The organism is Pseudomonas sp. PGPR N4 (genome assembly GCF_059693665.1).
In genome coordinates this window covers 286,145-343,815 of the sequence record NZ_JCAUKV010000004.1, presented here as the reverse complement: position 1 = coordinate 343,815, position 57,671 = coordinate 286,145, and the positions used below count along the sequence as shown (strand labels likewise).

42 protein-coding genes and 1 tRNA gene (2 of these 43 running past the window's edge) are annotated in these 57,671 nt (G+C 64.2%); 23 read left to right on the top strand and 20 right to left on the bottom strand.

The genetic code is table 11. The features are described from left to right. The 4 genes from AC58X1_RS18270 to rsd form a co-directional block, all read left to right on the top strand. Positions 1 to 682, top strand: the 3' portion of a protein-coding gene (locus AC58X1_RS18270; protein ID WP_224785570.1) for a uroporphyrinogen-III C-methyltransferase. Its footprint begins 419 nt before the window's first position; only the last 682 of its 1,101 coding nucleotides appear in the window; its start codon lies beyond the left edge, outside the window; the stop codon is at positions 680 to 682. Continuing rightward, positions 679 to 1,917, top strand: a complete 1,239-nt coding sequence (locus AC58X1_RS18265; protein ID WP_150571418.1) for a heme biosynthesis protein HemY — start codon at positions 679 to 681, stop codon at positions 1,915 to 1,917. Before AC58X1_RS18270 ends, AC58X1_RS18265 begins: the two co-directional genes overlap by 4 nt. A 222-nt stretch (positions 1,918 to 2,139) precedes the next feature. Next, positions 2,140 to 2,646 carry a disulfide bond formation protein B gene (locus AC58X1_RS18260; RefSeq protein ID WP_101322626.1) on the top strand — a complete coding sequence of 169 codons (507 nt, stop codon included), beginning with the start codon at positions 2,140 to 2,142 and terminating at the stop codon, positions 2,644 to 2,646. Between the two features lie 228 nt (positions 2,647 to 2,874). Continuing rightward, positions 2,875 to 3,345 (top strand): sigma D regulator, encoded by a 471-nt coding sequence (rsd, locus tag AC58X1_RS18255; protein WP_101322625.1) that lies wholly within the window; start codon positions 2,875 to 2,877, stop codon positions 3,343 to 3,345. A 9-nt stretch (positions 3,346 to 3,354) separates the two neighbouring features. Here rsd and AC58X1_RS18250 read toward each other — a convergent pair whose 3' ends face one another. Next, positions 3,355 to 3,993 (bottom strand): FKBP-type peptidyl-prolyl cis-trans isomerase, encoded by a 639-nt coding sequence (locus tag AC58X1_RS18250; protein ID WP_188036876.1) that lies wholly within the window; start codon positions 3,991 to 3,993, stop codon positions 3,355 to 3,357. Between the two features lie 188 nt (positions 3,994 to 4,181). Between AC58X1_RS18250 and AC58X1_RS18245 the strand changes: the two genes are divergently transcribed. Beyond that, positions 4,182 to 5,171 carry an AlgP family protein gene (locus AC58X1_RS18245; RefSeq protein WP_188036875.1) on the top strand — a complete coding sequence of 330 codons (990 nt, stop codon included), beginning with the start codon at positions 4,182 to 4,184 and terminating at the stop codon, positions 5,169 to 5,171. Here the strand turns inward: AC58X1_RS18245 and AC58X1_RS18240 are convergent. Then, entirely contained in the window at positions 5,147 to 5,629 is a 483-nt protein-coding gene (locus AC58X1_RS18240) for a TIGR02444 family protein (RefSeq protein WP_188036874.1), read from the bottom strand. The genes AC58X1_RS18245 and AC58X1_RS18240 overlap by 25 nt on opposite strands. A 50-nt stretch (positions 5,630 to 5,679) precedes the next feature. Here AC58X1_RS18240 and AC58X1_RS18235 point away from each other — a divergent pair, with 50 nt between their 5' ends. From AC58X1_RS18235 to AC58X1_RS18215, 5 genes are all read left to right on the top strand, one after another. Further along, on the top strand, positions 5,680 to 7,590 hold the full coding sequence (locus tag AC58X1_RS18235; RefSeq protein ID WP_101322621.1) for an ATP-binding cassette domain-containing protein: 1,911 nt from the start codon (positions 5,680 to 5,682) through the stop codon (positions 7,588 to 7,590). Further along, complete coding sequence (locus AC58X1_RS18230; protein ID WP_101322620.1) at positions 7,590 to 8,177, top strand: mechanosensitive ion channel family protein; 588 nt, start codon at positions 7,590 to 7,592, stop codon at positions 8,175 to 8,177. The genes AC58X1_RS18235 and AC58X1_RS18230 overlap by 1 nt, the downstream gene beginning before the upstream one ends. Before the next feature lie 100 nt (positions 8,178 to 8,277). Further along, complete coding sequence (locus tag AC58X1_RS18225) at positions 8,278 to 8,910, top strand: LysE family transporter (RefSeq protein WP_101322619.1); 633 nt, start codon at positions 8,278 to 8,280, stop codon at positions 8,908 to 8,910. Between the two features lie 149 nt (positions 8,911 to 9,059). After that, the gene (locus AC58X1_RS18220; RefSeq protein ID WP_101322618.1) at positions 9,060 to 9,302 is read left to right on the top strand and encodes a DUF2789 domain-containing protein; all 243 of its coding nucleotides are present in this window, start codon (positions 9,060 to 9,062) and stop codon (positions 9,300 to 9,302) included. A 70-nt stretch (positions 9,303 to 9,372) separates the two neighbouring features. Next, positions 9,373 to 10,011, top strand: a complete 639-nt coding sequence (locus AC58X1_RS18215) for an NADH:ubiquinone oxidoreductase subunit N (RefSeq protein WP_188036872.1) — start codon at positions 9,373 to 9,375, stop codon at positions 10,009 to 10,011. 8 nt (positions 10,012 to 10,019) lie between these two features. Here AC58X1_RS18215 and AC58X1_RS18210 read toward each other — a convergent pair whose 3' ends face one another. The 13 genes from AC58X1_RS18210 to AC58X1_RS18150 form a co-directional block, all read right to left on the bottom strand. Further along, positions 10,020 to 10,457: a CBS domain-containing protein gene (locus AC58X1_RS18210; protein WP_101322616.1), complete on the bottom strand. Its 438-nt coding sequence runs from the start codon at positions 10,455 to 10,457 to the stop codon at positions 10,020 to 10,022. Between the two features lie 146 nt (positions 10,458 to 10,603). Then, complete coding sequence (locus tag AC58X1_RS18205; protein ID WP_497429273.1) at positions 10,604 to 11,875, bottom strand: VWA domain-containing protein; 1,272 nt, start codon at positions 11,873 to 11,875, stop codon at positions 10,604 to 10,606. Positions 11,876 to 11,883: 8 nt separating this feature from the next. After that, complete coding sequence (locus AC58X1_RS18200; RefSeq protein ID WP_497429272.1) at positions 11,884 to 13,113, bottom strand: vWA domain-containing protein; 1,230 nt, start codon at positions 13,111 to 13,113, stop codon at positions 11,884 to 11,886. A 45-nt stretch (positions 13,114 to 13,158) separates the two neighbouring features. Then, positions 13,159 to 13,662, bottom strand: coding sequence for a hypothetical protein (locus tag AC58X1_RS18195; protein ID WP_101322613.1), 504 nt, complete (start codon positions 13,660 to 13,662; stop codon positions 13,159 to 13,161). A 10-nt stretch (positions 13,663 to 13,672) separates the two neighbouring features. Then, a complete protein-coding gene (locus AC58X1_RS18190) occupies positions 13,673 to 14,413 on the bottom strand; it encodes a hypothetical protein (protein ID WP_371918890.1) in 741 nt (246 codons plus the stop codon). Positions 14,414 to 14,433: 20 nt separating this feature from the next. Next, positions 14,434 to 15,882 carry a formylglycine-generating enzyme family protein gene (locus tag AC58X1_RS18185; protein ID WP_262500185.1) on the bottom strand — a complete coding sequence of 483 codons (1,449 nt, stop codon included), beginning with the start codon at positions 15,880 to 15,882 and terminating at the stop codon, positions 14,434 to 14,436. Positions 15,883 to 15,973: 91 nt separating this feature from the next. Further along, positions 15,974 to 17,197, bottom strand: a complete 1,224-nt coding sequence (locus AC58X1_RS18180; protein ID WP_497429271.1) for an ABC transporter permease — start codon at positions 17,195 to 17,197, stop codon at positions 15,974 to 15,976. Further along, positions 17,181 to 17,879, bottom strand: coding sequence for an ABC transporter ATP-binding protein (locus AC58X1_RS18175; protein ID WP_497429270.1), 699 nt, complete (start codon positions 17,877 to 17,879; stop codon positions 17,181 to 17,183). The genes AC58X1_RS18180 and AC58X1_RS18175 overlap by 17 nt, the downstream gene beginning before the upstream one ends. 6 nt (positions 17,880 to 17,885) lie before the next feature. After that, complete coding sequence (locus AC58X1_RS18170; RefSeq protein WP_150570543.1) at positions 17,886 to 19,844, bottom strand: vWA domain-containing protein; 1,959 nt, start codon at positions 19,842 to 19,844, stop codon at positions 17,886 to 17,888. Continuing rightward, positions 19,841 to 20,881 carry a hypothetical protein gene (locus tag AC58X1_RS18165; protein ID WP_150573752.1) on the bottom strand — a complete coding sequence of 347 codons (1,041 nt, stop codon included), beginning with the start codon at positions 20,879 to 20,881 and terminating at the stop codon, positions 19,841 to 19,843. The genes AC58X1_RS18170 and AC58X1_RS18165 overlap by 4 nt, the downstream gene beginning before the upstream one ends. A gap of 5 nt (positions 20,882 to 20,886) precedes the next feature. Further along, complete coding sequence (locus AC58X1_RS18160; RefSeq protein ID WP_497429269.1) at positions 20,887 to 23,601, bottom strand: virulence factor SrfC family protein; 2,715 nt, start codon at positions 23,599 to 23,601, stop codon at positions 20,887 to 20,889. Next, on the bottom strand, positions 23,598 to 26,678 hold the full coding sequence (locus AC58X1_RS18155; protein ID WP_101322605.1) for a virulence factor SrfB: 3,081 nt from the start codon (positions 26,676 to 26,678) through the stop codon (positions 23,598 to 23,600). Before AC58X1_RS18155 ends, AC58X1_RS18160 begins: the two co-directional genes overlap by 4 nt. Before the next feature lie 15 nt (positions 26,679 to 26,693). Continuing rightward, positions 26,694 to 28,151, bottom strand: coding sequence for an SrfA family protein (locus AC58X1_RS18150; protein ID WP_497429268.1), 1,458 nt, complete (start codon positions 28,149 to 28,151; stop codon positions 26,694 to 26,696). Positions 28,152 to 28,361: 210 nt separating this feature from the next. On the opposite strand from AC58X1_RS18150, the gene AC58X1_RS18145 reads away from it, so the two are divergent. Both AC58X1_RS18145 and AC58X1_RS18140 read left to right on the top strand, forming a co-directional pair. Next, positions 28,362 to 29,267: a hypothetical protein gene (locus AC58X1_RS18145; protein WP_497429267.1), complete on the top strand. Its 906-nt coding sequence runs from the start codon at positions 28,362 to 28,364 to the stop codon at positions 29,265 to 29,267. 35 nt (positions 29,268 to 29,302) lie between these two features. After that, positions 29,303 to 29,881 carry an LppP/LprE family lipoprotein gene (locus tag AC58X1_RS18140; RefSeq protein WP_101322602.1) on the top strand — a complete coding sequence of 193 codons (579 nt, stop codon included), beginning with the start codon at positions 29,303 to 29,305 and terminating at the stop codon, positions 29,879 to 29,881. A gap of 17 nt (positions 29,882 to 29,898) precedes the next feature. Here AC58X1_RS18140 and AC58X1_RS18135 read toward each other — a convergent pair whose 3' ends face one another. The 4 genes from AC58X1_RS18135 to AC58X1_RS18120 all read right to left on the bottom strand — a co-directional run bounded on the left by AC58X1_RS18135 (position 29,899) and on the right by AC58X1_RS18120 (position 32,818). Then, positions 29,899 to 30,126 (bottom strand): hypothetical protein, encoded by a 228-nt coding sequence (locus AC58X1_RS18135; protein ID WP_497429266.1) that lies wholly within the window; start codon positions 30,124 to 30,126, stop codon positions 29,899 to 29,901. Positions 30,127 to 30,223: 97 nt separating this feature from the next. After that, positions 30,224 to 30,300: transfer RNA gene (locus AC58X1_RS18130), tRNA-Arg, on the bottom strand. A 119-nt stretch (positions 30,301 to 30,419) separates the two neighbouring features. After that, positions 30,420 to 31,283: an ABC transporter ATP-binding protein gene (locus tag AC58X1_RS18125; RefSeq protein ID WP_101322600.1), complete on the bottom strand. Its 864-nt coding sequence runs from the start codon at positions 31,281 to 31,283 to the stop codon at positions 30,420 to 30,422. Next, a complete protein-coding gene (locus AC58X1_RS18120) occupies positions 31,280 to 32,818 on the bottom strand; it encodes an ABC transporter permease (protein WP_497429265.1) in 1,539 nt (512 codons plus the stop codon). The genes AC58X1_RS18125 and AC58X1_RS18120 overlap by 4 nt, the downstream gene beginning before the upstream one ends. 364 nt (positions 32,819 to 33,182) lie before the next feature. On the opposite strand from AC58X1_RS18120, the gene AC58X1_RS18115 reads away from it, so the two are divergent. Next, on the top strand, positions 33,183 to 34,235 hold the full coding sequence (locus AC58X1_RS18115) for an ABC transporter substrate-binding protein (protein WP_497429264.1): 1,053 nt from the start codon (positions 33,183 to 33,185) through the stop codon (positions 34,233 to 34,235). A 41-nt stretch (positions 34,236 to 34,276) separates the two neighbouring features. Then, positions 34,277 to 35,182: a TauD/TfdA dioxygenase family protein gene (locus AC58X1_RS18110; RefSeq protein ID WP_150573567.1), complete on the top strand. Its 906-nt coding sequence runs from the start codon at positions 34,277 to 34,279 to the stop codon at positions 35,180 to 35,182. Between the two features lie 133 nt (positions 35,183 to 35,315). Here AC58X1_RS18110 and AC58X1_RS18105 read toward each other — a convergent pair whose 3' ends face one another. Beyond that, the gene (locus AC58X1_RS18105) at positions 35,316 to 36,230 is read right to left on the bottom strand and encodes a LysR family transcriptional regulator (protein ID WP_101322596.1); all 915 of its coding nucleotides are present in this window, start codon (positions 36,228 to 36,230) and stop codon (positions 35,316 to 35,318) included. Positions 36,231 to 36,386: 156 nt separating this feature from the next. On the opposite strand from AC58X1_RS18105, the gene AC58X1_RS18100 reads away from it, so the two are divergent. From AC58X1_RS18100 to AC58X1_RS18060, 9 genes are all read left to right on the top strand, one after another. Then, positions 36,387 to 38,759: a TonB-dependent receptor gene (locus tag AC58X1_RS18100; RefSeq protein ID WP_412072372.1), complete on the top strand. Its 2,373-nt coding sequence runs from the start codon at positions 36,387 to 36,389 to the stop codon at positions 38,757 to 38,759. Between the two features lie 17 nt (positions 38,760 to 38,776). Further along, positions 38,777 to 40,453 (top strand): aryl-sulfate sulfotransferase, encoded by a 1,677-nt coding sequence (locus tag AC58X1_RS18095; protein ID WP_497429263.1) that lies wholly within the window; start codon positions 38,777 to 38,779, stop codon positions 40,451 to 40,453. A gap of 428 nt (positions 40,454 to 40,881) precedes the next feature. Further along, positions 40,882 to 42,324, top strand: a complete 1,443-nt coding sequence (gene gabD / locus AC58X1_RS18090; protein WP_101322593.1) for an NADP-dependent succinate-semialdehyde dehydrogenase — start codon at positions 40,882 to 40,884, stop codon at positions 42,322 to 42,324. Positions 42,325 to 42,501: 177 nt separating this feature from the next. Continuing rightward, positions 42,502 to 43,782, top strand: coding sequence for a 4-aminobutyrate--2-oxoglutarate transaminase (gene gabT, locus AC58X1_RS18085; RefSeq protein ID WP_101322592.1), 1,281 nt, complete (start codon positions 42,502 to 42,504; stop codon positions 43,780 to 43,782). Between the two features lie 317 nt (positions 43,783 to 44,099). Continuing rightward, positions 44,100 to 45,383: a response regulator gene (locus tag AC58X1_RS18080; protein ID WP_220632772.1), complete on the top strand. Its 1,284-nt coding sequence runs from the start codon at positions 44,100 to 44,102 to the stop codon at positions 45,381 to 45,383. Between the two features lie 189 nt (positions 45,384 to 45,572). After that, positions 45,573 to 47,321 carry a ShlB/FhaC/HecB family hemolysin secretion/activation protein gene (locus AC58X1_RS18075; protein ID WP_259076653.1) on the top strand — a complete coding sequence of 583 codons (1,749 nt, stop codon included), beginning with the start codon at positions 45,573 to 45,575 and terminating at the stop codon, positions 47,319 to 47,321. A 10-nt stretch (positions 47,322 to 47,331) separates the two neighbouring features. Beyond that, a complete protein-coding gene (locus AC58X1_RS18070) occupies positions 47,332 to 47,850 on the top strand; it encodes a toxin-activating lysine-acyltransferase (protein WP_101322589.1) in 519 nt (172 codons plus the stop codon). Positions 47,851 to 47,866: 16 nt separating this feature from the next. Continuing rightward, positions 47,867 to 56,977, top strand: a complete 9,111-nt coding sequence (locus tag AC58X1_RS18065) for a two-partner secretion domain-containing protein (RefSeq protein ID WP_497429262.1) — start codon at positions 47,867 to 47,869, stop codon at positions 56,975 to 56,977. Positions 56,978 to 57,255: 278 nt separating this feature from the next. Continuing rightward, positions 57,256 to 57,671, top strand: the 5' portion of a protein-coding gene (locus tag AC58X1_RS18060; protein WP_497429284.1) for a hypothetical protein. The gene runs 280 nt beyond the window's last position; only the first 416 of its 696 coding nucleotides appear in the window; its start codon is at positions 57,256 to 57,258; the stop codon falls past the right edge of the window.

The window sequence follows — 57,671 nt, the reverse complement described above, 5'->3', positions numbered from 1 at the left end:
GCGCCTGGCGACCTTGCGCTTGTCTGCACTGCAGGATGTGACCAGCGCCAAAGCGCTGGTAGAAGGTGCCGACGAGATTCTCCGCGAACAGAGCGACCCAGGTTCATTCGCCGCCCGCGAGCAGCTGGCCCGCAGCCTGGCCACACTCAACAGCACCCAGCAGCCAGACCGCACTGGCCTGTTCCTCAAGCTGGCGGCGCAGCGTGAGCAGGTGCAGCAGCTCAGTGCCCAGTCGCCTGAATTCGACAGCAGCGCAGACGCCATGGGCGCGCTGACTGCGGATGGCGATGCCAGCAGTCGCTGGTCGCGCTGGTGGGCCGAGATCTCCAAGTACTTCCAGATCGAATTCGATGCCGACAACAATGTTCGCCCACTGCTGGCTGGGCAGTCGCTGAATCAACTGCGCTTGGCCCTGAGCCTGACCATCGAGCAGGCCCAATGGGCGGCCCTGAATGGCGAAGCCAAGGTTTATACCCAGGCGCTGGATGATGCTCGCAGCGTACTGCTGGCCAACTTCAACGCCGACAACCCGCAAAGCAAGGCCATGCTCGACAGCCTCAACGCCCTGGCCGAGCAGCCAGTGTCGGTGGTCACCCCTGACCTCAGCGAAAGCCTGGCGGCGGTACAGGCCTACATTCAGCGCCGCCACCTGCCGGCCAACGCCGAAGGGGGCAAGCCATGAAGCGAGTCTATCTGCTCGCGGTGCTGGCAATCGTGGTTGCCGCAGCGCTGGGCATCGCCGTGGCCAAGCACAGCGGCTACGTGATGGTGTCCTACGGCAGCTTCCGCTATCAGTCCGGTCTGTGGGCCGCCTTGGGTGGCTTGATCGGCCTGATCGTAGTGCTGTGGCTGTTGCGCTACGTGCTTGGCCTGATCCTGAGTTCGACCGGGGTGGTCAACCCATGGTCGCGGCGCAATCGCCGCCGGCGCACGCGCATCGCCATCGAACAGGGCCAACTGGATCTGGCCGAAGGTCGTTGGGCCAGCGCGCAGCGTCACCTGCACCGCGCCGCTGAAGCCGAGCGCCAGCCGCTGTTGTATTACCTCGGCGCCGCCCGCGCGGCGAACGAGCTGGGCCGCACTGAAGAAAGCGACAACCTGCTGGAGCGCGCGCTCGAGCGTCAGCCCCAGGCCGAACTGGCGGTGGCATTGACCCACGCCCAACTGCAGATGGATCGCGGCGACAGCGACGGTGCCCTCGAAACCCTGCTGGCGATGCAACAGCGCCACCCGCATAACGGCCAGGTGCTGCGCCTGCTGCAGCAATTACACCTGCAGCGTGGCGACTGGCCGGCGCTGATTCGGCTGCTGCCTGACCTGCGCAAGGGCAAGGTATTGCCAGCCACTGAGTTGGCTGCGCTGGAGCAGCGTGCCTGGGGCCAGAACCTGAGCATCGCCGCGACACGTGGTGATGATGCGGTAGCCGCCCGGCAGGCGCTGGAACGCGCCTGGCAGCAGCTGACTGCCGCGCAGCGCCAGGAGCCGCAGTTGGTGCTCGCCTACGCTGAACAGCTGCGTCAGGTCGGCGCCCAGGGCGAAGCCGAGCAGGTCTTGCGTGCGGCACTCAAACGCCAGTACGAAAGCCATCTGGCCCGGCTGTACGGGCTGATCCGTGGTGATGACCCAGCGCGCCAGCTGCAAACCGCCGAAGGCTGGCTCAAAGAGCACGCTCAGGACCCGAGCCTGCTGTTGACCCTAGGCCGCTTGAGCCTGCAGAACCGCCTGTGGGGCAAGGCGCGCGATTATCTTGAGAGCAGCCTGCGTTTTGAGCGCAACCCGGAAACCTGTGCCGAGCTGGCGCGGTTGCTGGCGAGCCTGGGTGAAACCGAACGCAGCAACCAATTGTTCCAGGAAGGCCTTGGCCTGCTCGACGAGCGCCTGCTGGCGCTGCCGTTGCCAGACGGCGCCCGAGCTTGACCGACCCTTGGGTCTGCGCAAGCCGCGCAGGCCCAAGGGCTGGTATCTAATCTGAAGCGGTGAAGTCAATTTGCGATGACCCCCTTCGGAAATTTCCCACAGCAATCGGTAAACTTTCCTCAGCAATCAGAGACTTGTCCCGACTGTATTGCCTTGAAACAAAGTACCCATTTCCTCTACCGTCTCAAGCCACGTCATTGACTCCTCCGGGACCCCATCGCCATGCCGCTGGCCCGTTTTCGTACTCTATTTTTCCCAGGCTTGCTGGCCTCGCTGGCGATCCTGTTTGCCGCTTTCGCCCTCGAAAGAAACCTGGGGTTGCTGCCTTGCTCGCTGTGTTCCGGCCAGCGCCTGCTGCTGGGCCTGTATGCGCTGGTCTGCCTGGTTGCGCTGGTGCATGCCCCGCAGCGTCTCGGTTGGCTGGTCTACACGATGCTGGCATTGGCCTGCTCGGCCAGCGGCGCGCTGTTGGCGGCGCGGCAGGTCTGGCTGCAGGGCTCGGAGTTTGCTCATGGCGCCTGCCTGCAGCCGCTGCCGACGGTGTTTGAGCAGCCGTGGCGGCAAGCGTTGGAAACCCTGCTCAAGGGTGGCCCTGACTGCGGCGCGTTGTCCTGGAGCTTTCTCGACCTGACCTTGCCCGAGTGGAGCCTGCTGGCCTTCCTGCTGCTGGCAGCGCTGCCGCTGTCGCGGCTGGTGGCTGATCGTTTGCGCCGCCTCGCCCAACATTGATCCAGCGCAAGCTTGGCGCATGGTTCGACCGGCGGCGCGCTATCAAGGGATGAAACGCTTGTATGAACTTTGTCCGATGCGTACCTTGATGGGTAGCACGTGCGGGAATAATCTCCCAGCACGGACACTGAAAACACAACTGCTCGATGCCGTACTGCTGACGTCCCTTTGTCGCGCACCTTTGCGCAACGAGGTGCAGCGGCATCTACCCAGAAGGGAAGAACTGCCATGCTCGATAGTTGCCAGAATGCCCAGGAACGCTGGGGCGGGGTCCACAAGCTGATCGATCGCTGGCTGCTGGAACGCCAGGAGCTGGTGGTGGCTTTCCGCGCACTGCGCGACGCCAAGCCAGCCTTCGCTGACAAGGCGCAGAGCCGTGATTTCTGTGGCGTGTTGGTCGACTATGTATCGGCTTGGCATTTCGAAGTGTTCGAGCAGCTGCTCAGCGAGGCCAAGGCCTTCGACGACAAGCGCGCCCTGGCGCTGGCCGAAGACATGACCCCACGCATCACCGACATCACCCAGATCGCGCTGGACTTCAACGATCACTGTGACAAGGCCGAGTGCAACGACCCTGAGCGCTTCGCCCAGACCCTGCAAGCACTGGGCGGCCATCTGCGCGAACGCTTCGAGCTGGAAGACTGCCTGATCGAAGTGCTGCACACCGCACACAAACAGGAAGCTGCACTGCAGGCCTGATCGCCTCGATCAGTCGGCCACTGCCAGCAATTCGATTTCAAATACCAACGGGGTGTAGGGTGCGATCAGGTCGCCCGCCCCGTCGGCGCCGTAAGCTTGCGCCGAAGGGATCACCAAACGCCATTTGGCTCCCACCTTCATTTTTGGCAGCGCCGCCTGCCAGCCTTCGATCACCGAGTCCAGACTGAACCACTGCGGTTGCTGGTTCTGGTCGAACACCGAGCCATCCGGCAGACGTCCTACGTAGCGCACTTGCACCTTGCCGCCGGGCTTGGGCTGCGCGCCAGTGCCTGCCTGTAACTCGCTGTAAAGAATTCCTTCAGGTAATTCATGGGTGCCGACTCGGCCGCGTTCATTGGCCATGAAGCGGATTTCAGCCGCTTGTGCCTGGCTGCCCTGGGCCTCGGTTTCATGCTGCTCGAGCAGGCTTTGCATCTGTGCTTGATCGAGCCGCAGCGGCTTGCCTTGGTAGGCCTGGCGCAGGCCTTCGACCAGGGCTTCCAGTTGCAGGTCAGGGACCTCCTGACGCAGCCGCTCACCGAGGCTCGCGCCCAGGCTGTAGGCCATATCCTGATCGGTGTTGCTGGCCGGCGCGGCAACACTCAATGGCGCGAGCAGGCAGAGGCTGAGCAGAAGATAACGGGACACGATCGACTCCGGACGCGATGGCCAAGTAGCAACAGCCGAACAAGGGCCAACTACACTTGCTCGAGCTGCACCATAACAACTTTGCCCAGGCATGCAACGCGGCCCCAGCAATACTGTCAAGATGCCCTAGCGGCGGTAGCAGCAGAAGCATAGTATGAGCCGCAATCTCATCAGCCAGGAGGTAAACCATGTCGGCCAAGAAGAAGCCAGTAAGTACGCCGTTGCACCTGCTCCAGCAACTTTCCGGTAGCCTGCTCGAACATCTGGAAGATGCCTGCTCGCAAGCGCTGGCGGATGCAGAGAAACTGTTGGCAAAGTTGGAAAAACAACGCGGCAAGGCGCAGGAAAAACTGCACGGTTCGCGGCTGAAACTGCAAGACGCTGCCCAGGCTGGCAAAGCCAAGGCGCAGAACAAGGCGCACAAGGCTGCCAGCGAACTTGAAGAAGTGCTCGACTCGCTCAAAGAGCGTCAATCGCAGACCCGCATCTACATCCAGCAGCTCAAGCGCGATGCGCAGCAGAGCCTGAAAATCGCTCAAGGCGTAGGCAAGGTCCGTGAAGCAGCCGCCAAGGCCCTCGAGCAACGCACTGTTGCCGAACCTGCTGCCAGCAAGGCGCCAGCCAAGGCAGCCGGCAAGACCACTGCCAGCAAAGCTCCAGCCAAAGTCGCTGCGGTCAAACCCGCCGCCAAGCCAGCTGCTGCCAAAGCGCCTGTTAAAGCTGTCGCCAAGCCGGCTGCCAGCAAAGCACCAGCCAAGGCCGCTGCAGCCAAGCCTGCCGTTGCCAAAGCACCGGCCAAAGTAGCTGCCAAGCCCACTGCCAGCAAAGCCCCAGCGAGGACTGCCGCTGCCAAACCGGCGGCTGCCAAAGCGCCAGCCAAACCTGCCGCTGGCAAACCCGTTGCCGCCAAGGCTGCAGCCAAACCTGCTGCTGCCAAGCCTGCAGCCAGCAAGGCGCCAGCTAAAGCCGCTGCAGGCAAACCCGCCGTTGCCAAAGCACCGGCCAAGACCGCAGCAACCAAACCGGCTGCCAAGCCAGCTGCAGCCAAGCCAGCCGCTGCAAAAACAGACGACGCCAAAGCCAGCACCGCAGCAACCAGCACCAACTCGGCAGCACCAGCGGCAACGCCTGCTGGAGCGGCCAACACCCCAGCTCAGTCGCCGTCTTCGGCGTCCTGAAAGGCTGACGCTGCGGCGCGCAATTGATCCAGCGCGCCGTGGTCGCGGCACAGGTCCGGCGCCAGCCGGACCAGCCAGTCGTCCGCGGTCTCGTCCGAGCCTGCGGGCCATTGCTGCGAGCACGCCTGCAAACGCTCGAGCAAGGTTCTTTCAGCCTGTAGTTCCAAGCCCTTCAACTGCTCCCGTAACAGTGCCAGCGCGGCATCGCCCTGCGCTGCCATACGCCATTGCTGACGCAGCGTGCGCAGTGGTTGGACCACCTCGATTCGCCACGGCTCAGCTAACCCCAGCAGGGCGCACACGCGCTCATCGCTGACGCGTGCCCGGCGCGCTTGCAGCCAGCTTGCGCAAAGCAGCAGGCACACGTCGGCGCCGTCCTCCTGCAGTTGCAGGCAAGCCGCTTCAACTCCGGGCCGGGCGTACAGGGCCAGGGCGTAATTCCACAGGTCGGTGTGCATGGTTCCACTCGCGCTAGCGGCCGAGGAAGCTGGTAGACTCCGCGACCATCATGATCAGACTAACCAACCTCACTTTACAGCGTGGTCCGCAGCGCCTGCTAGATAGCGCCGAGATGACGCTGCACGCCGGTCATAAAGCCGGCCTCATCGGTGCCAACGGCGCCGGCAAATCCAGCCTGTTCGCCTTGCTGCGCGGCGAGCTCACGCCCGACGGCGGCGACTGCCAGCTGCCCGGCGACTGGCGCATCGCGCACATGCGTCAGGAGGTCGATACCCTCGAGCGCGTGGCAGTCGACTATGTGCTCGATGGCGACCTGCGCCTGCGTCAGGTCCAGGCCGAGCTGGCAGTGGCCGAGCAAGCCCACGACGGCACTGCGCTGGCCCGCTTGCACAGCGAGCTGGAGGGCGCTGACGGTTATACCGCCGATGCCCGTGCACGCAAGTTGCTGGCCGGCCTTGGCTTCAGCAACGAGCAGATGGACCGCCGCGTCGGCGACTTCTCCGGTGGCTGGCGGATGCGCCTGAACCTGGCGCAGGCCCTGATGTGCCCGTCCGACCTGCTGCTGCTCGACGAGCCGACCAACCACTTGGACCTGGACGCCATCCTCTGGCTGGAAGACTGGCTCAAGGGCTACCCGGGCACGCTGCTGCTGATCTCCCACGATCGCGACTTCCTCGATTCGGTGGTCGACCACGTGCTCCACGTCGAGCAGCGCAAGCTGACCCTGTACAAGGGTGGCTACAGCGCCTTCGAACGCACCCGCGCCGAACGTCTGGCCCAGCAGCAACAGGCCTACGAGAAGCAGCAGGCGCAGCGCGCGCACATGGAAAAGTACATCGCCCGCTTCAAGGCGCAAGCGACCAAGGCCCGTCAGGCGCAGAGCCGGATCAAGGCCCTGGAACGCATGGAAGAACTGTCGGCAGCGCACGTCGACTCGCCGTTCGACTTCGTCTTCCGCGAATCGCAAAAAATCTCCAGCCCCTTGCTCGACCTTTCCGAAGGCCGTCTGGGTTACGGCGACACCGCCGTGCTGGAGAAGGTCAAGCTGCAGCTCACGCCGGGTGCGCGGATCGGCCTGCTCGGGCCCAACGGCGCCGGCAAGTCGACCCTGATCAAGAACCTTGCCGGCGAACTGCAGCCGCTGGGCGGGCGCCTGGTGCGCGGTGAGAACCTTTCGGTTGGCTATTTCGCCCAGCATCAGCTGGACTCGCTGGACGACAAGGCCAGCCCGCTGCTGCACCTGCAGCGGATTGCCCCGACCGAGCGCGAGCAAACCCTGCGCGACTTCCTCGGCGGCTTCGACTTCCACGGCCCGCGTGCCGAGGAGCCGGTGGTGAACTTCTCCGGTGGTGAAAAAGCCCGGCTGGCCCTGGCCCTGATCGCCTGGGAACGGCCCAACCTGCTGCTGCTCGACGAACCGACCAACCACCTCGACCTGGAAATGCGCCTGGCGCTGACCATGGCTTTGCAGGAGTTCAGCGGGGCAGTGGTGGTGGTCTCTCACGATCGTCACCTGCTCAAGAGCACCACCGACGACTTCCTGCTGGTTGCCGACGGCAAGGTCGACACCTTCGACGGTGACCTCGATGACTACAGCCGCTGGCTGATCGACTACCGCCAGCGCAACGCGCCGGTCAGCAGCACCCCGGTCAACCCGGACAAGACCGACAAAAAGGCCCAGCGTCAGGCCGCCGCAGCCCTGCGCCAGCAACTGGCGCCGCACAAGCGCGCTGCCGACAAGCTCGAAGCCGAGCTGGGCCAGGTGCACAGTCAGCTGGCCGAGATCGACACGGCCCTGGCCGACAGCGGCCTCTACGAGCAATCGCGCAAGGATGCTCTGCGTGACCTGCTCGGCCGTCAGAGCAAACTCAAGCAGCGCGAAGCCGAGCTTGAAGAAGCCTGGATGGAGGCACTTGAGCTGCTCGAAAGCATGCAGGCCGAACTTGAGGCGTTGTCCTGATGGAAGACCTGCACGGCCTGCTGCCGGGGCAATGGATGGACTCGCTGTGGCTAGGCGCGCAGATTCTGCTGATCCTCGCCGCAGCGTTCATCCTGCAACGTTTTGTCGGCCGTTGCCTGAGCCGGCTGGGCGAACGCTATCCACTGCCACCAGAATTGCTGGTACCGGTACGTGGCGGCCTGCGCTGGCTGATCATGGGCAGTGCTCTGCTGTTTGTGCTGGAGCGTCTTGGCGTCTCGGCCACCGTGCTCTGGACCGCGCTGTCAGGCTTTGTCGCCGTAGCGGCGGTGGCGTTCTTTGCCATGTGGAGCGTGTTGTCCAACCTGCTCTGCGCCGTGCTGATCTTTACTGTCGGCCCGTTTCGTATCGGTGACGTCGTCGAGCTGGTGGAAACCCTCGACAAGCCGGGTGTGAAGGGCCGAGTGATTGCGATCAACCTGCTATTCACCACCCTGATGGAAATGCCCGATGCTGGCGGCGCGCTGGTGCAGGTGCCGAATAGCCAGTTCTTCCAGAAGTGCGTACGGCGCTGGCGTGGCAGCGAGGTGCCGGGTGTTGCCAAGGATGTTGCGGTCCAGGCTGACTGACGTTAGCCGCACCTGCTGCAAACCCACAAAAAAACGCTGGTGATTTCGCCGCCAACCTCTTAGCTTAATGTTTTGCAACATATCCGCTATGAGGTGCTACATGTCGATGGAAACGTGGTTGGCGTTCTTTGCCGCGTGCTGGGTGATCAGCCTGTCGCCGGGGGCGGGGGCGATTGCCTCGATGTCCAGCGGCCTGCAGTACGGTTTCTGGCGCGGTTACTGGAACGCCCTGGGCCTGCAACTCGGTCTGTTGCTGCAGATCGCGATCATTGCAGCCGGCGTCGGCGCCATCCTCGCCGCCTCGTCTACGGCGTTTCAGGTGATCAAGTGGTTCGGCGTGTTCTACCTCGTGTACCTCGCCTACAAGCAATGGCGCGCGCTGCCCATGGATATGAGCGCCGAGTCGCCGATACGGCCGATCGGCAAGCCACTGAGCCTGGTGTTCCGTGGTTTGCTGGTCAATGTCAGCAACCCCAAGGCACTGGTGTTCATGCTCGCCGTGCTGCCGCAGTTCATCGACCCGCATCAGGCGCTGCTGCCGCAGTATCTGACGATTGCCGCGACCATGGTCTGCGTCGACCTGCTGGTGATGGCTGGTTACACCGGGCTGGCCTCGCGGGTGCTGCGGCTGCTGCGCACGCCTAAACAGCAGAAGCGCCTGAACCGTACCTTTGCCGGGTTGTTTGTCGGCGCTGCAGCTTTCCTCGCCACCCTGCGCCGGGCGCCGCTGTGACGCTTGTCGGATAAAAAGTGCAAATTGCTTCGACCTTGAGTGGCCTGGCTGGTGTCTATCTTTGAGCAAGGTGGCTGCGGCCACCTCATCTCTCACTCAACCAGCGCCAGGCCGGCGTCGTCGACGGCCAGCTTGGCGAGGAGGCACCCATGGAAGCACCGACTCATCAGTTTGCCGAACTGTTCATGCAACTGGGGCTGGACCACGATGCGCAGAGCATCGACCAGTTCATCACCTCGCACTCGCCGCTGAAAAACGAAATCAAGCTGGTCGATGCGCCGTTCTGGAGCGACTCGCAGCGCGCATTCCTCAAAGAAGCGGTGCTTGAGGACGCCGACTGGGCAATCCCCTTTGATCAACTCAACGAAGCCCTGCGTCGCCCCCGCAAATAAAGCGCCGAGCGGCACCTGATGGGTGAAGTGGCGTTGCTATGCTGAGGTAAAACAACAAGGGGATAGCGTGATGAAAGATCCCTATGCAGCCGGTTTCTGGTGCATCGTGGCAATCCTCGGCACCCTGACCACCGGCTACTTCTACGGTATCCGGCACACCCATCAGCTGAACCAGGCCGTGCAGTTTCTGTACGCCGCTGCTGCGGTCACCGCGGCAGCGGCGCTCTGCGGGCTGGCCTGGATCGCCTGGCAGCACTTGCAGTTGAACAGGCGCGAACTCAGCCAGGGCCATACCCTGGTCACCATCTGGAACACCAAAGTTGCCCTGCGCCGGGTCGAAACCGTGTTCGACCGCTATTTCTGGGGCAGTTACTGGCACTCCGGGCGCACCTTCGAAGAGGTCATGGGCGAGCTCAAGGGCACGCCGCTGGAGCAAAGCCTGGATGCGCTGAAGTGCCAATGCCGCGAGCTCGACCGCGAAATCCACGACCCGCACCAGCACTGGCTGGCATTTGCCCGCGACCTTTCCAGCGTGGCTACGGCCATGGCCCGTGAGCGCTACCAGCTGGATCTGGGCGACGGGCCGGTGGCCGGTAAGGGCGGCACGGCAGTGCTCAACCGTGATCTGGAAGTGCTGGTGTACACCTGGTCAGCGCGCCTGCGCAGCTTCGACCATCAGCTGGACGAGCTGGAAAGCGCCTATCACTGAAACAACCTTCACTCGCCGCGAATGTACTGTTGCAGCTGGCTGATCAGGTTGGCCTGCTCGGTAATGGTTTCCTTGACCAGGTCGCCGATCGACAGCAAGCCGAGTAGCTTGCCCTCGCTGACCACCGGCAGGTGGCGCAGATGGCGGTCGGTCATCAGCTGCATGCACTCATCGAGCTTGGTTTTGGGCTCAACCGTGATCACCGCTGCGGTCATGATCTCGGCCACTGTAGTGAACGGCGACGAGCGGCCTTTGAGCATCAGCTTGCGCGCATAGTCACGTTCGCTGACGATGCCCACCACGCGTCCGTCTTCGACCACCGGCAAGGCGCCGATGTTTTTTTCCGCGAGCAGCTTCAGCGCCGCCAGCACCGACTCGGTTGGGCCGATGGTGTAGACGGTCTGGTGTTGTGCCTTGCTCTTGAGGATTTCGTCGACGGTTTTCATGCAGGCCTCGGTGCGCGAATGGGGGGATGCTCAGGTAAATAAAGCATCCGCCAAGGCGCCTTGCACGGCAACGCGGAAAACGGCATGGAGTCGATTGAAAAACGTCATGGCTGCAAACGGGCGCACGGCGTGCGCCCGTTTGCGCTTCAGCAGCCGTTGCCCTGCGAGACTTCGCGGCTGGCTTGTTCCAACGCGGCGGCCACCGCAGCTGCATCATCAGCGGTATACACCCGGCCACCGGTATTGCTGGCGGCGCAGTTGGAGCCGGTGCTGGCACTGATGTTGACGATGTTGATCCGCAGCCGTGGCTGGTTCTGGGCGATCTGCTCGGAGACCTTGCAGATGCTGGTGCCACAGCTGTCGCGGCCGTCGACGAACATCACGATGACGCCGTCGCGCTCACGCCCATCCATGCTGGCCGCTGCCGCCTCCAGGCTGACCCCGAGCGCCGTGCCGCCGCGTGCGTTGAGCGTGGCGATACGGTCGATCAGATCTGCGCGCTGGTCACGTGCGAACACGCCATGATCGACGGGCGACTTGCAGCCATTGAAGGTCACCAGGCGCATCGCCACCTTCGGGTCGAGGTCTTCGATGACCGCGCCCAAGGCCGTCTTGGCCACGCTCAGGCGGGTCGTCGGCGGGGCCTTGCCCGACGGCAGAAACTGCTCGACCACCGGGATCTTCGCCAGCAAGCTGATGTACCACGGGTCGTCTGCGCGCTTGACGCGGATGCGTTCGTTCATCGAGCCGGAGGTGTCCAGCACCACGGCGAACTCCGAAGCCTGAAAGCCAGCGCCCGGCGTGCACATGGCGCTGTGATCGGCCTGCCAGCGCGCCCACAGCATTGGCCAGTTCAACCACAGCGCATAGAGCAACGCCAGCAGCAGGCCGAACAGCAGCCATGGCCACAGCCGCAGGCGCCGCGCAGGTACGGCCCTGGGCGGTGGCGCAGGCCTGGGCTGCGGTGCCGGCCTGGCTGCGGGCGGCGCCGGCTTGGGTGCTGGTGCAGGCGGTGGCGGCGGCGGTGGCGCGGCCTGCCCCCAGCGGATCACCAGCGGTTCGCCGTTGATGCTGTAGAGGTTGCCCAGATCAGGCGGCGCGATCAGGCTGCGCAAGGCGCCTGCTGCCTGGGTCTGACCACGCTGCTGCAGCTCGTTGGCCAACTGACCGACTGCGGCCTGGCGCTCTTCATAGCGTTGTAGCAGCGCTGCCTGCTGGTCGCGGCCCAGCTCGGCATACACATGCGGCTGGCCTTCCAGCGGCGACCACCACTCCAGCACACCATCACGCCCCTGGCGGGGAATGGCATATAGGTGAGCAATGGCCGGCGGGAAGTGCTGGCGGATTAGCGCTACCCGCTGCTCGAGTGCAGCGGCGGCGTCCTGGCTGGCGTGGCTGTCGCGGATTACCCGTTGCATCGATCGTCCTAGTTGCAGTTGTTGCTGCTGGAAACTTCCTGGCTCGCCTGTTTCAGCGCGGCCGCCACTTGCACGGCGTTATCGCCGCTGTAGACCCGGCCGCCGGTGCTGTCGGCAATGCAGTTGGCCAGGCTGTTGTTGCTGATATTGACCAGATTGACCCGCAGCCGCGGCTGCTCCTGGGCGATGCGCTGAGCGACTGCACAGACATCCTCGCCACAGCCATCGGCGCCGTCGACGAACATCACGATCACGCCATCACGGTCGCGGCCGTTCATGCTTTTTGCGGCAAGCTCGAGGCTGGCGCTCAAGGCGGTGCCGTCGTTCGGCACCAGGCCCTCTATGCCGCTGATCAGCGCCGGGCGCTGGGCCGGGGTGAACAGGCCATGGTCGAGCGGCGCTCGGCAGCCGTCGAAGGTGATGAAGCGCGTGTCGATGGCCGGGTGCAGATCATCGACCATCTGCTTGAGGCTCTGCTTGGCGACATCGATGCGTACCGGCGCGCGGGTAACCTCGGCGACTCGCGCCTGGTCGATGGCGGGGTCGGCGATGTTCTGGAAGAACCACTGCTCGTCCTCCGCCGTCGCTGCGACGCTCAGTAGCATCGAACCGGAGGTATCCAGCACCACCGAGAACTCCGGGGGCAGCGCCTGATCGTCTTTCATGCAGGCAAATTTGGCCGGCTCGCGCTGTTCATACCAGCGTTGCAGGTACGGCCAGCCAAACCACAAGGCCAGGGCCAGCAGCAACAGGCCAAGCAGGGGCAGCAGGAACCACGGCAACCAGATCCAGCGGCGCGGGCGCGGTGCGGGCACTGGCGCTGCCGCCACCGGCGCTGGCTTGACCGGCGCCGGCTGTGCCCAGCGCACCAGCAGTGGCTCGCCATTGACGCTGTACAGGTGCTCAAGGTTGGCCGGGCCGATCAGCGCGCGCAGCACGCTCGCCTCCTGCTCCTGGCCGCGTTCCTTCAGCTCGCCGACCAACTGGCGCAGGGCGTCCTGGCGCTGGTCATAGACGCGCAGCAAGGTCGCCTGCTGTTCGCCTGTGAGGTCGTGATAGCGCTGCGGCTGGCCTTCCAGCGGCGACCACCATTCACGCACACCGTCCTGGCCGGTGCGCGGGGTGGCGTAGAGATGAGCGATGCTGGCCGGGAAGTGCCTGACGATGATCGCCATGGCCTGTTCCAACACCCGCGGATCGTCCTGCGCGGGTCGGGTATCGCGGGTGACCCGCTGCATGTGGATATCCTGAAAAAGGATCGGCAGCCGTAGCTGCCGAAGGGCTTACTCGTAACCCAGGCTCAGCTGCAAACGGCTGACCTGTTGCTGCAGGGCCTTGAGCTCCTGCTTGCGCGCTTCGACCTGCGCGCTGCTGGCGTTCTGCATTGGCGCTGCCTGGCGGTTCTTCAGCTGTTGCTCGAGGCTGGCGATCTGCTGCTGCACCTCCTGCTTGTTGCCATGGCGGCTCTTGAGCGTGGCCAGCAGCCCGTTCAGGGATTTCTCCAGGTTGGCCTGCTGGCGTTGCTGGCCGGCCAGGTCCTGGCGGGTGGAGCTCTGCAGGGCGCTGAGCTCGCTGAACACCTGATTGAACTGGCGGTTCTGCTCCTGTGCGGTGACCAACTGCTGCTCGCTGTTGCGCACGCCTTCGGCATAGCCGCCGCCGTAGTCGCAATTGAGCTTGCTGACCAGGCTGGCGCTATTGTCGGTAGCGTTGCACTGCGAGGCAGTGGTGGCGCAACCGCCGAGGCTGGCGAGCAGGGCAAGGCCCAGGCAATGACGAAGTGACATGGGCTGTTCCTTAACCGAGGGTGATCGCGGAGCGCTGGTTGTAGAGGCCGTCGACTTCCTGCTGCAGGGCGACGACTTTATTGTTCATCTTGGCGATCTCGGCCTCGACCTTTTGCACTTCGGCCGGGCTGGCACCACCGTCACGCTCGAGTTTGGCGACCTTCTCGAACTCGGTGACGCGGCTTTTCATGTTGCCCAGGTCTTTGCGCATCAGGCCGATGTTGGTATCGACATTGGCGATCTCCTGCTGCGCCTTGGCCTTGTCGAGAGTCTTGGCCTTGATGCTCTTCTGGATGTCGGCAATCTGCTGTTTGTCGTCGGCAATCACCCGCTGCAGGGTGTTGCTGCGCTCGACCACCTTGGCGTTTTCTTTCTGCACTTCGCCGGTCATCGCGTTCAGCCGCTGGGTAGTGTCGGCGTACTGCGTGCGGCGCTGGTCGAGGTAGTAGTTGGCGCCCATGGCCACACCGCAGGCGGCAACCCCGGCGATCACCGCGCAGGCAGCCTTGTTGCCCGAGTTGGACAGTACGCAGGCGAGCACGCCGGCACCGGCGGCCACGGCGCAGGCCTGGTATCCCGAAGTGCTGAAGAACTTGGCGTCGGCGCCCGAGGTCAGGCGCGGGTCGGCCTTGCCGCCGCCGCTGTCACCAAGCATCGAGCTGCCGGTGCTGGCGCAGCCGGTCAGGACCAGGCAGGCGGCCATCATCAGGCTCATCCAGGAGCTGCTACGAGCGGTTTTGCTGTGCATCACGATTACGCTTCCTTGTGGTGTCAGTGGGCGACGGCTTTGCAGCTGTTCAGCCAGGCGTTGGTATCAATTTTCTGCGACTTGAGGAACGACACCTGGTTGGCCCAATGGGCGCGCAGGTACGGCGTCAGTTCCTTGAGATTGTTGTTGGCGGTAAGCACCCCTTCGAGCACCGGCACCTGCGCTTCGAGCAGGCTCTTGCCATACAGCGAGCCGGATTCGACCAGCGAGCTTGCGTAGTAACGGCTGAGCTTGTGCAGGCGCGCGCTTTGCTCGTCGAGCTTGCTCTTGCGCATGCCGCAGGTTGGGTCTTCTTCGCCAGCCTTGCAGTTGGCGGCGTAGTTTTTCTGCAGGAAGTCCAGGTACTGGCCGTCGTCGAGCATCTTGGTGCAAAGGAACGCACCCAGGTTGAGGCTGGCGCGGATGGCCTGGTCGCGGGCTTCCTGTTGCTGCTGGTTGCTCGCGCGCAGCTGGTTTTCGACGGTTTTCAACTGACCCTTGAGGGCCTCGTCCTGCACGCTCGAGGCCAGCGCTTCGAGGGCCTTGACCGTGCCTTTGTCCTTGCTGTCGGCGGCCGGCTGGTCGTTACCCAGGCTGCTCCAGCTCTTCTCGATGGCCTTGACCCGTTCGCGTGAGGTCAGGGTCGGCGACACCAGCGCCAGGCGCATGCCGTTGGTTTTCTTGGTCACCGCGCCTTCGGCGTTGTAGTAGGGCTCTTCCTGACGCAGGGCAGTGCGCAGCTCGGCTTCGCTGGTCAGGTAGTTGCCACCACGCACTACGTAGCCGCCGGCCTGGCCGTGCTGGCGGTCGAGTTTGTTCAGGCGGAACGGTTCGAACATCATCTCGCTGGCGTTGCCGAGCATGTCGTGCAGGCCCAGCGGATTGGGCTTGAGCAGGCCGCTCAACTGCAACTGGCCGTTGGCCGATTGCGCACCGGCAAACCATTCGTGGGCGTTCAGGCCGTCAGCCATCGGGTAGCGAATGTCGCGGAATTCGGCGGTGCTGACCTGCAACCCGCCGCGTGCGGCAAACTCCCACTCGACTTCGGTCGGTAGGCGCACGAAGCCCTGCGCGCCGTCTTCGCGGGGCAGCTTGTCGGCAGCATTGGCGCGCAACCAGCGGTTGTACTTGTCGGCGGCCTGCAAGGCGTCCAGCCAGCTGATCGAGACCACCGGCAGGCGCTGTTTGTTGGACGGTGTCGGGCAGGTTTCGTCGGTCAGGGCGCGGTATTGCAGCTGGGTCATTTCGTACTTGGCCAGCAGGTAATAGCGCGACTTGTCGCCTTTGGCGCTGGTGAAGCTGCCGGCGATAAAGGCTGGTCGGGTCTGCTCGACATAGCCGTACTCGGCACTGTCGGCGCCGATGTTGATCGGGTAGTCGTCGAGCGGCCCGACCACCGGGATCAGCACCTTGCGAAACACCATTGCGCCGTCACAGGGCATCGGTAGCACGACATCGTCGGCATCGGCCATGGGATTGTAGAATTTCTCGTCCCAGCTCGCTGCCGCGGCGTCCAGGGCGAAGCCAAGCGCGAGGGGCGCCAGGGCCAGGCGAGCAAAGGTTTTACAGTTCACGCAGACTCTCCGCAGGTTGGATCCGTATCGCCCGCACGGCGCCGATCAAGGCAACCAGGCCAGCGACCAGCAAGGCCAGCAGCAGGGCCACCAGGCCATGCCAGACAGTGATATGGCAAATAAAGGCGCCGGTCGCCTGGCTGCTGCCGAGCAACTGGTCGAACAGCAGGCTGCCCAGGTAATAACAGGCCAGCCCGCCGACAAACCCGGTCAGGCTCAGCAGCAGCGCTTGCAGCACCACGTAGACGGCCACCGCGCTGCTGGTGAAACCGAGCAGGCGCAGCACCGCCAGGTCGCGGCGTTTGCGGTCTATGTTGGCCAGAAACGCCCCCACCAACGAGGCAATGCAGCCGATCAGGGCAGCGCCGGCGATGACTCCGAAGATCAGCCCCAGCACATGGTTGATGGCTTTGACACTGTCGATTTCAGCCAGCCGGCTGTTGGTCTCGATGCGCTGTTGATTGAGCCACTGCTCCAGCGGCGCGACGCTGTCGATATCGCGTGCATAGACCCGCGCACGGGCATAGCCGACTCCGACCGCCTCCAGCGACTGGCCGCTGCCGGCGCCCAACGCAGGCACCAGGTAACCGTCACGATAGTGTTCAAGGTCCAGCAGCAGCTCAGGGCTGACGAACGCCGCCGGGCGGGCAAAGCGCACAGCGGCGACAATCGCCTGCACGCGCAGAGTGCGCTCGCCACGTTCATTGACTTCGTTGAGGCGGCGACTGACGCGCAGGCGCACGCTGTCGCCGACCTTGGCTTCGAGGCGCTGTGCCGCGCGCTCGCTGAGGATCAGTTGATCGGCTTGCAGTGCGCTGAATTCGCTGGCCAGCAGCGGGTCGTTGGCCGCGGTCGGGATCACTTCGACGTTGTCGACAAAGCGCCCACGCTCGCCAAGCAGGTCGGCCTGGGTATTCAGCGAGCGGGTCTGGCCAATCGCAAAGCCAACCTCGGGCCGTTGTTGCAGGCGTTGCAGCCAGGCCTGGTCGTAATGGCCGCTGCTGAGCATCTTCACTTCGAGGTTGCGCGGGTCGCTGAGCAGTTCCTGCTGCAATTGGCTGACTACCCCATGCTTGAGGCCGAACAGCAACAGCAACGGCGCGATCACCGCCACCAGCGACGCGGCCATGCACAGCGACACGTTGCGGTCATGCCAGAGGTCGGCCAGCGACAGCCTGACCAGCAGCGCCAGGCGCTTATACCAAGGGTTCAAAACGGGTCTCCCCCTGGCCATTGATCGCGCCCAGACGCGGCAGGCCAAAGCGCTCGACCAGCGCCCAGTCGTGCGACACCAGCAAGGCGCTCAGGCCCAGTTCGGCAACCAGCTCCAGCAGCAACTCGAACAGCCGCTGCGCGTTGTGTGGGTCAAGCGCGGCGGTTGGCTCGTCGGCCAGCAGCACCCGCGGTTCGTGGGCGATGGCGCGCACGCAGGCGACCCGCTGGCGCTCACCGATCGACAGTGCCTGCGGCAGTTTGTCCAGCAATGGCGTCAGGCTCAGCGCTGCGACGGCTTTGTCGACCGCATGGCTGTGCGCGTCCAGACCGAGCAGGCGGCGCGGCAAGAGGATGTTCTCGCGCACGCTGAGAAACGGCAGCAAGCCGCCGCTCTGCAGGACGAAACCCAGCTCGCGCGAGCGCAGTGCAGCCAAGGCCGCATGCTGCTCGCCGGCCAGCAGCCGAGCAACGTCGTGCTGCTCGCTGCCGAGCCGGTAGCAGTCCAGTCGCTCAGGCTTGAGCAGCAGGCCGATGGCTTCGAGCAGCGTGCTCTTGCCGCAGCCGCTCTCGCCGGTTACCGCCCACACCTCGCCCGCGCGCAACTGCAGCGCATCCAGGCGCACGGCGTGTGACTGTGGTCCCTGGCCGCGGACCACACGCAATCCCTTGATCTCGAGCATAAGTGGTCAGGGCATCATTTCCAGAGGAACCGGGTAGACGTTGTCGCGGCTGTCGGCGCCCGGGGCCAGCGCCACCCAGCGGTCAACATCGGCGTTGTAACGCTGGTAGTGGCGCAGCTTGGTGCTCAGGTTGCGGATGAATTTCTCCTGGGCCAGGCCGTCCCAGCCTTTCCAGGTTTCTTCATCGAGGTTGAGCACTTCGCTCTGGTACGGCAGGCCATCGAGGTACTCGCCGAGCACACCGAGGTCAGCCACGCGGGCGTCTTGCTTGAGCTGGTTAGGGTCGGCGCCCATGGTCGCGGCCACGGCGCGCAGGCGGGTGAACATCTCGCTGGGCGAGATCATGCCTTCGTTGGCGGCGTCGAGGATCTGCTTGAGCACGTCGCTGAGGTCGCTCAGCTGCGCCTTGGTCAGCAGCACCCGCACATCGGTGGTGGGCACGTTCTGCTTGATCGGGTCACGGTCGCTGATCCACGCCTCGAACACCGGCGGCGCCTGGGTGCCGCTGGCCTTGCCCAGGTACGCCAGCTGCATCGCGTGGCCAATCAGCGCGGCGTCTTCGAGCATTTTCTGCTCGGCGGGGCTGGCCTTGGCATTGGTGGCGCTGCCAACGGCGTCTTCGCCCATGTACGCCGAACGGACCTGCTGGGTGATGGCGCCAGCGAGGCTGTCGACCTTGCGGCCGAACTCGTCGACATCACCGGCATTGACCGGGTAGTACAGCGAGGTGTTGGTGCCGGGGTAGGTCGACAGGGCGCGGTACTGCGCTTCGGCGCTGCCGTGGTTCTTGGCCCCGCTTGGGGTCTTCAGGTGCAAGGTGTACAGAGCAACGCCAGGGTTGCTGGCTTCGATCTTGACCTGCTCGGCGCCAAGGCCGGTGCTGGACAGTTTGTCGCCGCCATCCAGCGCGCCGGCATCGGTGATCAGCACCACGTAGCGCGCGCCAAACTGGCTCCAGTCGACCTTGTCGACCGCATGCATGACCCCGGCATAGGCGTCTTCATCGAAGACCTTGCTGGAGACCTTGGCCTGCTTCAGATCCGCCACCTTGCTGAGGAAGTCGGCACCGTCCTTGACCGTGTTCGGGTCGGCGTACATCTTGCTGACGTACTCCAGCCCCGGCACTGCCTGGGTGCTGGAACGGTAGGCGATCAGGCCGAACTTGACCTGCTGGCCGAGGTTCTCCTTCTCGATCTGGGCGTAGACACGCTTGATCGCTTCGCGGGTGCGGTCGATGTACGGGTCCATCGAAATGGTCGAGTCGATGACGAATACTACCGCCGCGCTGAACGCTTTCATCTGGGTGTTGGCTGCAGCCTGGCTGGCAGCACTGCCGGCCGCAGGTGCCGCGCTGCTGGCCGCGTCGGCCTTGCTCACCGAGGCGACGTTGAGGATGCGCGTGCGGAAGCCTTCTTCAGTCATCACTTCTTCGCCGCTCAGGACCGGCAGCAGGTAGAAGTTTTTCTGCAGGTCGACGAAGTACTCCGGCTCCTGGGCCAATACCCCAGGCGCTTCCTTGCCGTTCTTGAGCTGGGCGCGCAATGGCGCGACCTTGCTGACCGGGTCGGGCGCATCGAGGATGCCTTCGAGCTGGCTGCGGTCTTTGAAGAACATCAGCCGGTCGCGGTTGGCCGGGTTGGTGAAGGCCAGGGTCAGCTGCATTTTCCATTCGACAGTGCAGTCACCCGGCAGCCAGCCGATGCTCTTGCCCTGGGTATCCGGGCCGACGCGCAGCCACTGGCGGTTGTCCACCGCCGCGCGCTCGTACACATAAAAGCGGCTGAAGGTCGGCTGGGCCTTGCCCGGCGCAGCACCTGCAGCGTCGCTGAGCTTGCAGCCGGGGGTGGTCAGCACGCGCTGGAACAGGGTTTTCTTGCCCTCTTGCAGCAGCGGCTTGTCGGCCGCGTGCAGCACCGGGCTCAGGCTCAAGGCCAGCAGGGCGGCGCCAAGGCTGCGCAGGCTCATGGTTTGAGCTCCTCGAAGCGTTGCTTGGCTTCGGCGTTGTTCTCATCGAAACCGAGAATGGTCTCGTACCAGTAGGCTGCGGTGGCGTTGTCTGGCGCCTTGAAGCATTCGCTGGGCTGGTGGTACTTGGGGTCGTACTCGCGGGCATAGGCACTGGCGATTTCGATGTCGCCGCCCTGGGCGCGGTTGGCGTACAGCCGCTGGGCAACGCCGCAGTGGTTGCTGGCCTTGGCCTGGTTGATCACTTCCAGCAGCGCGGCCGAGCCTGGGGCGTTCTGGATGCAGGCCTGGACGAACGGGATCTCGCCTTCGCTCTGCATGCTTTCCAGGGTGCAGGGCAGGGCGGCAGTGGGCTCAGGGGGCGCTGGCTGTTCGGTTTTGGGCTCGGGCTTCGGTGCTTCGACCGGTGCGGTTGGTTGTTTGTTGAACCACCACCAGGCGCCGCCTGCGGCGAGCAGCAACAAAACCACCAGCAGCAGCGGCAGCAGCCAGCGGTTGCCGGTCTTGGCCGGAGCAGGGGAGATCGGCTTGCTGATATTGATTACCGGCTCTGGGGTCGGCTCCGGTTCAACGGCTGTGGTTACAGGTTCTTCAGGCACGCTGACTGGCGCTGGCGCGATCGGCTCAGGTGCGGGTGGAACCGGCAGCGGGGGCGGCGTCTGCTGTGGTGCACCTGAAGTCGATGGCAGCACCTCATTGTTGATGCGCAGCATGCCCATATCGCTCTGGCCTTGCTGCGGATCGCTCAGCTCCACGCGGAAGTTGGCGGTGCCGCTGGCTTCCAGCAAGGGGTCGATCAGCTCAGGACCAATGCGCGTTTCCAGGCCCGGCGCGCCGTCCACCGGCTGCAAGGCATCGAGCTTGAAACCATGGGCGACGTTGCCCCAGCGTGCGCCGGGGTGGAGGAACTCGTGGGTCTGGCTGCTCTGCAGGGACAGCTCCAGGCCGTCACTCGCGCCCTCCCAGCCGGTGATCCGCAGCACGGCATGGCCCGGCGTGTTCACGGTCAGTGGCAGCACATCAACTCTGATACCCATTACAGTCAGCTCGCTTCAAAGGTGTTCAGCAACACCGCCAACTGGCGGCGTTGCTCGGTGGTAATTTCCGGGTCGGCGCCGTTCTTGGCATTTTCCTGGGTCAGCCAGGCCAGGCCCGACAGCCAGTCGACGAGGAAGCGCTGCTCCTGGTGTGACGGCTGCGCCGGCAGCTCCGGCAGTTCGCCTAGGGCCACGTTCTGGTAGAAGCCGAACACTGGCTGGCGCTCGCCGATCAGACAATTCGGGCGCTGGCTGAGTGGCTGCGCAAGCAGGCCGAACCAGGACAGGAAGTCGCGCATCAACAGCTGCACGTTCATCACCTGGCGCTGCACCAATTGGTCGCGCCGGGCGCCACCGAGGATGCGCCGGGTCACGGCCTGGTCGAGCTGTGCGAGGAAGGCCGGTCGGCGCACGGCGCTGATCAGCTCTTCGGTCAAGGCGTCGGCCAGTTCGCGGCTGATGCGCATGCTGTTCAGGCGCAAGGTCTGCGTGCCCAGCTCGCGCATGTGGCGGATCCACGCTTTAAGTGCGGCGCGGGCAAAGCGTTGTTCCGAGTTCAAGCGCTGGGCCAGCGGTTTGGCTGGGGCTGCGGGCGCAGATGGCGCGGCTGCCGGGCTGGCAAACAGGTTGCCGAAATTGATCGCCGGGGCTTTGTTGGCCGGCGCCTTGGCGGCACTTTCCGGCTCGGGCTCTGCCTCGCCATCGATACCGTCGATGTCATACACGCCGCCCAGGTACAGCTCGCGCAGTTCTTCATCGGGCAATTGCAGGGCGTTGATCAGCTCGCTGATCGCGTCCGGATCGGCACCGAGGTTGTCGACCAGATATTGGGTCTTCTCGCGCTTCTTGTTCAGCAGCTGCTCGAAGTCCTCTTCGCGCCATGCATGCAGGCCGTGTTCGAGCAGATCGGCGCGGCACTGGCGCAGCTGTTCGTCGATGCGCGTCAGCTTGAAGTCGATGTCGCTGATGCCTTGGAAGCTGGCGCTGAAGCGGCTGATGCCACCGTCGTTGAGGGCGAGCATGGCTTGCCAGGCATCGGCCGGGTCTTTGATATGGCGCTGTACCGAGGGGCTTTGCGCAAAGCACTGCTGCAGCTGCTGCAGGCGCAACTCGTGGCGCTCGTTGAAGTGGGTTTCTTCGCCGCTGCCGCTGTCGCGCTCGATGAACGCGGTGTCCAGACGCGGCTTGCGCACCAGGTAGGTGTTGTTGAACGGCCGGTCGGCCCACTCTTTCATCCATTCCTGAGCGCCGAAACGCTCGATCATGGTCAGCTTCATCATGTTCTCGCAGCCTTCAGGCAGCTGCCCTTCGCTGAGGCCGAGGGTGTTGCCGATGAAACCGTCGAGCATGGTCAGCGCCCAGATCAGGCCCGGAGTGCGCTGGCCGCGTTCTTTTGGCGTGGCGCCCTGGGTCTTGTGGATCCAGCGGGTCAGCACCGGGCCGACGCTGACCACTTCACTCTGCTTGAACGAACTGGTGCACAGCACCAGGCCATTCATCTGCTGGGCGTCGGTGTAGCGCTCGAACAGGTAGGCGACCTTGCCGCGCAGGATCAGGCTGGAGGCCGGGTTGACCTCTTCGACCGCGTCCGGGCTGGCAGCGTCTTCCAGGCGCAGCAGCTTTTGCCGGGTCCGGTAGCCAGGGAAGTCGAGCAGATCGACCGCTTCGACCACCGGGTCCTTGGGGCTGTTGATCAGGCGGAAGGTCATCTCGGCAGTCAGCGCGGCGAGCTGGGCGACGGTCAGGCCGACACTGCTCTGGACCTTGTCGCCGTGCAGTGGCAGCACGCTTACCGGCAAATCGCGGCTGGTGCCGAGACGGCCAAGAATATCCACGTTCATGATGCTGTTGGTCGGCGTGTAGCTGCCGTTGTCGTCCTTCACCAACACGCTCAAAGGCGCATAGACGGTGTCGGGGAAGCCCAGCTTGTGCAGGCCGCCGACCAGCAGTTCATACACTTCGGTGAGCGCTGGCTGCTCGCCCCACAGCACCGAGAACAGCTTGGCGCGCTGGCGATAGCTCAGGTGCGGCGCGAGCTTGATTGCTCGTGGCCAGTAGTGGTCATCGAGCTTGCGTACCGATTTTTCGTAGTTGCCCTTGAGGTAGTCCCACAAGGCGACCACGTCGTCACCGTTGACGCCGGGATGCAGTTGCTCCTGCTCGCGGCCTTCGAAGCCTTTGAGCAGCGCTTGCAGGCTATCGTCGGTGAAGCTGTAGTCGAGCTTCTCCTGATCGAAATCCTCGAACCAGGCGTTGGCGAGAATCTTCGCCACTTCAACTTCGCTGAACAGCTTCAGCTCGACCGGGTAGTTGGCATCCGGGCTGGGCTTGGCCAGGCGGCTGAAACGGGTAACCAGGCCGGTGGCTTCCTTGCCCAACCCGGTCGGGTTGATGTGCTCGATGAAGTCCAGGGTCTTGCCACCAAAGTCGGTTTCAAGCCGGCCGCGCTGATCTGCCGCCAGGGCCGAGATCAGGTACGACTTGCCCGCCTGGGACAGGCCGAAGAAGCCGATCACCATTGGCGTCGACGCGGCCTTGCGCAGGTCCTTGGCGCGGTTGCGCGCCTGGCGCAGACGCAGGCTCAGGCCATCGGCCTCGGCTTCCACGCTGGCGGCGTTGCCACGCACCTGGTCGATCCACGACAGGGCCTGGCCGGCGCCTTCATGGACAGCGCCCCAGGCGTTCATCAACTGTTGTTGCTTCGGCGTAAGGTCGCTCATTTTCCTTTGACGTTCCCGCTGTCGAGCCAATAGTCGCTGTCACTCAAGCTCATGGTTGGCATGGTATTGAGGGCAAGCTCCAGATCCCGGTCGTAATCGAAATCGGCATCCTGAATATTCGATTGCAGGTCGCAGATGATCAGCTTGTCGCTGATCAAACCCTGCTCCAGCAGTTGGTCCGACGGCTCCTCGACCTCCAGGCGCACGCGCAGTACCGGCGCTTCGCCGCCCTTGCCGAGTGCCTTGGAGAACGCGCTGCTGCCGCGCGGGGTGAAGCGCAAGGTGTACAGCGGCGAGGCCGACCAGCGCTCGGCCGACAACTGCCGATAGCCCAGGTGCATGTCGCCGCGCATTTCCAGCCACGGTGTGCCGCGCTGCTCGCCTTCGCCAACAATCGGCAGTTCGATCCGGCCTTTGGCCGACTGCAGGTTGTGGTAGAGCACGTCGGCATGCTTGATGGTGCCAGCGGTGTCGATCTGGCCGAAGTGCTTGATGATCGAGTACGGCTTGAGCTCGACGGTGCGGAAATAGAAGTTCGGCACGCTGTGCTTGGAGCACAGCAGGCAGATCATCGCGCCGACCGAAGCGGTGCTCTTCGGGTCATCGATCAGGCCGTTGCGGTGGAACGGGTACCAGCCGCCGGTGCGGTAGTTCTGCAGCGGCAGGATGCGCCCTGGCGGCAGCGGCAGGCGCTGGCGGATGAACGCCTGAATGCCCGGCAGGCGCGACGGTCGGCCGGTCAGCAGGAGCATGTCGCAAGGGTAGTGCGAGATCACTTCGCACAGCTCGGCGAGGATCCGGGTGATGTTGATCTGGCCGCCGATGAAGGCCGCATGGACCTGCTCAAGGTCAAACGTGATCGGCGTCTGCAGCAGCTCCAGCGTGCCTTCGCGGCCGACTTCGCGGCGCACTGCGGCATTGACGAACTCGAGCACGCTGTCGTTGATCACGGCAGTGCCCAGCACCTCTTGCCAGGTCTGCTCGACGACGTCCTGCGGCTGCGCCGGGTCGTAGTTCTCGTACGCCTTGAGCAGGGCCAGACCCAGCGGCACGAAGATCTGCAGGTTGAGCTGCTGACGCAGGATGCGCTCTTGCGCCGAGGCATCACCGTTGCCGCACAGGCGCGACATCATCGCGTCCGGCGCACTCACGCCAGCGCCCTGCAGGGCCTTGCGGAACGACGGCAGGATGAACTCCTGGATCACGTCGAGGAGGATGTCGTCGCCAGCCACCTTGAAACCATCGCGGAAACGCTGGTTCGGCACGATGTGCGCGTTGGCCCCGGCGCCGCCGTTGTTGCCACGGTCGAGGCGGTAGTCGGTGATCACCAGGTCAGTGGTGCCGCCGCCGATATCGATCGTGGCCAGGGTGATCTGCTCGGCTTCCTGCTTGTCCGGGCGGGCGAGGGCGGCGAAGAATTCTTCCGGATGACCGGCGAAGTTCTCGTTGACCTCGTTGTACAGGTACACCAGCTGGCCGCAGCTGGCTTCATCCCAATCGACGCGGATGCTTGGCAGCGGCGTGCGCGGGACGATGCTCTTGTCCTTGAACGGGTTGCTCTCGCCGGCATGCCAGCCAAAGCTCTTCCAGACCAGGCCGACGGCTTCGTACATGCGGTTGCTGAGGATGCTGCGCTCGGCTTGAGGCATGCCTGGCGGCACGGTCAGGGTGATGCTGTTGAGGCGGCGCGGCACGCGCGCGTGGCCCTGGCGCGAACGCTGCGCCGGGCTGTTGATCTGGGCCAGCGCCTGGGTGACCACTTCGGCCAGCATGAAGGTCATCAGGTTGCTGCGCGAATAGCGCGGGGTGAACACCGGCATGTCGTTCTTCGGCGGCAGGTACAGGGCCTGGCCGAGGTCGTTGATCAGGTGCGCGAACGGTGCGGCGGTGGCCAGCGGCTCCTTGTCGCTCTTGACGTAGGAGGTGTTGAAGCGCCAGCCATGGCCGTAGGCCTTTTCATCCCACAGGTAACGCTTGGGGCTGGACAGCCCGGTCGAGCCTTCGGTACCGCGGCGACGGCTGGCCAGGCGTCCGGCTTCGCCACCGACGCGGGCGATGGTCGGCCACTGGAAGGCATTGTGGCGGCCGCTCTTGACCGAGAAATTATCCTTGCCGAAGTAGGCCTGGGTGAACTCGACGCGGCTTTCGAAGGCTTCGTTGTAGACCTTCTCCGGCTCGCTCAGGTCGCGCAGTTCGAGCACGTAGTTGTGACGCATGCCGGAGCCTGCCTGGCCGTGGTCCTCGATGAGGATGCCGCAGGTGCGCGAGTTGCCCACATCGAGTACCAGGTCGACCGGGATTGGCTGCACCACACCCTGAATCTCGTTGGCGACAACCTTGATTTCCGGGATTTCGACCTTGGGCTTCTCGACGCTCTGCTCAGCCGGCACCGGCCGACGCAACAGGCTCAGCAGGTTGAGGTAGTGGGCCAGGTGACGGTTGCCCTGCAGATCACGTTCGAGGCGCTCGCGGGTCCACTCGGCGCGGGCTTCGCCATACAGCTCGGCAAGCCACTCGCGGATCCAGCCGTGGGTCAGGAACCAGCCGTATTCACGGGCGCTGCAGGCCAGCTTGAAATCGACCCCGGAGCGCACGTCTTCTTCGTTCGGCGCCAGGTAATGAGCACCGGCCACTGCGGCCATGATGCGCGTATCGAAGGCCAGCGTCAGGCGATGGGTATTGCCGTCCAGGTCCGGCTCGGCCAGCTTGACCAGGCGCATCCGCGACCAGTTGTTGGGGCCTTCGTCAAACCGATGCGGGGCCATGAAGCGCAGGAACGGCAATGGCAGCCAGACGCCATCGAACAGCTTCAGGCTTTCTTCCATGGCGACGCGGAAGTGGTTGTCGTCGCTGCTGTCGAATTCGACCTGGACGACCTTGTCCGGCTCCGGCTCGTAGAAGTCCTTGTACTCGCGCGACCACAGCAGGCGCGTAGGCACCATGCCGTTGTTGAGCTGGACGAACTTGCCCGCTTGCTCGCCGTCCGGGCCGAGACGCAGGGCGAAATCCATGAATTGAATGCCGGTATCGCTGACCAGCGTGACCGTTTCTTCGAACTGGGTGATTTCGGGCAACATCTTCTGCGTCTCGTATTATTGGCCGGCTTGTTTCATCAGCATCGGGAAGGCGTCGGCGCCATAGTTGCCGGCGCAGTCAGCGGGGCCGGATGCGCCTGGCTTGCAATTGACCTGGGGCAGGTCGTAGCTGCTGCCGTCAGCACAGGCGGCTTGGCCGGCACTGGTGATCGACAGCTGACCTTGATTCATGGCCGCCGAAACCGGTGCCTGGCAGCGCACGCCATCGGAGCGGCTGACGGTGGCATTGCCTTTGCCGTCCTTGAAGTCGTACTTCAGGCGCAGCGGCTTGCTGGTGCCGACTTCCTGGATGCCGGCACCGGCCCAGTCGCCATTGAGGAAGCTGGCGGTGCCTTCGGCGGCGTCAGGCGGAATGCTGAGCAGGTTCGCCTGGGGAGCGGGCGCAGGGGGTTCTGTTGGCAGTTCGGGTGGCGTCGTGCTCGGGCCTGGCTCGGGTGCAGGCGCAGGTTCCGGCGCTGGCGCTGGGGCGGGTTCAGGCTCAGGCGCAGGCTCAGGCTCAGGCGCGGTGGTCTCGCCCGGCACTGGCGGTTCAGGTGTTGGCTCGGGTGCAGGTGGCGTTGCATCTGGGTTGCCGGCCCCTGGGCCAGTGCCGCCAGCGTCTGGCAGGCCAGCACCGGTGCCCGGCACTTGACCGGTGCCAGTACCCAGGTTGCCAGTGCCGCTGCCGCTGTGAGTTCCAGTGTCGATCACCGGCGCTTTCGGATTCGGGTCAGGCAGCTGCAGGCCCGGCACATTCAGGCCCGGCCAGCAGCTGCGCAGGCCGAACAGCAGCAGCAACAGCAGCAAAAATGGAAGCAGCCACCACCAACCCAGCCGGCGCCACCACGGCGCGGCGGCAACCGGCACTGGCGGCGCAACCGGCGGTACTGGCGCAGGAGCAATCGGTGGCACGGGCGGCGGTGCGATCACTGGCTCGGCGGCTTTGGCAGCACGCGGATACAGGCAATGCAAGGGCTGGCGGCTGCGCTCGGCGCCGGCATGGATAAAGCCCCAGAAGGTCAGGACCGGGCGGCCATCCACCAGATACACGAAGTTTTCGTCGGGAAACGGCACCACACAGGTCAGCAGCTTGCCGAACACCGTATTGTCGCCCTGCACGGCATTACGGGCACCGGGCAACGGCGCACCGTTGGCATCCAGGCCGAGCATACTGTTGCTCAGATCGTTGATGCGCAGCTGCAGCACTTCGAGCTGGGCTCGGGCAGGCGCTCGCTCTTCTTCGGTAGCGCTGCTCCACGGGATCACATCGCCCGGGCGCTCGCTGTACCAGTCAAGGGTGCTGCCCAGGGCGTCCGGCTGCGGGATGGCCAGGTGCTCGACCAGGTGCGGATGCTCCGGGTACTTGCGGCGGATCGCCTCGCGCAGCTGCAAAGCGGCACGATAGACCGGCTGGCCAGTCTCTCCCAACGCGGTAAAGTCTTCACTCTTACCACTGCGTAGCAATACTCCGCGCATCCTTGTAGACCCTACCTAGTCTTGTATCGATCCGTTTCAGTAATCACACCTTGATACTGAATAACCGCGCAACACTACTTGCAAAGCCATTTAGCCGTCAATTTAAGTTAGATGGCTTTTTGACGTCATTGCCCCGGCTTGCGGTTAAACTGCCCGCACCCGTTCAGCGGTACCGGCTGATCTGCCCTTGCACAATGGAGCGTGACCACGATGAGTCTCTGGGATGACCTGAAGAAAAAGGCCTACGACGCCAACCCCGAGCTGGCTGCCAAAGCCGCCCAGGCGCTGGACAAAGCCCGTGACCTGGCTGTCGAGGCCGGGCAAAAAGCTGCGCCGATCCTCAAGCAGGCCAGCGACAAGGCCACCGTCTACGCCCAGGAGAAAACCCCGATTCTCAAGGCCCAGGCGCTCAAGGCCATCGACGACGCCAAGCTGCGCCGCGCCCAGTTGCAAGAGCAGGCCAAGCGCGACAAGGCCGCTCGCGCCGAAATGATCCGCACCATGTACGACATCACCCTGGCGCCCGACGACGTCAACTTCATCGAAGAGCCGTTCAACCACTTCGAGCGCCAGTTGGGGTTCTTTGTCTTCAATGGCGAAGTGCTCGACAGCCAGAAGCGCAACCAGACCCACCTCGACGCCTACCACTCGCACCGCACCACTGGCGGCACGATGTGGCAGGGCACCGGCTCGACTGGCAGCAGTTCGTCGAGCATGCAGGTGAGCACCCACAACGTGCAGGAGCATGAGTTCTGGGTGCGCCTGGAAAACGGCAAAGAGTCGTGCTTCCAGCTCAACAATACCCAGGTGCGCATCCGCCCCGGCCAGCACGTCAGCCTGCTGTTCGTGCATAACGCCGGCAACCAGAACGGCACCCTGGTCGCGCTGTACAACCACAATGCCGGGGAAAACTTCACCGTCCTCACCCCGGCGCAGATCAACCAAGCGTTCGACCTCTACACCCAGGCGCCGGGGTTCTTCAATCAACGTGAAGTCAACGACACCCGCCACCGGCTGTTGCAGGCACTCGACCTGCGGATTGGTCAACTGGTGCGCTACATGGCAGTGCACGGCGACCGCCGTAATGGGCAAGTGATCGAGGCAGAGCAGAATTGATTGGCCGAGGTGGCTCGTCACACAAGGAAAACGGCATGAAGCTGAAATTGGCTGTAGCAACGATTGGCATCCTGGCCTTGGTAGGTTGCGATGCGGGGAACGAGTCCAAGCAGGCTGCGCTCAAGCCCGATGCGCAGGCATCAGGGCAGAGCACTGCAGCCGCTGCGCCAGCGCAGCCGAGCGTACAAACGGCAGAAGCCGATGAAGCGGCGCTAAAGGCCGCCATCGACCAGATGGTCGCGGACGAAATCGCAACCGACGGCGGCAGTGAGTACGACGAAGGCCGTCAGGTACTGGAAGTGGATCTCGATGGTGATGGCGTCGAAGATGCCGTGGTGCTTTACACCATCGAAGGCCAGGGCGGTGGCAATGGCTCGTTCCAGACCCTTGCGGCGCTGTACCGTGATGGCAACAGCTGGAGCGCCAAAGGCAAGACCATCCTCGGCGGCGCCACCGACCTGCAGCTGCTCGGCCCGAACCTGATCGGCGTGACCGTGTTGACTCACAGCGACGAAGATCCACGCTGCTGCCCGAGCCAGGAGAGTGTGGTCAAGTATCAGTGGAATGGTGCAGCCTTTGCCGAGCTGCCGGATACGGTTAAGTCAGCGGGTTGACGCTTGGTGCGCTTCGCTCAAGCTAAGTGATATTCAGCGCCAAGCAGCGCCGCAAAGCTGTCTTTGGCAGGGTGGCTGCCAGTGTGCTTGTTGCAGATGAAGTAGTTCTGCATTGGCGCCAGGTCGGCGAAGCTGAAGCCGCTGATGCCGTAGCTGGCAATGCTGTTGATGTTTACCTCTAGCCCGTGCGGCGTCAGCCAGCGTTGCAGCGACTGCCGGTACGGGCCGCCCTCAGGCCACATCAACCAGGTTCGCCCCTGCAATGGGCTTGTCGCTGCTTGGCAGGTGAGGTCCGCACAAACGAAAAAGCCCCGGGACAAGTCCCAGGGCTTTTTCTTGATATGGCGCACTCGGCGGGATTCGAACCCACGACCCCTGCCTTCGGAGGGCAGTACTCTATCCAGCTGAGCTACGAGTGCAACGCGGCGCAATGATACCCATCTTGGCCTAGCGCGTCCATCGCCTTGATCTGTAGCCGTTTTCGTTGTGAAACACGCCCAGCGGCACTACGGGCACGAATGTCGGAGCGGTGCTTACCTCACAAGGCAATCAACTCCGGGCGCAAGCCCTCCACTCGCTGTGACGCGGGCTTGAAGTAACCGCCGTCGCCGGTGATCTGATGCAGTACCCGCTCGCGCAAACCATGCAGCGCCACCCCGGTGCGCTGGCGCGGGTGCGGCAGGTCTATCTCGACCACCGCCTTGATCCGCCCGGGGCGCGGCTCCAGCACCACCACCCGATCCGCCAGATAGGTGGCCTCTTCGGCATCGTGGGTGACCAGCAAGGTGGTGATGCCGGAGCGCTCGCGGATCGCCAGCAGTTCGTCCTGCAACTGCTGTCGGGTCAAGGCGTCGAGTGCGCCAAACGGCTCGTCCAGAAGCAGGATGCGCGGGCTGGCGACCAGCCCTCGGGCGATTGCCACACGCTGGGCCATGCCGCCAGACAGCTGATGCGGATACGCCGTCTCGAAGCCAACCAGACCCACCAACTGCACGAACTCATGCACACGGCGGGCGCGTTCGCCCTGGCTCAGTTTCTCGTTGACCAGCCCCAGGCCGATGTTCTGCTCGACCGTCAGCCACGGAAACAGCCGGTGCTCCTGAAAGACAATGCCGCGTTCGCCGCCGATGCCCTGCACCGGCTTGCCATCGACGTGAATACTGCCGCTGTAGTCGGTATCCAGGCCCACCAACAGCCGCAGCAAGGTCGACTTGCCGCACCCGGAGGCGCCGACGATGGCAATGAACTCGCCTTCGTTGATGGCCAGATTAAAGTTGTTGATGGCCTCGAAGGCCTGGCCATCGACGGTAAAGGTTTTGCCGACTTGCTCGAAGCTCACCAGCGCTGGCGTGGTGTCGGCTTGATTGGCGGCGTGCAGGGTCGAGGTGTTGAAGGCGTTCATGCAGTTCTCCAGCGCGTGGCGCGCGATTCGAGGCGTTGTCCAAGGTTGCCGAGCAGGGCGCCGATCAGGCCGATCAGGACCATCGCCGCCATCACCTGGTCCATGCGGAACAGCTGCTGTGCGCCGAGCATCAGGCTGGCGATACCGCCATCGGACGGCATGAAGTATTCCGCGCCGATGGTGCCCAGCCAGGCATAGATCAGCGACAGGCGCAGGCCGGCAAATATTGCGGGGGCAGCGCCGGGCAAAATCAGCAAGCGCAAGCGTTTGGGCAGGTTCAGGCCCATCACTTGGGCAGCCTCTCCCAACTGCGGCGACAGGCTGGCGATGCCGCGCTGGGTTGCAATGAACAGCGGGAAGAACGCCGCCAGGCCGACAAACACCAGCTTGGCCGCTTCGCCCAGGCCGAACCACGCGGTGAGCAATGGCACCCAGGCAAAGATCGCCACCTGGCGCAGGGCTGACAGGGTCGGGCCGAAGGTTCGTTCGGCGGGTTTCGACAAGCCCAGCAGCACCCCCAGCGCAAAGCCTGCACCGCCGCCCAGCAGCAGTCCGCTCAGTGCCCGCTGCAGACTCAAGCGCAGCGCCTCCAGCAGCGAGCCATCGGCGATGCCTGCCTGCAGGCTGGCCAGTACGCCCAGTGGCGAAGTAAGAATATTGTCGTCGACCCAGCCAAAGCTGCTGGCCGCCTGCCACAGCGCCAGCAGGCCCAGCGGCAACAACAAGCCTTGCCAGGCCCGTGGTAACTGCGCCCGGCCTTGCTCGCCGGTAGCCGCTTGCGGCCAGAACAGCAGGCGCCGCTCCAGGCTGCTGAAACCGCGGTCCATCAAGAACCCGACCGCGCCGATCAGTACGATGCAGAGGAATACCAGATCGAGCATGAACAGCTGCCGACCCCACACCATCAGGTAGCCGATGCCCTCGCTGGAGGCCAGCAGCTCGACGGCCAGCAGCGAGGTCCAGCCTGTCGCCAGCGCCAGCCGCACTCCCGCCAGAAACGACGGCAGGGCAGCCGGCAACAGCAGCCGACGGAACAGCAAATGTGCCGGCAGGCGCAAGGTCGCTGCGGCTTCCCGCAGTTTGGGTTGTGCATCGCGCACGCCCACCAGCGTGTGCAAGGTCACCGGCACCACTACCGCCTTGATCAGCACCACCAGCTTGAGCAGCTCGCCGATGCCGAAAAACAGCATGAACAGCGGGATCCAGGCCAGCGTCGGGATCTGTGCCAGTGCGATGAACGTCGGCATCACCAACGTCTGCGCCCTGCGCGAAGCCCCGAGCCAAGTCCCCAGCAGCAATCCGCCGGCAATCCCCGCGAGCAACCCGTAAAGCAGCCGCTGCAAACTTATCCACAGGTGCCCCCAAAGCTCGGCACTGCCAAACTCCAGCGCACTCTGCCAAACCAGCGCCGGCCCCGGCAGAATCTGCTCGCTCATCCAATGCCAACGGCTGGCCACCACCCACAACAACGCCAAACCCACTGGCACTATCCAGGCCAGCCACCCTTGGCCGGAGCGGTCATGTCGGGGCGCCATGCCGGACGCAACAGGGTTGCGCAGCAGCCCCAGCAATCCCCGTCCCTGTCGCAAAATGTCGCCCATCGCGCCCTCCAACAAACCGCAATTAACATATTCAATAAAAGAATAAAAAATTACGCATAGATAATTTCAAGACATAAGAGCATGCAGACCACGCATCGAGAACCCCCTAGGCAATGCGTTCTACTCATATTTCTAATGCACGTTCCGCAACCCCGGCGATACACCCCGCCAACGCTGATTTATGCCTTTTAGTTACTAAAACATGCACATTCAGTCTTTGTTACTTCTAACAATCCTTGCCTAGCTTCTGCCCAAAGCGCCGGCCCTAGCCGGTGGCAGCCTGCCAAGGAGCCGTGCCATGAAAACCCCACTACGTCACCTACTCACCCGCTTCGCCCCGACCGTGCTGGCCGGCCTGCTGAGCGGCTTCGGCCTGACTACTCAGGCCGCCGAAGTCGACAGCATCCGTATCGCCGTGCCCGACCTCAGCGCCGGCAGCAAGCCCAGCGCCGGTGGCGTGGTCGACGTGCTGCGCAGCCAGCAACTGCTGGAAAAGGAATTCGCCAAAGACGGCATCAAAATCGACTGGCACTTCTTCAAGGGCGCCGGCCCGGTGATCAACGAAGCGCTGGCCAACGGCCAGGCCGACTTCGCCTACCTCGGCGACCTGGCAGCGATCATCGGCAAGGCCAACGGCCTCGATACGCGGGTGCTGTCGGCTGGCGTGCGGGGGGTCAAGAGTTACCTCGGCGTGGTGCCGGGCTCGGGCATCAAGACCCTGGCCGACCTCAAGGGCAAGCGCGTGGCGGTGTTCCGCGGCACGGCCAACCAGCTGTCGTTCGCCAGCGCGTTGGCCAGCCAGGGCTTGTCCGAACGCGACCTGAAAGTGATCAACCTGGATTTCAACGCCGCCAATGCCGCCATCGCCGCCAAGCAGATCGACGCCACCTGGGGCCTGACCAATCTGCTCTCGCTGCGTGAGCGCGGGCTGGTCGAGCTGCCGGTCAGCTCACGCGACCTCAAGGGCGCCGGCAGCACCCAGGCGGTGCTGCTGGGCACCGGCGAATTCATCCGTCAGCACCCCGAGCTGACTGCACGTTTGGTCAAGGCCCAGGAGCAGGCCAGCCAATGGCTGCGCGACGAGCACAACCGCCAGGCCTACATCGAGCTGGTGGCCACCACTGCCAATTATCCGCGGGTGATTCTGGAAGGCGACCTGGCTGACGAAAACCTCTCCGAGTACTTCGATCCACGGCTGGATGCCGAGTTTGTCGGCTTGCTCCAGCAAGGCGTCGATCTGGCTGCCAAAGAGCGCCTGATCCGCCGTGGCTTCCAGGTCTCCGAATGGATCGAGCCACGCTTCCTCGACGCTGCCCTGGAACAGACCCAGGCCACCCAGGCCGCCCGCTGAATCATCACAACGCCCGTCATATGACCGTGAGGACCACCGCTATGAGCAACGCCGCACTGGCTACCGCGCCACACACCGCTGCACTGGAAATCCTGCCGATTGGCGGCCGCATCGGCGCCGAGATTCGCGGCATCGCGCTGTCGGCCGAACTGGACGCCGCCAGCATCGATGCCATCCAGGCTGCCCTGGTGGAACACAAAGTGATCTTCTTCCGCGCCCAGCATCACCTCGACGATGCCGCCCAGGAAGCCTTTGCCAAGCGCCTCGGCGAACCAGTCGCACACCCGACCGTGCCAGTACTCGACGGCAGCCATTACCTGTTCCAGCTCGACGGCGCCGAAGGCCAGCGGGCCAATGCCTGGCACACCGACGTGACCTTCGTCGATGCCTACCCGAAAGCTTCGATCCTGCGCAGCGTGGTCGCTCCGGCCTCGGGCGGCGATACTGTCTGGGCCAATACCGCAGCCGCCTACCGCGAGCTGCCTGAGCCGCTAAGGGAGCTGGCCGACAAGCTCTGGGCCGTGCACAGCAACGAATACGACTATGCCACGGCCAAGCCGGATGTCAGCCCGGAGAAGCTCGAGCGCCACCGCAAGGTGTTCACCTCGACCGTTTACGAGACCGAACACCCGGTGGTGCGTGTGCACCCCATCAGTGGCGAGCGCGTGCTGCAACTGGGCCAGTTCGTCAAACGCATCAAAGGTTATTCACAGGCCGATTCGGCGCACCTGTTCGCTGTGTTGCAAGGGCATGTCACTCGCCTGGAAAACACTGTGCGCTGGCGCTGGCAGGTCGGCGATGTGGCGATCTGGGACAACCGCGCCACCCAGCACTACGCGCTGGACGACTACGGCACCCAGCCGCGCATCGTGCGCCGGGTGACCTTGGCCGGCGAAGTGCCGGTGGGGGTTGATGGCCAGTTGAGCCGCACTACTCGCAAGGGCTGATATGGCCGGGGGCCGCTTTGCGGCCCTTCGCGGGTGAACCCGCTCCCACAGGATTCTGCAGCGCCGCCGAAATCTGTGGGAGCGGGTTCACCCGCGAAGGCCGTGAAACGGCCCCAAGATCGACCTGAAACACTCAAGTCTCGCTATCACAGGCAAGCAACTGCCTGACCAACCCCTGCGCCAACGGCGACAAACCATACCCCACTCGGCTAACCACGCCATACCGTGTATAGCACTCATCTTCCTGCTCCTGGCTGAGGTCAACCAGCTCCAGCGCCACCAGCCCACCTTCCCCCTGATACGGCCGCAGATTGGCGCTGCAGGCGATGCCGATGGTGTCCGAGTGCGCGACCACATTGAGTAGCGCGTAACCATGCTCACACTCGACGCTGGGCAAAAAATCTTGCCGGCCACTGAGGTCGCTGAGGATCTTGCGGATGTTCGGCGGGCGGAAGGTGGTCGCCAGCGGATAGTCGAACAGGTCCCGCGCGCGCACCTCGGCTTGAGCCGTGAGTGGATGCCCGGCGCGGCAGCAGAAGTGCCAGCGCTGCGGCGTCAGCTTGTGCACGCGGTAGTCCGGGTCGGCTTCGAACTGACGCGTGTCGGCGACAAAGAACTCGATCTCTTCGGCCATCAACCGGCGGTTCAGCGCCTGCCAGTTATCCACCTGAAAACAGGTGCGCGCCGCCGGGTATTCGGCAACGAACCGCGCCACCGCCCGCGGTACCAACCCGCCGGCCGGCGCCGGCCCTGAGCCGAAGCGCACCAGGCCGGTCGTCGCGCCGTTGAACTGGTTGATCTCGTTGGCCAGGTTGTGCGCGCCATGCACCAGCCGACGCGCGTGCTCCAGCACCAGCAAACCCTGCCGGGTCGGTGCCAGCTCCTTGCTGGCGCGGTCGATCAGGCGACAGCCGACGTTGTGCTCGAGGGTCTGAATGCTGCGGCTGAAGGCCGATTGCGACAGGCTCACGGCAACGGCCGCAGCAACGAAACTGCGGTGCTCGACCAGGGCGATGAAGTGGCGCAGTTGGCGCAGATCTATATGCATTTTCTACATGGAAACTTTCGGTGAAATGCAATTGGCAGGAAGGGTTGTGAACCTTATAAAGGGTGTTACTTATTCCACAAAATATGAATTAAACATATTTATAGACCCAATAAGAATATAAGCCTGCCAGACCGCGATTCGGTTCCGCCAACGGAAATGCTCGCCAAGGCCCACGCCTCTAGGAGCACCCGTATGTCTCGACTTTCCCGCTGGCCCGCCCGGGCCACACTGTTTGCCCTGCAGCCGCTTGCCGCCGGGGTGTTGCTTGCGGCGGCCAACAGCAGTTTTGCTGACCAACCCGTCAGCGCCACGCCCGCGGTGCAGGCGGGTGCCCAACTCGGTACGGTCACGGTCAACGCCCGCCGCCGCGAAGAAACCGCGCAAAGCGTGCCGACCCCGATCAGTGTGCTCAGCAGCGAAACCCTCGAAACCCAGCGCATCTACCGCGTGCAGGATCTGCAACAGCTGGTACCGAGTACCAACGTCTCCTACGTGCATGCACGCCAGTCGAGCATTTCCATCCGAGGCCTGGGCAACAACCCGGCCAGCGATGGCCTCGAAGGCAGCGTCGGCATCTATCTGGACAACGTCTACCTCGGCCGCCCGGGCATGGCCGTATTCGACCTGCTCGACGTCGAGCAACTGGAAGTGCTGCGCGGCCCGCAAGGTACCTTGTTCGGCAAGAACACCACCGCTGGCGTGCTCAACATCACCACGCGCAAACCTACCTTCCATACAGAGGGCAGCGTGCAGACCTCGCTGGCCGAAGATGGCTACTGGCAGACCCAGGCCAGCTACTCCGGCCCGCTCAGCGACACCCTGGCCGGGCGCATCAGCGCTTACCGCACCGAAGACGACGGCTATGTGAAGAACGTGTACAACGGCGATGACCTCAATGGTGGCAAGCGTCAGGGCTTTCGTACCCAGTTGCTGTTCAAGCCCAACGAGGCGTTCAACCTGCGCTGGATCGGCGAGTACAACGAAGAGGACTCCAACAACGGCATCCTCAGCCTGTACAGCACCGGCCCGACCATCAATGGGGTCAACCGCTATGAAAGCCTGGCCAACCAGGCCGGTGCGACGCTGGTGTCGGGCAAGGACCGCAAGGTCAACTTCGACTCCGATCAGCAGGTAACGGTGTTCCAGGGCGGCACCTCGGTCGAGGCCAACTGGACCCTGCCCAACGACTTCACCCTGACCTCGATCAGCGCCTACCGCTGGTGGGACTTCACCCCGCGCAACGACGACGGCCTCAACGTGGCGGCCAGCTACAACGCCGGCGTGTCGGTGCGCGACAAGCAGTACTCGCAGGAAATTCGCCTGGCCTCGCCGACCGGCGGCTTCTTCGATTACGTGCTCGGTGCCTACTACTTCAAGCAGGACCTGGACAACAAATCGTTCAACTATTACGGCCCGCAGGCGGACATCTGGAACGCCACCCCGGCGGGCGCGCTGGCCAACGTCACCACGATCGGCAACGGCCACATCGATACCGACAGTTACGCGCTGTTCGCCCAGGGCACCTGGCACCTGACCGACCGCCTCGACTTCACCGCCGGCGTACGCGGCACCTATGAAGAGAAAAGCGCCTGGGTCGACCGCGCTGCGCCCAGCGGTGGCGCGGCGGTTACCGGTGCGGCCGCTGCGGCGCGCAATGGCCGGGTCGGCGCCTACGACTCGGGCGACCTCAATCAGTACAGCTTCAGCCCGACCGGCCTGCTCAGCCTGAGCTACCGCTTCAGCGATGCCGTGCTCGGCTACGCCAGCCTCACCCACGGCGAGAAATCCGGCGGGGTCAACCTTACCGTCGGCGCCGCGCCAAGGCTGGGCACCGACTCGTTGCTGGTCGGTACCGAGCGGGTCAACAACGCCGAAGTCGGGCTCAAGACCACCCTGTTCGACAACCGCCTTCAGCTCAACAGCAACCTGTTCTGGGCCCAGGTGCATGGCTACCAGGCCAACGTCTACGACCAGGTCAACCGCGTGCAGTACCTGGCCAACGCCGGCAGCGTGCGTTCGCGCGGGGTCGAGTTCGAAGCCACGGCGCTGCCGATCCAGGGCCTCACCCTGAATTTCAACGGCTCGTGGAACGACGTGCGCTACACCGACTACAAGGACGCGCCATGCCCGCCGGAAGTGAGCCTGGCCAATGCCACCGCCACCTGCGACTTGTCTGGCCATCAAGTGGTCGGCGCCTCCAAGTACATCGCCAACTTCAACGGCCAATACAAATGGCAGCTGACTGATCGCATTGAGCCTTACGTCACCGCCAGCTACGCCTTCCGCTCGCGGGCGGTGGGCACCATCGATGACTCCGACTTCGGCCAGATCCCCAGCTACGCGCTGGTCAACCTCTCTACCGGCGTGCGCCTGGACCAAGGCGACGGCGTCGTCGACCTGTCGCTGTGGGTGAAAAACGCCGGCGACAAAACCTACTTCACCAGCCTGTGGAACTCCGCCAACGGCGGTTATGCCGGCGTGCTCGGCACCCCACGCACCTTCGGTGCCACCGCCCGTTACGACTTCTAAGTACAAGGAGCTTTGCCATGAATGCCAAGACCGAAACCCTCGACCTGCCCGAAGGCGCCTGCCTGACTGCCAAGGTCCCCGACCGTGACGAAGCGCTGCTCGGCGACGTGGTGGTCAACCCGTACCGGCTGGCGCCGCTGACCGCGATCATCCGCGATGGCGGCCGTGCGATCAGCGCCGTCCATGTGCGCGTGCGCGGCCGTGGCGAGCGCGGCGTGGATATCAGCTACGACGTCAGCGACCGCTCGCTGTGGACCTACGGCGGCATCCCGGTGTTTGGCCTGTACCCGGACCACGTCAACCAGGTCGAGGTCAGTTACAAGCTTGATGGCGAGCGCATCCGCGAGCAGTACCAGATCTACGCCCCGGCCGTGCGCCTGCCGGTGGTGGCCAAGCAGACCGCCGCCCTGCCTGAAGTAGTACCGGTAAAGGTCGCGCCGGGCTTCGAACAGCGCCTGTACCTGTTCAACCACCTGCTCGGCGATATCCCCGGTGGCCGTGCCCTGAAGTGGAATGCCCTGGGCGGCGCTGCCGAGTGGGATCAGGTCGGCAACAACTGGATCGCCGACAGCAATGGCGACGTGCGCTGGTATCTGGACATCGAACAGATCCACGACTCTAACCGCCGCGATGGCCTCGGCGGGACCATGGGCTTCCAGCAGACCCGCGACGGCAAACTGATCTGGGGCCAGGGCCAGACCTACTCCAAATACGACCTGCTCGGCCGTCAGGTGTGGCAGCGCAACCTGCCGGACAAGTTCGCCGACTTCTCCCATGAGATTCGCGAAACACCCCATGGCACCTACCTGCTGCGGGTCGGCACCAGCGACTATCGCCGCCCTGACGGCAAGCGCGTGCGCTCGGTGCGCGACCACATCATCGAGGTCAACGAAGCCGGCGATGTGCTGGAGTTCTGGGACCTCAACCAGATCCTCGACCCGTATCGCGGCGACCTGCTGGAAACCCTCGGCAAGGCCGCCGTGCAATTACCCGCCGGCGTGGCTCGGCAGGACAGCAACCTGGCCAATGAACTGGCCGAGGGCGACCTGCCGTTCGGCGACATCCCCGGAGTCGGCACCGGGCGCAACTGGGCCCACGTCAATGCCATCGACTACGACGCAGATGACGACAGCATTATCATTTCAGCACGCCACCAAGGCGTGGTTAAGATCGGTCGCGACAAGCAGGTGAAGTGGATTCTGGCCTCACCGCAGGGCTGGCCGCAGCGCCTGCGCGACAAGGTGCTGACGCCGATCGCCAGCGAAGGCTTCGACTGGTCGTGGACCCAGCACACCGCCTGGCTCACCGGCAAAGGCACGCTGACTGTGTTCGATAATGGCTGGGGCCGCGACTTTGCCGCGACCAAACTCAGCGGCAACTACAGCCGCGCCGTCGAATACCGTATCGATGAAGCCAAAGGCACTGTCGAGCAGGTCTGGGAATACGGCAAGGAGCGCGGAGACGAGTGGTACAGCCCGGTCACCTCGGTGGTCGCCTACCGCCCGGAAACCGACACCCAGTTCATCTACTCGGCCTCGGTCGGCTTCCTCACCAAGGACAAACTCACCACCACCACCCTCAACGAAGTGCGCCGCGGCACGCAAGAGGTGCTGGTCGAGCTGAAAGTGAATAGCCGCCAACCGGGCAGCGTCGGCTACCGCGCGCTGGTCATCGAACTCGACAAGGCATTCTAAAAGCGTACAAGTACCTGTGGGAGCGGGTTCACCCGCGAAGGGCCGCGCAGCGGCCCCACATTACCAACTCCGCCGCTGACATCGCCGGGCCCGCTTTGCGGGCCTTTCGCGACACAAGGCCGCTCCTACAGCAAGACTGCGCCATTCCCCAAATATCCGCCGCGCCAGCGTCGCTGGCCTTTCACGACGCACGGGGCTACTGTTGTCGGGCCCTGCGCGGGCCACGCAAGGCTGGCGAAAATCGGACGAGGTGTTCAACCACTCGTTCTTTTTTTCGAACAGCCTATTGTCCAAGACCCAACAGACCCTTACGATTCGTTTGAGATTTCAAACGCTCAAGCCCCGTAACGGCCGTTTTCCGTGTTGGGGTGCGTGTTCAACAATCAATAACTCGCTCCGTGCGCTCACGGTGCTCAAGGGAAGCCGACATGCAGCTCAAAGACGCTCAGTTGTTCCGCCAGCAAGCCTTCGTCAACGGTGAATGGCTGGATGCGGACAACGGCCAGACCATCCAGGTGACCAACCCGGCTACCGGTGAAGTCATCGGCACCGTGCCAAAGATGGGCGCCGCTGAAACCCGCCGCGCCATCGAAGCTGCCGACAAGGCCCTGCCGGCCTGGCGTGCCCTGACTGCCAAAGAGCGTTCGAACAAGCTGCGTCGCTGGTTCGAGCTGATGATCGAGAACCAGGACGACCTGGCTCGCCTGATGACCACCGAGCAAGGCAAGCCGCTGGCTGAAGCCAAGGGCGAAATCGCCTACGCCGCCTCGTTCATCGAGTGGTTCGCCGAAGAAGCCAAGCGCGTCTATGGCGACACCATCCCGGGCCATCAGCCAGACAAGCGCCTGATCGTCATCAAGCAGCCAATCGGCGTTACCGCGGCCATCACCCCGTGGAACTTCCCGGCCGCGATGATCACCCGTAAAGCCGGCCCGGCCCTGGCCGCTGGCTGCACCATGGTGCTCAAGCCTGCTTCGCAGACCCCGTATTCCGCTCTGGCCCTGGCCGAGCTGGCCACCCGCGCCGGCATCCCGGCTGGCGTGTTCAGCGTCGTCACCGGCAGCGCCGGCGACATCGGCACCGAGCTGACCGGCAACTCGATCGTGCGCAAGCTGTCCTTCACCGGCTCGACCGAAATCGGCCGTCAGTTGATGCAGGAATGCGCCAAGGACATCAAAAAAGTCTCGCTGGAGCTGGGTGGCAACGCTCCGTTCATCGTGTTCGACGACGCTGACCTGGACAAGGCAGTCGAAGGCGCGATCATCTCCAAGTACCGCAACAACGGCCAGACCTGCGTCTGCGCCAACCGTATCTACGTGCAGGACGGTGTCTACGACGCGTTCGCCGAGAAGCTCAAGGCCGCTGTGGCCAAGCTCAAGATCGGTAACGGCCTGGAAGACGGCACCACCACCGGCCCGCTGATCGACGGCAAGGCTGTAGCCAAGGTTCAGGAGCACATCCAGGACGCAGTCAGCAAAGGCGCCAAGATCCTTTCCGGCGGCAAGCTGATCGAAGGCAACTTCTTCGAACCGACCATCCTCGTCGACGTGCCGAAAACTGCGGCCGTAGCCAAGGAAGAGACCTTCGGCCCACTGGCGCCGCTGTTCCGCTTCAAAGACGAAGCAGAAGTCATCGCCATGTCCAACGACACCGAATTCGGCCTGGCCTCGTACTTCTACGCCCGCGACATGAGCCGTGTGTTCCGTGTTGCCGAAGCGCTGGAATACGGCATGGTCGGCATCAACACCGGCTTGATCTCCAACGAAGTTGCGCCATTCGGCGGCATCAAGGCCTCGGGCCTGGGCCGCGAAGGTTCCAAGTACGGCATCGAGGACTACCTCGAAATCAAGTACCTGTGCATCAGCGTCTGATCCAGTAGCAAGGTTTTTACCTCTGCCAGCGGGGCGCGAGAGCGACGTCTCGCTGGTCTTTTTATATTGCAGGACCTGGTGGCCCGGGCGCTCGCGCCAGTCGATCAACGAATACTGATCGCGAACAGACCCAGCCACCCCCAAGCGCCGCTATCAGTCGGCGCAATTGAGGGCACTATGAGCAAGACCAACGAATCCTTGATGCAACGTCGTGTCGCCGCCGTCCCACGTGGCGTTGGCCAGATCCACCCGATCTTCGTCGACACCGCGAAGAACGCTACCGTGATCGACGTTGAAGGCCGCGAACTGATCGACTTCGCCGGCGGCATCGCCGTACTCAACACCGGCCACCTGCACCCGAAAGTGGTTGCCGCTGTTCAGCACCAGCTGACCAAGGTCAGCCACACCTGCTTCCAGGTGCTGGCCTACGAGCCTTACGTCGAGTTGTGCGAAAAAATCAACGAGCTGGTCCCAGGCGACTTCGACAAGAAGACCCTGCTGGTCACCACCGGCTCCGAAGCGGTTGAAAACGCCGTCAAGATCGCCCGCGCTGCCACTGGCCGTGCTGGCGTGATCGCCTTCACCGGCGGCTACCACGGCCGTACCATGATGACCCTGGGTCTGACCGGTAAAGTCGTACCGTACTCGGCCGGCATGGGCCTGATGCCAGGCGGCATCTTCCGCGCGATCTTCCCGAACGAGCTGCACGGCGTGAGCATCGACGACTCGATCGCTTCCATCGAACGCATCTTCAAGAACGACGCCGAGCCAAAAGACATCGCTGCAATCATCATCGAGCCAGTTCAGGGCGAAGGTGGTTTCATCCCGGTGACCAAGCCGTTCATGCAGCGCCTGCGTGCCCTGTGCGACCAGCACGGCATCCTGCTGATCGCCGACGAAGTGCAGACCGGCGCTGGCCGTACTGGCACCTTCTTCGCCATGGAACAGATGGGCGTTGCGCCTGACCTGACCACCTTCGCCAAATCCATCGCTGGCGGCTTCCCGCTGGCCGGTGTGTGCGGCAAGGCCGAGTACATGGACGCCATCGCTCCAGGCGGCCTGGGCGGCACCTACGCCGGTTCGCCGATCGCCTGCGCCGCGGCCCTGGCCGTGATCCAGGTGTTCGAAGAAGAAAAACTGCTCGACCGCAGCAAGGCTGTTGGCGAGCACCTGGTCGCTGGCCTGCGCCAGATCCAGGCCAAGCACCCGATCATCGGTGATGTGCGTGCACTGGGTTCGATGATTGCAGTTGAAGTGTTCGACGCCGCTGGCTCGCACACGCCAAACGCTGCAGCAGTCAACCAGGTCGTGGCCAAGGCGCGCGACAAGGGCCTGATCCTGCTGTCGTGCGGTACTTACGGCAACGTCCTGCGCATCCTGGTGCCGCTGACCGCCGAAGACGCGCTGCTCGACAAGGGCCTGGCGATCATCGAAGAGTGCTTCGCTGAACTCGCGTAATGTGACCCGCGTCAGAAAAAAACCCGCCTAGGCGGGTTTTTTTATGCCCCTCCCCAGGCCAACACGCCCCCCTGTAGGAGCGGCCTTGTGTCGCGAAAGGGCTGCGTAGCGGCCCCAGATTGCAGCTTCGCCGCGGACATCGCCGGGCCAGCTACGCAGCCCTTTCGCGACACAAGGCCGCTCCTACAGTGGTACTGCGCAAGCAGCCCAAGGCCAAAAAAAATGCCTATCCGCTGGGCTAGACGCTATCGTTAGCCTCACGGACCTGTTTTGGAAGCTGCAACGGATTGCGTGACACGATTACTCAGGAGTAGCCCATGAGCGTTGCAAACCCCACCGCGCCTTGCGTTTTGATTGCCGAAGGCGACCCATGGGTGCGCGACATGCTGCGCGAAACCCTGCTAAGCGTGCGCTGCGACGCCCGCCTGCAGATCTGCGCCGACGGTGCCCAGGCGCTGGCGGCACTGGCCAGCAAGCCTGACCTGATCATCGCCGACCGTGAGTTGGTGGGTGACATTGACGGCCTCGACCTGCTGCGCAGAGTGCGTGGCAAGAGCCAGACGCCGAGCCTGCCGTTCATTTTGCTGAGCAACCGCAGCGACAGCGCCAGCGTGCGTGAAGTGCTGCCGTTGCAACCCACTGAATACCTGAGCAAACCGCTCAACATCGACAAACTGCGCAAGCGCCTCGAAGTGCTGCTGACCAGCGCCGGCGAGGAGATCGCCTGCCCGGTGCCGCCGCTCAGCCCCGGAGCCAAGCTGCCGGCGTATCTTGAGCAGCGCCGCGCCAGTGCCGACGGTGGGCCGCTTTTGGCCGACGTCGAGCAAGCCATCAAGCGTGCGCTCAATCCGCAAGGGCTGGACCTGCGCGTGCTTGAAGAAGAGGTGCGCAGCGACCCGCAGATCACCGCGGTATTGATCGCCGCCGCCAACAGCGCGGCGATGCACAGCGATGCCCCGGCGCAGACTTTGCTGCAGGCGCTGAACAAACTCGGCAGCACCCAGAGCATGAACCTGGTGCTCGGCCTGACCCTCAAGCGCAGCGCGCGGCTGAGCGACCCGCTGCTGGCCCGGCATGCCGCGCACTACTGGGACTTGTCGCTGCACACCGCAGAGTACGGCCGCACCCTGGCGCGCATGCTTGAAGTTGATGAAGGTCGTTGCTACTGCGCCGGCCTGCTGCATTGTCTGGGCGACCTAGCGGTGCTGCGTTGCCTGCAGGAGTGGCGCCTGGCCGGCGGTGAGCTGGATGAGGATCAGGTGCAACTGTCGCTCAACGAATTCGGCGCCCCATTCGGCTCGGCGCTGCGCACCCGCTGGCGCTTGCCACTGCCGCTGCGCGAGCTGATTGCGGCGGTGTATGCCCTGGGTGGCGGGGTCTACTCGCGGGAGATTCTGGCCATGAGCCTGGCCGGGCAGCTGGCGCGGGTGCCGGCAGATCAAGGCCTGGAAAAGGTCGCCAGCAACAAGACTGCACGGTTGTTGAAACTCGGCCTGCCAGAGCTGAATCGACTGCGCAGAGTCGACGCCGCGCCAGGCCAGGAGGCTGCCGCCAGCGAGCCGCCTTCGACCGATGAATCACCCACGGTCAGCAAAGAGTAACTACAGGGCCGCGCGACAAAACCCGACGCTCAGAGTGCGATTTGTTTCACAAATCGCTCTGCTGTGCTGATTTTTCCTACTTCATCACGCAACTTTTCTGCGAATGACACGTCAGACCGTTCGATTTCAGGCCTGCAGGACATCCCCTGTCCCAAGCCTTTACCCGTTTCCGGTTCACAAGGACGTGTCATGCCTCCACTCGCGCAACGCGGCGCGGTGACTGTTGCTGTCGCCCGCTCATTCGCCTCGCTTGTTCCTCCACTATGCCTGCTGCTGGCAGGTCTGGTGGTCAGCCAGTCAGCTTCGGCAGCCGTTGCCGATGAAGAATTGCGCCAACGCGAGCGCGAGCGAATCCTGCGCGAGCAACTCGACACCCGCCCCGACGTGCGCCTGGAAGCTGCACCTGTGGCCGAGGCCCAGGCACGCCTGCCGCGTGATGAAAAACCCTGCTTCAAGATCAACGATATCCGCCTGATTGGCGAGGCTGCCGAGCAGTTCCAGTGGGCGCTGCAGGCCGCCAACCCCAGCGGCGACCCAGCGCTGGGCCAGTGCCTGGGCGGTGCCGGCATCAACCTGACGATGAAGCGCATGCAGAACGCGATCATCGCCAAGGGCTACGTCACCACCCGTGTCCTGGCCGAAGCGCAAGACCTCAACAGCGGCATTCTGGTGCTGACCCTGCTGCCCGGCCGCATCGGCCAGGTGCGCTTTGCCGAGGGCACCAGCGGGCGCGCCAACGCCTGGAACGCGATGCCGGCCAAGCCTGGCGATCTGCTCAACCTGCGCGACATCGAACAAGCGCTGGAAAACTTCAAGCGGGTGCCCACTGCCGAAGCCGATATCCGCATCGCGCCTGCTGCCAGCAGCACCGCCAAGCCGGGCGAGAGCGACGTGATCATTGCCTGGCGCCAGCGCTTCCCGGCGCGCCTGAGCCTGTCGGTGGACAACAGCGGCAGCAAGACCACCGGCAAATACCAGGGCGCCGTGGCGCTGTCGCTGGACAACCCGCTGTCGCTCAATGACCTGTTCTACGCCAGCTTCAACCACGACCTGGGCGGCGGCACCTCCGGCGACAAAGGCTCGAAAGGTCACACCCTGCATTACTCGCTGCCGTTCGGGTACTGGCAACTGGCGTTCACCAGCAGCGAGTACGACTACCACCAGACGGTGGCCGGGGTTAACCAGGACTTCCTCTACCGCGGCGAAAGCCGCAACAACGAGCTGCGCCTGTCGCGCCTGGTGTACCGCGATGCGGTGCGCAAGACCACGATGTGGGGCAGCCTGTGGACGCGCTCTTCGGAAAACTTCATCGACGACACCGAACTGCTCCAGCAACACCGGCGCATGGCCGGTTGGCAGGCGGGCATTGGTCATCGTGAGTTCATCGGCGCTTCGACCCTTGATCTTGGCCTGAGCTACCGCCGTGGCACCGGCGCCCACAGCGCCTTGGAGGCGCCGGAAGAAGCCTTCGGCGACGGCACCGCCCGCTCGAAAATCATCCAGGCCGACGCCCAGCTGCAAGTGCCGTTCGACGCCTATGGCCAGCGCCTGCGCTACATCGGCGGCTGGCGCGCGCAGTGGAACCGCACCGAACTGGTCCCGCAAGACCGCTTCAGCATCGGCACGCGCTATTCGGTGCGTGGTTTCGATGGCGAGAACATCCTCTCGGCCGACCGCGGCTGGACCTTGAGCAACGAACTCGGCCTGGCCCTGGGCAGCAGCGGCCAGGAGCTGTACGCCGGGGTCGACTACGGCGAAGTCGGCGGCAACTCCGCCGACTACCTGATCGGCCGACGCCTGGCCGGTGCCGTGGTCGGTGTGCGCGGCGGTTATCGCAACCTCTCCTACGACTGGTCGTGGGGTACGCCGTTGAAAAAGCCCGATGGCTTTGAAACCGCCAACTTCACCAGCGCGTTTACCGTCGCGCTGTCGTTCTGAGGAGGCTGCCATGCGCATCGACACCTTCGACATCACCGCCCCAGGCCTGATCGACGAACCGTGGAACGAAGCCACCGCGCTGGGCGCTGCGACCTGGCTGTGGATGCACTCCACGGCCCACCGCGACGCCCCGTTGCACAGCCTCGCCAGCCTGCTGTTGCCGGCGCTCAAACACCGCCAGTTCGTGCTGGGCAGCGAGGGCGGTCGCCCGGTGTTTTTCGTCTCTTGGCTGAACCTCAGCGAGGCCGCCGAACAGCGCTACCTGACCCGCTCACCGATCGAGCTGGACGAAGCCGACTGGTGCAGCGGCGAGCGCATGTGGATCAACGACTGGGTCACCCCGTTCGGCCACAGCGTCGCCCTCAGCCGCCTGCTGGCGCGGCGCCTGTTCACTGACCGTTGCGCGCGTGCGTTGCACCACCGCGGCGAAGAGCAAGGGCTCAGGGTCAACACTTTTCATGGCATCGGGGTGATCCCGGAGCAGGCGCGCGCCTGGTTTGCCGCTCACCCATTGGCCACCGACGCCTGACGCAAAGGGATTTGCAATGAACAAGCATCTGTATCGCATCATCTTCAACAAGGCGCGCGGCCTGCTCATGGTCGTCGCCGAAACCGTCAGCAGCGCCGGCAAGGCGCCCGGCGTCAGCAGTGGCAGCGGCGTGGTGGCCAAGCCCTGCGTCGCCAGCCTCAACGGCCTGCGCTACGCCCTGATGGGCGCGCTTGGGCTGATCAGCCTCAGCGTGGCCCCGGCCTGGGCCGCTGGCATCGTCGCCGACCGTGGCGCGCCCAGCGGGCAGCAGCCGATGGTGATCAACAGCGCCAACGGCACGCCGCAGGTCAACATCCGCGCGCCGAGCGCCGGCGGGGTGTCGCGCAACAACTACAGCCAGTTCGACGTCGACGGCCGTGGCGCGATCCTCAACAACGCGGTCGGCAACAGCAAAACCCAGCTGGGCGGCTGGATCGAGGGCAACCCGTACCTTGGCCGGGGCAGTGCCAAGGTCATCCTCAACGAAGTCAATTCGAGCAACCCGAGCCAGTTGCGTGGCTATGTCGAAGTCGCCGGCCAGCGCGCCGAAGTGGTCATCGCCAACCCGGCCGGGATCACGTGTGACGGCTGCGGCTTCATCAATGCCGACCGCTCGACCCTGACCACCGGCCGCGCGCAGATGGAGAACGGGCGCATCACCGGCTACCGCGTCGAAGGCGGCACCCTGAGCATTACCGGCAAGGGCCTGGATGCCCGCGACAGCGACTACACCGACCTGATCGCGCGCAGCGTCGAGGTCAACGCCGGGATCTGGGCCAACGACCTCAAGGTCACCACCGGGCGTAATCAGGTCAACGCCGACAATACCCAGGCCACCGCCCTGGCCAAGGACGACAGCGCCCAGCCCGAGGTGGCCATCGACGTCGCCGAGCTGGGCGGCATGTACGCCGGCAAGATCAAGCTGGTCGGTACCGAGGCCGGGGTTGGCGTACGCAACGCCGGGCAGATCGGCGCCATGGCCGGTGACGTGGTGATCAGCGCCGACGGCAAGCTGCTCAATCAGGGCGCCATCAGCAGTGCTGGGGCGACCCGCGTAGCCAGTGCCACGGCAGTGGACAACAGCGGCAGCCTGTACGCCAAAGGCGACCTGCACGCCAGCAGCCAGGGCACTGTCACCAACACCGGCGAGCTGGCCGCTCAGGGCAATCTGAACATCGACGCGGCCAAACTCGACAGCAGCCGCGACTCGCTGCTGGCAGCCGGCGTTGACGCCCAAGGTACTTCCAGCGGCAACGCTACGCTCACGGTCAAGGCTAAGCAGATTGCCGCCCGCGGCCAGAACCACGCCAGCGGCGCCCTTGATCTGCAAGGCGACACGGTCGACCTCAGCCACAGCCGCAGCTACGCCGGCAACCTCAACCTGACCGCCAACAACGGCGACCTTGACCTCAGCTCGAGCACCATCGACAGCGCTGGCCGCCTCGACGCCAAAGCCAGCGCAACCGTGCGCAGCGACAGCGCCAAGGTCAATGTCGGCAACCTGCAGGTCAGCGCCGACAAGCTCTCGAACAACGGCGGCGAACTGGTCCAGACCGGCACCGCAGCAAGCCTCATCAAAGTCGCCGGCCAGCTCGACAACAGCGACGGCCGCATCGCCAGCAACGCCCGCGAGCTCAGCCTCGACGCAGGCACCCTGGCCAACCGCAAAGGCAAGGTCGAGCACGCTGGTAGCGGCAAACTCGACGTCCGCGCCAGCGAAATCGACGGTAACGGCGGCACCCTGGCCAGTAATGGCGCCCTGCAGATCAGCGCGCAAAAGGCCCAGCTTGCCAACGGCCAGACCCAAGGCCGGCAAGTGTTGCTCGACAGCCGTGACCTGGACACCAGCGGCGGCACCGTGATCGCCACCCACGGCGGCACTCTGCAAGTGCGCGACGCGCAGCGCCTGGACAACCGTGGCGGCACCCTGGCTGCTGGCGGCGCCATGACCGTCACTGCCGGCGAAGTGCTCAACGACGGCGGCACGCTCAGCGCCGGCAATACCCTCAACCTGAACGCCGACAGCCTCAGCAACATCGCCGGCACCCTCGCCGCGACCCAGGCCATGCAAGTGATTGCCGGCCAGCTCGACAACAGCGGCGGCACCCTCGGCTCGGTCGAGGCCGGGCTGTTCGTCGAAGTCAGCAACGGTCAGCTGCAGAACCAGGGCGGGCGCCTCGAAGCGGCTGGCGATATTCAACTCGGCGCGCTTGGCCTGAACAACAGCCAGGGCGTGATCAGTGGCCGCGAGCTGCTGCTCGACAGCCGTGGGCAAAGCGTCAACAACAACGGCGGCACCCTCGATGCACAGGCCAGGCTCGACCTGCGCAGCGGCGAGCTGCACAACAGCGGCGGGCTGATCCAGGCCGGTGGCCGGCTGTTCGTCGACACCGGCAGCGCCGCCCTGCACAACAGCGCCTCAGGCGCTGACAGAGGCATCGTCGGCCAGGCCGAAGTCGAGCTGCACAGCGCGCAACTGGATAACCAGCAGGGCTTTATCGGCGCCAAGGGCAACCTGCTGCTGGCAGCCACCACCCTCAACAATCAGGGCCAGATCGCCGGCGAAAGCCAGGTGCAGTTGCTCGGTAATCGCCTCGACAACCAGGGCGGCAAGGTGCAGGCCAAAGGTGCGTTGATCGTTGAACAGAACGAGCGCATCGACAACCGCGGCGGACTGCTGCGCAGCGCTGGGCAAACCCGACTGACCACCGCGCAGCTCGACAACCGCACCAGCCAGGGCAACGAGCAAGGCATCGAAGGCCAGTCGCTGCTGCTGCGCGCGGACACTCTGGAAAACCAGCAAGGCGCCCTGCGCGCTGACGCCGGCATCGACCTCGGCCTGGCCCAGGCGCTGTACAACGACGCCGGCCTGATCTCGGCTGGCAGCGAATTGCGCCTGGCCGATCGCGACCCGGCGCAGAACCGCCTGGCCGTCGACAACGGCAGTGGCACCTTGCTCGGCGGCAGCCTGCTGTCGCTCAATGCGGCGTACTTCAGCGGCAGTGGCCGCCTGCTCAGCCTCGGTGACCTGATCCTGCGCCAGCAGGGCAACCTCAGCCTCGGCGGCCAGGTGCAAGCCAACGGCAAGGTCGATATCGATATCGGCGGGGCCCTGTACAACAGCGGCAAACTGCTCGCCGGGCAAGCGCTGATCGTGCGCGGTCAGGCGCTGGACAACGCCGCCAGCGGCGAAATGGCCGCCACCCAGGTCGACCTGCGGGTCAACGGCCAACTGCACAACCGCGGCCTGATCGACGGTCAGCAGGTGCGCCTGCAAGCCGATGAGCTGTTCAACCTTGGCACCGGGCGCATTTACGGCGACCGTCTGGCCATCGCCAGCCGCACCCTGGCCAACCTCGACGAAGCAGGCCCGGCGGCGGTCATCGCCGCCCGTGAGCGGCTGGACATCGGCAGCCAGCGCATCGACAACCGCGAGCAGGCGCTGATTTTCAGTGCCGGCGACCTCGCCATCGGCGGCACGCTGGATGGCAACGATCAGGCCAGCGGCCGCGCCGACCTGCTGGCCAACGCCAGCGCCACGGTCGAATCGCTGGGCGCCATGAGCCTGAACATCCGCGAGCTGCGCAACACCAACGAACACTTCAGCACCGTCGACGTAGAAGTCAGCCGCGAGCAGTTGCAGGAATTCCAGATCACCGGCTCGCCCAACCGCTACCGCCCTGATCAGGTCTCGGTCTACCGCGACGAAGTCGATCATCTGGTCGCCCCGGATGGCGTGCGCGACAACTTCAATCGCTACGACTACACCCGCAGCGTGGTCGAAACCCGTATCGCCAGCTCAGCGCCTGGGCAGATTCTGGCCGGCGGCAACCTGACCTTCAGCGGCGACAGCGTACTCAACGACAAGAGCCGGATTCTGGCCGGTGGCTTGCTCCAGGCCGGCGCCGCGCAAGTGATCAACACCGAGGTGGACGGCCAGCGGGTGACCACCGATGCCGGCACCGCGACCAACTTCTACCGCATCCAGCGCAAGGGCCGTGACAGCCAGGGCCGCAGGATCACCGATTACCGCCCGGCGCCGCTGATCCAGGACATCGACCTGACGCCCACCGAGTACGGCCAGTACGCCGTGGTCAACGGCAGCGGCACTCAGCTGAGCGGTCGCGAGCTGCTCCAGGTCGGCCAGCAGGTGGCTACGGTTGGTGCAGTCAACGCCGAGGTTGGCGAGCAGTACCGAGTCGGCGCCGTAGTTGAGGTCAAGCTCAACGACGGCCAGGGCATTGCCGACCAGGTGCGCACCGGCGGCCTGAACCTGGCGCTGCCCAACAACAGCCTGTTCCAGACCAACCCCGCAGGCACCAGTAACTACCTGATCGAGACCGACGCGCGCTTTACCAGCTACCGCAAATGGCTGTCGTCGGACTACATGCTCGAGCGCCTGCAGTTCGACCCGGCGCAGACTCAGCAACGCCTTGGCGACGGCTTCTACGAGCAGAAGCTGATCCGCGAGCAGATCGCCCAGCTCACCGGCCGGCGCTTCCTCGACGGCTTTGCCAACGACGAAGCGCAGTACCGCGCTCTGATCGACAACGCCGTGACCCTGGCCAGCGACTGGAACCTGGTGCCGGGTGTTGCTTTGAGCGCCGAGCAGATGGCCCAGCTGACCAGCGACATCGTCTGGCTGGTCGAGCGCAACGTCACCCTGGCCAACGGCGAATCGCGCAAGGTACTGGTGCCGCAGGTCTACGTGCGCGTGCAAGAGGGCGACATCAACGGCAATGGCGCGCTGATCGCCGGCCAGCAGCTCAAGCTCGACCTGTCTGGCGACCTGATCAACAGCGGCAGCCTCGGCGGGCGCAGCGTGGTCGCGCTGACCGCGCAGAACATCGACAACCTCGGTGGCCGCATCCAGGGCAACAACGTCGCCCTGCAGACCCGCGACAACCTGAACAACCTTGGCGGCCTGATCGGCGCCACCGACAGCCTCGCCATCGACGCCGGGCAGGACATCAACAGCCGCTCGCTGAGCCGCGACAGCAGCAGCGAGCAAGGCACCCGCAGCAACCTGTCGCGGGTCGCCGGGCTGTTTGTCAGCGGTGATGGCGGCAGCATGAAAGTCGCCGCCGGCAATGACCTCAACCTGCAAGGCAGCCAGGTGGTCAACGCCGGCCAGGGCGGCGCTACCCAGTTGCAGGCCGGGCGCGACGTCAACCTCGGCACCGTCAGCGAAAGTTCGCAGCAGGCGATCCGCTGGGATGCCAGCAACTGGCGCAACGAAGCCAGCCGCGGCGAAGTCGGCAGCACCGTGCAAACCAACGGTGACCTGCGCATCACCGCCGGCCAGGACCTCAACGCCCGCGGCGCCACGGTCACCAGTGACCAAGGCATGGTCCTTGCCGAAGCGCGCCGCGACATCAACCTGACGGCCGCCGAGCAGTACCAGTTCGCCGACGAAGCGCACAAGTTCAAGGGCAGCAACGGCATGCTGTCGAGCAAGACCACCACCTTGCGCGACACCGTCAGCCAGACCCAGGCCAGCGGCACCACCTTGAGCGGCGAGCAGACCTACCTGCAGGCCGGCCGCGATATCAGCGTGCGCGGCAGCGACGTGGTCTCGACACAGCAGACGGTGCTGGTCGCCGAGCGCGATGTGAACATCGAAGCGGCCACCGAAAGCAGCAGCGAACGCCACGACAAGTCGGAGAAAAAGAGCGGCCTGTTCAGCGGCGGCGGCATCGCCCTGACCATGGGCACCCAGCAGCAGAGCGTCAAAGACCTCACCACCCGTGAAACCGCCCGCGCCAGCACCATCGGCAGCACCGAAGGCGATGTCATGATCGAAGCCGGGCGCCAGTACCGCCAGGTCGGCAGTGATGTGGTCGCGCCGAAAGGCGACGTCGACATCCTCGCTCAACAGATCGCCATCACCGAAGCCCGCGAGACCAGCGAGCGCACCCGCGAGACGCTGTTCAAGCAGACCGGCTTCACCGTGACCATCACCAACCCGGTGATCAGCGCGATCCAGACCACCCAGCAGATGCAGCAGGCGTCGAGCAAGACCGAAGACGGCCGCATGCAGGCGCTGGCTGCGGCCACCACCGCACTGGCGGTCAACAACGCCGCCACTGCAGTCGCCCAGGACCCGGGCGCTGCCGGCGGGATCAACATCAGCCTGTCGCTGGGCACCAAGCAGCAACAGAGCACCACCGTGCAGCAAAGCGACGCCGCTGCCGGCTCGACCATCATTGCCGGCAACGACGTGCGTCTGCGCGCCACCGGTGCGGGCAGCGACAGCAACATTCTCGTCCAGGGCAGCGAGGTGCGCGCCGGCAACAACGCCACCCTCGCCGCCGACGGCAACATCGACCTGCTCGCCGCGCAGAACACCAGCAAGCAGGACAGCGACAGCAAAGGCATGAGCGCAAGTGTCGGCATCGGCCTGTCGCTGGGCGGCTCGCGCAACGGCTTCACCCTCGACCTGGGCGTCAGCGGCAACCGCGGCGACGCCGATGGCGACACCCTGACCCACACCAACACCCAGATCGCCGCAGGCAACACCACCACGCTGGTCTCCGGCGGTGACACCAACCTGCGCGGCGCCGTGGTCAGTGGCCGTCAGGTGCTGGCAGACGTTGGCGGCGACCTCAACATCGAGAGCCTGCAAGACACCGACACCTTCAAGGTCGACGAGAAGAGCATGGGTGTCGGCATCAGCCTGTGCATCCCGCCGTTCTGCTACGGCATGAGCACGGTCAGCGGCGGCAGCGCCAACCTCGGCGGCACCGACATGGACTCGGACTTTGCCAGCGTTACCGAGCAGTCCGGGATCAAGGCCGGCGACGGCGGCTTCGACATCCGCGTCGGCGGCAACACCGACCTCAAAGGCGCGGTCATCGCCAGCAGCGACAAGGCTGTGGCCGACGGCAAGAACCGCCTCGAAACCGCCAGCCTGACCACCAGCGACATCCGCAACAAAGCCGAGTACGACGCCAGCACCTTCAGCATCGGCGGCGGCTACAGCGAGATCGGCAAGTCCCAGGACGGCAAGGTGCAGACCGGCGGCGCGATTACCCCCGGCACCGAGATCCCCACCAACGACAAACAGATCGGCGCCAGCCTGCCGATTGCCATCAGTGCCAGCGACAGCGCCAGCAGCGTGACCCGCAGCGGCATCAGTGGCGGCAGCATCCTCATCACCGACGCCGCTGCCCAGCGCGAGCGCACCGGCCAGAGCGTCGACGAGACCCTCGCCGGGCTCAATCGCGATGTCTCCAGTGACCGCGACAACACCAACGCGCTCAAGCCGATCTTCGACGAAGAGCAGATCCGCGCCGGCTTCGAGATCGTCAACGCCTTTGCCAACGAGGCCGGCACCCTGCTCGCCAACAAGGCCAAGGAAGTCGACGCCAAGCGCAACGCGGCCGATGCAGCCGATGCCAAGGCCCTCGAAACCAGCGACGCCGAGCTCAGCCAGGCCCTGCGCGACCAGGCCATCAGGCTGCGCAACGAAGCGGATGGCGTGGCCGGCAACTGGGGCGCCGGCGGCACCTACCGGCAGATCACCACCGCGCTGGTTGCCGCAGCAAGCGGCAACATCAGTGCCGGCAACGGCGCGTTCATGCAAGGCATGGTCGTCAACTACGTGCAGCAGCAAGGCGCCGGTTACCTCGGTGACCTGGTCGCCGACGGCACCCTGGTCGAAGGCACGCCGATGCACGCTGCCCTGCACGGCATCCTCGCCTGCGCCGGTGCGGCCGCCAGCAGCCAGAGCTGCGGCAGTGGCGCGGCCGGCGCGGCGGCGTCGAGCCTGCTCACCGGGCTGTTCTCCGAAGCCAGCCCGACCGAAACCGAAAGCCAGCGCGAAGCCAAGCGCAACCTCATCGTCAGCCTGGTCACCGGCATCGCCGCCACCACCAGCCTCGATGCCGCCACCGCTACCGCGGCGGCCTCGGGGGCTGTGGATAACAACTGGTTGGCGACTCAGCAGTACGTCCAGGCGCGCAAGGAGCTCAAAGAAGCTGAAGGGCGCATTGATGAACTCAAGGTGCTGGCCAAGTGGGCGTATATCAGCAAGAAGCAGGACCTGCTGACCCAGAGTGGCGTTGGCCAAGGCTTGATCAAGGCCGGATTTGACGATATCTCGGGGCTGGCGCAGATGCTTCTGCACCCGATCGAGACGGTGAAGGCCATCGGCGGCCTGATCGACGACCCGAGCGCCTTGGCCGGCTACCCGGAAGAGGTCAAACAAAACCTCAAAGCCAAGGTCGCCCGCATCGAGAACGCGCTTACCGTCGGCGGTGACGCCAACGCCGAGCAGATGGGCTACGACATTGGCGAACTGGTGTGGGACGTTGGTGGCCTTGTCACCGGGGTTGGCGGGGTTGCCAAAGGCAGCGTCAAGCTGGCCTCGGTGGGTATCAAGCTGGGTACCGACAAGCTTGAGCAGATGGCTGCACGGCAGGTCGTGAAGAACGCCGAGTGGAAGGCGGTCGATGGCGTTTACAGCCCCAAACCTGGCAGCAGCTCTGGCGCGCCAACGACCGTGAACTTCAATGGTCAGGCGGTGGATAATGCTGGGGATTTCACTGCTTCGCTGACCAAGCCTGCTGGCAAGGTGGAAGCTGGTCCTGGCGCCAAAGAACCGGGGCAGGTTACCCCTGATGCAATCAGCCCGCCCAAGTTCAGCTCGATTGACGACCTATTTGGTCAAACGTTTGAAAGCATCCCATTGTCACATCTTCCCAATCCGAAGACCGGCTCTCTGGTGAATGATGGCAAACTTGGCGAGCAACTGGCCCTGCAAACCCTTAACGAGAAAACCGGCCTCAATTTCAAACCTCTGCAAAACAGCAGCAACCACGGCTGCGATGGCTGCGCGGTTGCGATCAATGGCGATACGATCACAGTGGTGGTGATGGATGCAAAATCTTCTGTGAACGGCGTGAGTGGAGCACGCACGCCGCATGGGGATCCGGCGACGAGATTGAGAGGGTGGTTGGATAATGGTTCGATAACCCGATCCGATCCTGCGCTGGCTGGAGACTTGGAACTAGCGATGCAAAGCGATGGAGTCAAAGTCCAAGGCGTTACTGTTAAAGTCGGTTTGCCCGCACCAGGTAAAACAGGTCTAGCAGAAATTAAGGTGGAACCATGGATCAAAAAATAACTAAAGTTGAACGCGCGGGTGTGAACCCGAAATGGCCCTCCTACAAGAGCGTATGTGCTCGCATCGCAAGCGCACCGCATGTTGAGGACGCGTTTTATGCCAACGCGATACGTGAATACGTCACCCGCGAGGATGCAAGGCCTAGTGGCTCAAGGATGGTTCCGAATAAAAGTAATGCGACAACTACTACCCCGGAAAGAATGGCGCGGGGTAGACTTTATACAGTACTTGCAACTGCTCCAAGCAACCCGCAGTGGCTGCAAGAATTGGCTCGCTGGATGCGCTACTACCAAGTAGGTATTTGGCAATTGTATTTTTGGGCGCACGAGTACGATCAACACCCCGGTAACCATATCCGCCAACAAAACTACAGCATCCAAACCGCTGCAAGCATGATGGGAGCGATGGCTATTTTGGGCTGGAAGGATGCCGTCATTTATCAGGGCTATCTAACGCACGCGGCGCTTAATCGCGGACATCAGTTGGTTATCGAGTACGAAGAGCAGCACCGCCGCGCTCAAGCCTTCATGCTGCGTGTGTTTGCCGATTGGGTAGGCGATGTTTCACACCAGTGGCCGGCCTATGCTTATGACGAACCCATCTACGAAGCTCTTCTGGCCAACTGGCGCACTCCCAACCCCGAGGATTTGTTGCCCGGCCTGCTCGCTGCTTGTGACCGCCACACCTGGCAGAC

Excerpts from the sequence above, each read along its gene's own strand:
- AC58X1_RS18265 (WP_150571418.1), top strand. The coding sequence starts at position 679 with ATGAAGCGAGTCTATCTGCTCGCGGTGCTGGCAATCGTGGTTGCCGCA.
- AC58X1_RS18260 (WP_101322626.1), top strand. The coding sequence starts at position 2,140 with ATGCCGCTGGCCCGTTTTCGTACTCTATTTTTCCCAGGCTTGCTGGCC.
- rsd (WP_101322625.1), top strand. The coding sequence starts at position 2,875 with ATGCTCGATAGTTGCCAGAATGCCCAGGAACGCTGGGGCGGGGTCCAC.
- AC58X1_RS18245 (WP_188036875.1), top strand. The coding sequence starts at position 4,182 with ATGTCGGCCAAGAAGAAGCCAGTAAGTACGCCGTTGCACCTGCTCCAG.
- AC58X1_RS18240 (WP_188036874.1), bottom strand. The coding sequence starts at position 5,629 with ATGCACACCGACCTGTGGAATTACGCCCTGGCCCTGTACGCCCGGCCC.
- AC58X1_RS18235 (WP_101322621.1), top strand. The coding sequence starts at position 5,680 with ATGATCAGACTAACCAACCTCACTTTACAGCGTGGTCCGCAGCGCCTG.
- AC58X1_RS18230 (WP_101322620.1), top strand. The coding sequence starts at position 7,590 with ATGGAAGACCTGCACGGCCTGCTGCCGGGGCAATGGATGGACTCGCTG.
- AC58X1_RS18225 (WP_101322619.1), top strand. The coding sequence starts at position 8,278 with ATGTCGATGGAAACGTGGTTGGCGTTCTTTGCCGCGTGCTGGGTGATC.
- AC58X1_RS18220 (WP_101322618.1), top strand. The coding sequence starts at position 9,060 with ATGGAAGCACCGACTCATCAGTTTGCCGAACTGTTCATGCAACTGGGG.
- AC58X1_RS18215 (WP_188036872.1), top strand. The coding sequence starts at position 9,373 with ATGAAAGATCCCTATGCAGCCGGTTTCTGGTGCATCGTGGCAATCCTC.
- AC58X1_RS18210 (WP_101322616.1), bottom strand. The coding sequence starts at position 10,457 with ATGAAAACCGTCGACGAAATCCTCAAGAGCAAGGCACAACACCAGACC.
- AC58X1_RS18205 (WP_497429273.1), bottom strand. The coding sequence starts at position 11,875 with ATGCAACGGGTAATCCGCGACAGCCACGCCAGCCAGGACGCCGCCGCT.
- AC58X1_RS18200 (WP_497429272.1), bottom strand. The coding sequence starts at position 13,113 with ATGCAGCGGGTCACCCGCGATACCCGACCCGCGCAGGACGATCCGCGG.
- AC58X1_RS18195 (WP_101322613.1), bottom strand. The coding sequence starts at position 13,662 with ATGTCACTTCGTCATTGCCTGGGCCTTGCCCTGCTCGCCAGCCTCGGC.
- AC58X1_RS18185 (WP_262500185.1), bottom strand. The coding sequence starts at position 15,882 with ATGGCCGATGCCGACGATGTCGTGCTACCGATGCCCTGTGACGGCGCA.
- AC58X1_RS18175 (WP_497429270.1), bottom strand. The coding sequence starts at position 17,879 with ATGCTCGAGATCAAGGGATTGCGTGTGGTCCGCGGCCAGGGACCACAG.
- AC58X1_RS18170 (WP_150570543.1), bottom strand. The coding sequence starts at position 19,844 with ATGAGCCTGCGCAGCCTTGGCGCCGCCCTGCTGGCCTTGAGCCTGAGC.
- AC58X1_RS18165 (WP_150573752.1), bottom strand. The coding sequence starts at position 20,881 with ATGGGTATCAGAGTTGATGTGCTGCCACTGACCGTGAACACGCCGGGC.
- AC58X1_RS18160 (WP_497429269.1), bottom strand. The coding sequence starts at position 23,601 with ATGAGCGACCTTACGCCGAAGCAACAACAGTTGATGAACGCCTGGGGC.
- AC58X1_RS18155 (WP_101322605.1), bottom strand. The coding sequence starts at position 26,678 with ATGTTGCCCGAAATCACCCAGTTCGAAGAAACGGTCACGCTGGTCAGC.
- AC58X1_RS18150 (WP_497429268.1), bottom strand. The coding sequence starts at position 28,151 with ATGCGCGGAGTATTGCTACGCAGTGGTAAGAGTGAAGACTTTACCGCG.
- AC58X1_RS18145 (WP_497429267.1), top strand. The coding sequence starts at position 28,362 with ATGAGTCTCTGGGATGACCTGAAGAAAAAGGCCTACGACGCCAACCCC.
- AC58X1_RS18140 (WP_101322602.1), top strand. The coding sequence starts at position 29,303 with ATGAAGCTGAAATTGGCTGTAGCAACGATTGGCATCCTGGCCTTGGTA.
- AC58X1_RS18125 (WP_101322600.1), bottom strand. The coding sequence starts at position 31,283 with ATGAACGCCTTCAACACCTCGACCCTGCACGCCGCCAATCAAGCCGAC.
- AC58X1_RS18120 (WP_497429265.1), bottom strand. The coding sequence starts at position 32,818 with ATGGCGCCCCGACATGACCGCTCCGGCCAAGGGTGGCTGGCCTGGATA.
- AC58X1_RS18115 (WP_497429264.1), top strand. The coding sequence starts at position 33,183 with ATGAAAACCCCACTACGTCACCTACTCACCCGCTTCGCCCCGACCGTG.
- AC58X1_RS18110 (WP_150573567.1), top strand. The coding sequence starts at position 34,277 with ATGAGCAACGCCGCACTGGCTACCGCGCCACACACCGCTGCACTGGAA.
- AC58X1_RS18105 (WP_101322596.1), bottom strand. The coding sequence starts at position 36,230 with ATGCATATAGATCTGCGCCAACTGCGCCACTTCATCGCCCTGGTCGAG.
- AC58X1_RS18100 (WP_412072372.1), top strand. The coding sequence starts at position 36,387 with ATGCTCGCCAAGGCCCACGCCTCTAGGAGCACCCGTATGTCTCGACTT.
- AC58X1_RS18095 (WP_497429263.1), top strand. The coding sequence starts at position 38,777 with ATGAATGCCAAGACCGAAACCCTCGACCTGCCCGAAGGCGCCTGCCTG.
- gabD (WP_101322593.1), top strand. The coding sequence starts at position 40,882 with ATGCAGCTCAAAGACGCTCAGTTGTTCCGCCAGCAAGCCTTCGTCAAC.
- gabT (WP_101322592.1), top strand. The coding sequence starts at position 42,502 with ATGAGCAAGACCAACGAATCCTTGATGCAACGTCGTGTCGCCGCCGTC.
- AC58X1_RS18080 (WP_220632772.1), top strand. The coding sequence starts at position 44,100 with ATGAGCGTTGCAAACCCCACCGCGCCTTGCGTTTTGATTGCCGAAGGC.
- AC58X1_RS18075 (WP_259076653.1), top strand. The coding sequence starts at position 45,573 with ATGCCTCCACTCGCGCAACGCGGCGCGGTGACTGTTGCTGTCGCCCGC.
- AC58X1_RS18070 (WP_101322589.1), top strand. The coding sequence starts at position 47,332 with ATGCGCATCGACACCTTCGACATCACCGCCCCAGGCCTGATCGACGAA.
- AC58X1_RS18065 (WP_497429262.1), top strand. The coding sequence starts at position 47,867 with ATGAACAAGCATCTGTATCGCATCATCTTCAACAAGGCGCGCGGCCTG.